Origin of the sequence: Microcoleus sp. Pol8_D6 (genome assembly GCF_036700965.1) — a bacterium.
Taxonomy (GTDB): Bacteria; Cyanobacteriota; Cyanobacteriia; order Cyanobacteriales; family Microcoleaceae; genus Microcoleus.
In genome coordinates, this window is the sequence record NZ_JAUBPW010000040.1 from 1 (window position 1) to 57,671 (window position 57,671).

54 protein-coding genes and 4 pseudogenes (1 of these 58 running past the window's edge) are annotated in these 57,671 nt (G+C 46.0%); 27 read left to right on the forward strand and 31 right to left on the reverse strand.

The genetic code is table 11. The features are described from left to right. The 6 genes and pseudogenes from QUA10_RS16845 to QUA10_RS16865 all read right to left on the reverse strand — a co-directional run. A partial coding sequence (locus QUA10_RS16845; RefSeq protein WP_333086315.1) for a leucine-rich repeat domain-containing protein occupies positions 1-526 on the reverse strand: 526 nt, incomplete at its 3' end. 90 nt (positions 527-616) lie between these two features. Then, positions 617-1,179: pseudogene (locus QUA10_RS16850) on the reverse strand (ABC transporter permease); the annotation flags it as partial. Between the two features lie 42 nt (positions 1,180-1,221). After that, a pseudogene (locus tag QUA10_RS29135) lies at positions 1,222-1,788 on the reverse strand (DUF6745 domain-containing protein); the annotation flags it as partial. Positions 1,789-2,283: 495 nt separating this feature from the next. Further along, positions 2,284-3,396 (reverse strand): annotated as a pseudogene (locus QUA10_RS29140) (leucine-rich repeat domain-containing protein); the annotation flags it as partial. A 118-nt stretch (positions 3,397-3,514) separates the two neighbouring features. Further along, a complete protein-coding gene (locus tag QUA10_RS16860) occupies positions 3,515-4,555 on the reverse strand; it encodes an ABC transporter permease (protein WP_333086316.1) in 1,041 nt (346 codons plus the stop codon). A 225-nt stretch (positions 4,556-4,780) separates the two neighbouring features. Next, positions 4,781-5,293 (reverse strand): adenine phosphoribosyltransferase, encoded by a 513-nt coding sequence (locus tag QUA10_RS16865; protein ID WP_333081619.1) that lies wholly within the window; start codon positions 5,291-5,293, stop codon positions 4,781-4,783. 237 nt (positions 5,294-5,530) lie between these two features. Between QUA10_RS16865 and QUA10_RS16870 the strand changes: the two genes are divergently transcribed. Beyond that, the gene (locus tag QUA10_RS16870; RefSeq protein WP_333081618.1) at positions 5,531-6,697 is read left to right on the forward strand and encodes a pyridoxal phosphate-dependent aminotransferase; all 1,167 of its coding nucleotides are present in this window, start codon (positions 5,531-5,533) and stop codon (positions 6,695-6,697) included. Between the two features lie 113 nt (positions 6,698-6,810). On the opposite strand, the gene QUA10_RS16875 is transcribed toward QUA10_RS16870, so the two are convergent. After that, positions 6,811-7,584, reverse strand: a complete 774-nt coding sequence (locus QUA10_RS16875) for an RNA polymerase sigma factor SigF (protein WP_333081617.1) — start codon at positions 7,582-7,584, stop codon at positions 6,811-6,813. A 462-nt stretch (positions 7,585-8,046) separates the two neighbouring features. After that, positions 8,047-8,889, reverse strand: a complete 843-nt coding sequence (locus QUA10_RS16880; protein ID WP_333053687.1) for a photosystem II manganese-stabilizing polypeptide — start codon at positions 8,887-8,889, stop codon at positions 8,047-8,049. 401 nt (positions 8,890-9,290) lie between these two features. Here QUA10_RS16880 and QUA10_RS16885 point away from each other — a divergent pair, with 401 nt between their 5' ends. Next, positions 9,291-9,653, forward strand: coding sequence for a hypothetical protein (locus QUA10_RS16885; RefSeq protein WP_333081616.1), 363 nt, complete (start codon positions 9,291-9,293; stop codon positions 9,651-9,653). Between the two features lie 67 nt (positions 9,654-9,720). Here QUA10_RS16885 and QUA10_RS16890 read toward each other — a convergent pair whose 3' ends face one another. Next, the gene (locus QUA10_RS16890) at positions 9,721-11,379 is read right to left on the reverse strand and encodes a calcium-binding protein (RefSeq protein ID WP_333081615.1); all 1,659 of its coding nucleotides are present in this window, start codon (positions 11,377-11,379) and stop codon (positions 9,721-9,723) included. 93 nt (positions 11,380-11,472) lie between these two features. Here QUA10_RS16890 and QUA10_RS16895 point away from each other — a divergent pair, with 93 nt between their 5' ends. Next, positions 11,473-11,643 (forward strand): hypothetical protein, encoded by a 171-nt coding sequence (locus QUA10_RS16895; RefSeq protein ID WP_333081614.1) that lies wholly within the window; start codon positions 11,473-11,475, stop codon positions 11,641-11,643. A gap of 59 nt (positions 11,644-11,702) precedes the next feature. On the opposite strand, the gene QUA10_RS16900 is transcribed toward QUA10_RS16895, so the two are convergent. Continuing rightward, on the reverse strand, positions 11,703-17,120 hold the full coding sequence (locus QUA10_RS16900) for an AAA family ATPase (RefSeq protein WP_333081613.1): 5,418 nt from the start codon (positions 17,118-17,120) through the stop codon (positions 11,703-11,705). Between the two features lie 161 nt (positions 17,121-17,281). Next, the gene (locus QUA10_RS16905; RefSeq protein WP_333081612.1) at positions 17,282-18,271 is read right to left on the reverse strand and encodes an AEC family transporter; all 990 of its coding nucleotides are present in this window, start codon (positions 18,269-18,271) and stop codon (positions 17,282-17,284) included. A gap of 212 nt (positions 18,272-18,483) precedes the next feature. Here QUA10_RS16905 and QUA10_RS16910 point away from each other — a divergent pair, with 212 nt between their 5' ends. Together QUA10_RS16910 and QUA10_RS16915 are read left to right on the forward strand one after the other, a co-directional pair. Further along, complete coding sequence (locus tag QUA10_RS16910; protein WP_333081611.1) at positions 18,484-21,015, forward strand: vWA domain-containing protein; 2,532 nt, start codon at positions 18,484-18,486, stop codon at positions 21,013-21,015. Between the two features lie 318 nt (positions 21,016-21,333). After that, on the forward strand, positions 21,334-21,894 hold the full coding sequence (locus tag QUA10_RS16915) for a hypothetical protein (protein ID WP_333081610.1): 561 nt from the start codon (positions 21,334-21,336) through the stop codon (positions 21,892-21,894). Positions 21,895-22,127: 233 nt separating this feature from the next. Here QUA10_RS16915 and QUA10_RS16920 read toward each other — a convergent pair whose 3' ends face one another. The 3 genes and pseudogenes from QUA10_RS16920 to QUA10_RS16930 form a co-directional block, all read right to left on the reverse strand. Then, a complete protein-coding gene (locus QUA10_RS16920; RefSeq protein WP_333081609.1) occupies positions 22,128-22,487 on the reverse strand; it encodes a hypothetical protein in 360 nt (119 codons plus the stop codon). A gap of 290 nt (positions 22,488-22,777) precedes the next feature. Then, positions 22,778-22,966, reverse strand: a pseudogene (locus QUA10_RS29145) (transposase); the annotation flags it as partial. 56 nt (positions 22,967-23,022) lie between these two features. Further along, positions 23,023-24,003 carry an AraC family transcriptional regulator gene (locus QUA10_RS16930; protein WP_333081608.1) on the reverse strand — a complete coding sequence of 327 codons (981 nt, stop codon included), beginning with the start codon at positions 24,001-24,003 and terminating at the stop codon, positions 23,023-23,025. 219 nt (positions 24,004-24,222) lie between these two features. Between QUA10_RS16930 and QUA10_RS16935 the strand changes: the two genes are divergently transcribed. The 4 genes from QUA10_RS16935 (at position 24,223) to QUA10_RS16950 (ending at position 28,036) form a co-directional block, all read left to right on the forward strand. Beyond that, entirely contained in the window at positions 24,223-25,059 is an 837-nt protein-coding gene (locus tag QUA10_RS16935) for an SDR family oxidoreductase (RefSeq protein ID WP_333081607.1), read from the forward strand. A gap of 118 nt (positions 25,060-25,177) precedes the next feature. After that, positions 25,178-26,239, forward strand: coding sequence for an NAD(P)-dependent alcohol dehydrogenase (locus QUA10_RS16940; RefSeq protein ID WP_333081606.1), 1,062 nt, complete (start codon positions 25,178-25,180; stop codon positions 26,237-26,239). 85 nt (positions 26,240-26,324) lie between these two features. Continuing rightward, on the forward strand, positions 26,325-26,969 hold the full coding sequence (locus QUA10_RS16945) for a TMEM175 family protein (protein WP_333081604.1): 645 nt from the start codon (positions 26,325-26,327) through the stop codon (positions 26,967-26,969). Between the two features lie 59 nt (positions 26,970-27,028). Beyond that, positions 27,029-28,036: an aldo/keto reductase gene (locus QUA10_RS16950; protein WP_333081603.1), complete on the forward strand. Its 1,008-nt coding sequence runs from the start codon at positions 27,029-27,031 to the stop codon at positions 28,034-28,036. A gap of 56 nt (positions 28,037-28,092) precedes the next feature. Here QUA10_RS16950 and QUA10_RS16955 read toward each other — a convergent pair whose 3' ends face one another. Beyond that, positions 28,093-28,911: a hypothetical protein gene (locus QUA10_RS16955; protein ID WP_333086317.1), complete on the reverse strand. Its 819-nt coding sequence runs from the start codon at positions 28,909-28,911 to the stop codon at positions 28,093-28,095. A 123-nt stretch (positions 28,912-29,034) separates the two neighbouring features. On the opposite strand from QUA10_RS16955, the gene QUA10_RS29150 reads away from it, so the two are divergent. Both QUA10_RS29150 and QUA10_RS16960 read left to right on the forward strand, forming a co-directional pair. Next, positions 29,035-29,241 (forward strand): aldo/keto reductase, encoded by a 207-nt coding sequence (locus tag QUA10_RS29150; RefSeq protein WP_445243559.1) that lies wholly within the window; start codon positions 29,035-29,037, stop codon positions 29,239-29,241. Further along, positions 29,183-29,608: an aldo/keto reductase gene (locus QUA10_RS16960; protein WP_333081600.1), complete on the forward strand. Its 426-nt coding sequence runs from the start codon at positions 29,183-29,185 to the stop codon at positions 29,606-29,608. Before QUA10_RS29150 ends, QUA10_RS16960 begins: the two co-directional genes overlap by 59 nt. 34 nt (positions 29,609-29,642) lie before the next feature. Here the strand turns inward: QUA10_RS16960 and QUA10_RS16965 are convergent, their stop codons facing one another. The 3 genes from QUA10_RS16965 to gyrA all read right to left on the reverse strand — a co-directional run bounded on the left by QUA10_RS16965 (position 29,643) and on the right by gyrA (position 34,643). Further along, positions 29,643-30,935: a ribonuclease D gene (locus QUA10_RS16965; protein WP_333081599.1), complete on the reverse strand. Its 1,293-nt coding sequence runs from the start codon at positions 30,933-30,935 to the stop codon at positions 29,643-29,645. Between the two features lie 221 nt (positions 30,936-31,156). Then, complete coding sequence (locus tag QUA10_RS16970; protein ID WP_333081597.1) at positions 31,157-31,813, reverse strand: Uma2 family endonuclease; 657 nt, start codon at positions 31,811-31,813, stop codon at positions 31,157-31,159. Between the two features lie 118 nt (positions 31,814-31,931). After that, positions 31,932-34,643, reverse strand: coding sequence for a DNA gyrase subunit A (gene gyrA / locus QUA10_RS16975; protein ID WP_333081596.1), 2,712 nt, complete (start codon positions 34,641-34,643; stop codon positions 31,932-31,934). 93 nt (positions 34,644-34,736) lie between these two features. Between gyrA and QUA10_RS16980 the strand changes: the two genes are divergently transcribed. The 4 genes from QUA10_RS16980 (at position 34,737) to QUA10_RS16995 (ending at position 38,108) form a co-directional block, all read left to right on the forward strand. Continuing rightward, positions 34,737-34,886 (forward strand): hypothetical protein, encoded by a 150-nt coding sequence (locus QUA10_RS16980; RefSeq protein WP_333081595.1) that lies wholly within the window; start codon positions 34,737-34,739, stop codon positions 34,884-34,886. Between the two features lie 153 nt (positions 34,887-35,039). Beyond that, positions 35,040-35,963 (forward strand): histone deacetylase, encoded by a 924-nt coding sequence (locus QUA10_RS16985; RefSeq protein WP_333081594.1) that lies wholly within the window; start codon positions 35,040-35,042, stop codon positions 35,961-35,963. Positions 35,964-36,312: 349 nt separating this feature from the next. Beyond that, complete coding sequence (locus tag QUA10_RS16990; RefSeq protein ID WP_015175516.1) at positions 36,313-36,501, forward strand: hypothetical protein; 189 nt, start codon at positions 36,313-36,315, stop codon at positions 36,499-36,501. Between the two features lie 584 nt (positions 36,502-37,085). Continuing rightward, entirely contained in the window at positions 37,086-38,108 is a 1,023-nt protein-coding gene (locus QUA10_RS16995) for an ATP-binding cassette domain-containing protein (RefSeq protein ID WP_333081691.1), read from the forward strand. A 129-nt stretch (positions 38,109-38,237) separates the two neighbouring features. Here the strand turns inward: QUA10_RS16995 and QUA10_RS17000 are convergent, their stop codons facing one another. Next, positions 38,238-38,852 carry a Uma2 family endonuclease gene (locus QUA10_RS17000; protein WP_333081593.1) on the reverse strand — a complete coding sequence of 205 codons (615 nt, stop codon included), beginning with the start codon at positions 38,850-38,852 and terminating at the stop codon, positions 38,238-38,240. A 31-nt stretch (positions 38,853-38,883) separates the two neighbouring features. Next, positions 38,884-40,287 carry an NB-ARC domain-containing protein gene (locus QUA10_RS17005; protein ID WP_333081592.1) on the reverse strand — a complete coding sequence of 468 codons (1,404 nt, stop codon included), beginning with the start codon at positions 40,285-40,287 and terminating at the stop codon, positions 38,884-38,886. A 423-nt stretch (positions 40,288-40,710) separates the two neighbouring features. Here QUA10_RS17005 and QUA10_RS17010 point away from each other — a divergent pair, with 423 nt between their 5' ends. Both QUA10_RS17010 and QUA10_RS17015 read left to right on the forward strand, forming a co-directional pair. After that, a complete protein-coding gene (locus tag QUA10_RS17010) occupies positions 40,711-41,211 on the forward strand; it encodes a hypothetical protein (protein ID WP_333081591.1) in 501 nt (166 codons plus the stop codon). Positions 41,212-41,244: 33 nt separating this feature from the next. After that, positions 41,245-41,772, forward strand: coding sequence for a hypothetical protein (locus QUA10_RS17015; RefSeq protein WP_333081590.1), 528 nt, complete (start codon positions 41,245-41,247; stop codon positions 41,770-41,772). 90 nt (positions 41,773-41,862) lie between these two features. Here QUA10_RS17015 and QUA10_RS17020 read toward each other — a convergent pair whose 3' ends face one another. The 7 genes from QUA10_RS17020 to QUA10_RS17050 all read right to left on the reverse strand — a co-directional run bounded on the left by QUA10_RS17020 (position 41,863) and on the right by QUA10_RS17050 (position 44,638). After that, positions 41,863-42,126: a type II toxin-antitoxin system PemK/MazF family toxin gene (locus QUA10_RS17020; protein WP_333081589.1), complete on the reverse strand. Its 264-nt coding sequence runs from the start codon at positions 42,124-42,126 to the stop codon at positions 41,863-41,865. Between the two features lie 87 nt (positions 42,127-42,213). Further along, the gene (locus QUA10_RS17025; RefSeq protein WP_333081588.1) at positions 42,214-42,693 is read right to left on the reverse strand and encodes a DUF433 domain-containing protein; all 480 of its coding nucleotides are present in this window, start codon (positions 42,691-42,693) and stop codon (positions 42,214-42,216) included. A 132-nt stretch (positions 42,694-42,825) separates the two neighbouring features. Next, positions 42,826-43,062 carry a hypothetical protein gene (locus QUA10_RS17030; RefSeq protein ID WP_333081587.1) on the reverse strand — a complete coding sequence of 79 codons (237 nt, stop codon included), beginning with the start codon at positions 43,060-43,062 and terminating at the stop codon, positions 42,826-42,828. An 81-nt stretch (positions 43,063-43,143) separates the two neighbouring features. Beyond that, positions 43,144-43,485, reverse strand: coding sequence for a Tse2 family ADP-ribosyltransferase toxin (locus QUA10_RS17035; protein ID WP_333081586.1), 342 nt, complete (start codon positions 43,483-43,485; stop codon positions 43,144-43,146). Then, positions 43,482-43,853 (reverse strand): hypothetical protein, encoded by a 372-nt coding sequence (locus QUA10_RS17040; protein ID WP_333081585.1) that lies wholly within the window; start codon positions 43,851-43,853, stop codon positions 43,482-43,484. Before QUA10_RS17040 ends, QUA10_RS17035 begins: the two co-directional genes overlap by 4 nt. Positions 43,854-44,058: 205 nt before the next feature. Continuing rightward, complete coding sequence (locus QUA10_RS17045; protein ID WP_333086318.1) at positions 44,059-44,316, reverse strand: hypothetical protein; 258 nt, start codon at positions 44,314-44,316, stop codon at positions 44,059-44,061. Next, positions 44,279-44,638: a DUF6972 family protein gene (locus QUA10_RS17050; RefSeq protein ID WP_333081584.1), complete on the reverse strand. Its 360-nt coding sequence runs from the start codon at positions 44,636-44,638 to the stop codon at positions 44,279-44,281. The genes QUA10_RS17045 and QUA10_RS17050 overlap by 38 nt, the downstream gene beginning before the upstream one ends. 131 nt (positions 44,639-44,769) lie before the next feature. Between QUA10_RS17050 and QUA10_RS17055 the strand changes: the two genes are divergently transcribed. Both QUA10_RS17055 and QUA10_RS17060 read left to right on the forward strand, forming a co-directional pair. Further along, positions 44,770-45,660, forward strand: coding sequence for an ABC transporter permease (locus QUA10_RS17055; RefSeq protein ID WP_333081690.1), 891 nt, complete (start codon positions 44,770-44,772; stop codon positions 45,658-45,660). A 356-nt stretch (positions 45,661-46,016) separates the two neighbouring features. Then, positions 46,017-46,400 carry a hypothetical protein gene (locus QUA10_RS17060; protein ID WP_333081583.1) on the forward strand — a complete coding sequence of 128 codons (384 nt, stop codon included), beginning with the start codon at positions 46,017-46,019 and terminating at the stop codon, positions 46,398-46,400. A gap of 167 nt (positions 46,401-46,567) precedes the next feature. Here the strand turns inward: QUA10_RS17060 and QUA10_RS17065 are convergent, their stop codons facing one another. From QUA10_RS17065 to QUA10_RS17075, 3 genes are all read right to left on the reverse strand, one after another. Then, positions 46,568-46,735, reverse strand: a complete 168-nt coding sequence (locus tag QUA10_RS17065) for a hypothetical protein (RefSeq protein ID WP_333081582.1) — start codon at positions 46,733-46,735, stop codon at positions 46,568-46,570. Then, positions 46,717-48,075 carry an FAD-binding oxidoreductase gene (locus QUA10_RS17070; RefSeq protein WP_333081581.1) on the reverse strand — a complete coding sequence of 453 codons (1,359 nt, stop codon included), beginning with the start codon at positions 48,073-48,075 and terminating at the stop codon, positions 46,717-46,719. The genes QUA10_RS17065 and QUA10_RS17070 overlap by 19 nt, the downstream gene beginning before the upstream one ends. Positions 48,076-48,220: 145 nt before the next feature. Next, a complete protein-coding gene (locus QUA10_RS17075) occupies positions 48,221-48,970 on the reverse strand; it encodes a class I SAM-dependent methyltransferase (RefSeq protein ID WP_333081580.1) in 750 nt (249 codons plus the stop codon). A 304-nt stretch (positions 48,971-49,274) separates the two neighbouring features. Here QUA10_RS17075 and QUA10_RS17080 point away from each other — a divergent pair, with 304 nt between their 5' ends. From QUA10_RS17080 to QUA10_RS17105, 6 genes are all read left to right on the forward strand, one after another. Next, complete coding sequence (locus QUA10_RS17080; protein WP_333081579.1) at positions 49,275-50,744, forward strand: adenylate/guanylate cyclase domain-containing protein; 1,470 nt, start codon at positions 49,275-49,277, stop codon at positions 50,742-50,744. Positions 50,745-50,995: 251 nt separating this feature from the next. Continuing rightward, positions 50,996-52,408 carry an adenylate/guanylate cyclase domain-containing protein gene (locus tag QUA10_RS17085; protein WP_333081578.1) on the forward strand — a complete coding sequence of 471 codons (1,413 nt, stop codon included), beginning with the start codon at positions 50,996-50,998 and terminating at the stop codon, positions 52,406-52,408. Positions 52,409-52,671: 263 nt separating this feature from the next. After that, positions 52,672-53,976: an adenosylmethionine--8-amino-7-oxononanoate transaminase gene (gene bioA, locus QUA10_RS17090; RefSeq protein ID WP_333081577.1), complete on the forward strand. Its 1,305-nt coding sequence runs from the start codon at positions 52,672-52,674 to the stop codon at positions 53,974-53,976. Between the two features lie 17 nt (positions 53,977-53,993). Then, positions 53,994-55,037: a biotin synthase BioB gene (bioB, locus tag QUA10_RS17095; RefSeq protein WP_333081576.1), complete on the forward strand. Its 1,044-nt coding sequence runs from the start codon at positions 53,994-53,996 to the stop codon at positions 55,035-55,037. A gap of 227 nt (positions 55,038-55,264) precedes the next feature. After that, positions 55,265-55,876, forward strand: coding sequence for a methyltransferase domain-containing protein (locus QUA10_RS17100; protein ID WP_333081575.1), 612 nt, complete (start codon positions 55,265-55,267; stop codon positions 55,874-55,876). Between the two features lie 165 nt (positions 55,877-56,041). Further along, the gene (locus QUA10_RS17105; protein WP_333081574.1) at positions 56,042-56,716 is read left to right on the forward strand and encodes an SDR family oxidoreductase; all 675 of its coding nucleotides are present in this window, start codon (positions 56,042-56,044) and stop codon (positions 56,714-56,716) included. Between the two features lie 203 nt (positions 56,717-56,919). Here QUA10_RS17105 and QUA10_RS17110 read toward each other — a convergent pair whose 3' ends face one another. Then, entirely contained in the window at positions 56,920-57,399 is a 480-nt protein-coding gene (locus tag QUA10_RS17110; protein ID WP_333081573.1) for a hypothetical protein, read from the reverse strand. A gap of 82 nt (positions 57,400-57,481) precedes the next feature. Between QUA10_RS17110 and petN the strand changes: the two genes are divergently transcribed. Both petN and QUA10_RS17120 read left to right on the forward strand, forming a co-directional pair. Then, positions 57,482-57,571: a cytochrome b6-f complex subunit PetN gene (petN, locus tag QUA10_RS17115; RefSeq protein ID WP_071883976.1), complete on the forward strand. Its 90-nt coding sequence runs from the start codon at positions 57,482-57,484 to the stop codon at positions 57,569-57,571. A 91-nt stretch (positions 57,572-57,662) separates the two neighbouring features. Next, positions 57,663-57,671, forward strand: partial view of a DJ-1/PfpI family protein gene (locus QUA10_RS17120; RefSeq protein ID WP_333081572.1) — the start only. Its footprint extends 594 nt past the window's final position; 9 of the gene's 603 nt are visible here — the first part of the coding sequence; it begins with the start codon at positions 57,663-57,665; the stop codon falls past the right edge of the window.

Sequence of the window (57,671 nt, forward strand, 5' to 3'; positions counted from 1 at the left end):
TAATTTGATTGCCGCACAGAGACAGTGTTGTTAGATTGGTGAGCGAGCCGAGGAAGCTGATGTCGGTAATTTGATTGCCGCACAGAGACAGTGTTGTTAGATTGGTGAGCGAGCCGAGGAAGCTGATGTCGGTAATTTGATTGCCGCACAGAGACAGTGTTGTTAGATTGGTGAGCGAGCCGAGGAAGCTGATGTCGGTAATTTGATTGCCGCACAGAGACAGTGTTGTTAGATTGGTGAGCGAGCCGAGGAAGCTGATGTCGGTAATTTGATTGTAGCTGAGAGACAGTGTGGTCAGATTGGTGAACGAGCCGAGGAATCCGATGTCGGTAATTCTATTGTTGTTGAGATGCAGTTCTGTCATGCTTGAAAGTATCTGCTCCGCTTCTTGTGCGTCATCAGTACCAGCCTTTTTTAAAAACACTTTAACTGTGTGCCTTGCCTCTTGTGAAAGACTGTCAATATGCCTGCACAAGTCGGCCAAGCTGATAAAACTAATTGGCTCGTTTGGTTGTTGTTCTGACATAAAACACTCCGAGATGGGTAATGGGAATACTTTTGACTGTTGACTATTACAAATCGCCCTTGCGTAGCTTCTGTTACTAAATTAAGTTTTCTATTTCAAATCTTCCAGCCTAATCCGAGGAGCGACAGCTTTCAGCAGCAAATCCGCCAACAAGTTCCCCACAGTCAACATCGTCGCACCCATCATCAAAATTGCCATTACTAAATACAAATCTTGATTAATCACTGCCTCCAAATTAAGCTTTTCCAAACCCGGCTAATTAAAGAAATATTCGGCAATAAACGCACCGCTCAACAAACAAGCTTGCCTCAAAACCCAACAGCGTAAGCAACGGATTAACAGCATTCCGCAAAGCATGAATGTAAATTACTCGATCGTCCGGCAAACCTTTCGCCCGTGCTGTTCGGATATAATCTTGACACAACACATCCAAAAATTGTCCGCGCATCAATCTTTGCAAACCAGCAAAACCAGTAAGGCCCAGGGCGACTGTTGGCAAAATTAAGTGCCAGCCGTAATCGAGAATTTGACCCCACATTCGGTAAGTCTACGTGGTCGATAGTTGTCATTCTTCCGATAGGAAACAGAGGCGAAGTATTCTGAGCAAAAAATAGCAGCAGCAACGCTGCGATCGAGCTGGGAAATCCTTGTCCCCTTTAGCTGACTACTTGTAGATATCCATCGCCACAATTATATCAGGTCTGCACGGAAAATTCCTCTGGATCAATATCCCAATTTACCCAGCGAATTGCCTCCCTAGCTGATCTCAGGTTAGGTGGAACTCTCACAGCGTGAATGAATCCCGTGCTTGGACAAGTCATTTTTAGCAAACAAATCGGTTGGGCCTCGATGTTATCTATTTGTAATAGTGCATATTCCTGCCAACTATCTTTTTGTTTTGCTGACAATTCTTGAATGATGCGAGCGTAACCAATTCCTTGAATTAACACTCGCCGAACTTCGGCATTTATTTCTGTTAAAAGCCATTGGGATTGCCATTGATTGGGGTGGAGTTGACCGTATTGTTCAGGCAATCTGACGCCGTGATAAAAGTAAATTTTCCATCCATCCGCAAACTCGATCGCAGGTTCTGCTTCAGCGTGCAAGCGGTTTTGACTGTCAAAACGCAGGTGGCGGGGGCGATCGCACACAAAGCAAATCTTTTCAAAGGGAAATATCCAACCGCAATGCTCGAAAAGCAGCTTTTGGCAGCGAAGTATTTCTTGTGCCTTTTGGGAAAGATTGATGCCTAATGAAGAGATATACCATTGAGTTAAATAGATTTCTTTAAACAAAGTCGTGGGGGTTTCAAGGAATCTCAGGTCGAACAAAAGATCAGAAAAAAAATTCTCCATCGTTCGTTCCGATCGCTCATATTCGTCAACCAATTGCCTCATTAGCGAACTCAGTGTGCTGTCTGCTTCTGGCTCGATTGTCATGCGATCGAGATCATACTTCCACACCCCCGGACTTGCAAATTCTCCCACAAGGGACATCCATTTCCTGTATAGCTTTTTCCCCCATCTATTGCTGTATTCGTCTGAACCGTTTTGTGAATGGTCGTGTTTGAGCAATTTGAAGATTTGGAGATAAACGTCGCGAGGACTGCTGCAAATAATAACGGAGGGTTCTTCTAGGCCAATAGCGGCATAGGCAACTTTGACTGCTTCTGTGGCTTTTTGAGCATCAATTGGGGTAGTCGAGAGAGTAAGACGTTTCTGTGCGAGTTCGCCTAACACGCACAGAGGGGCAATTTCATTGCCGCTGAGATCGACTTTTGTCAGATTGGTGAGCGAGCGCAAGGCACTGATATCGGTAATTTGATTGTTGTCAAGATTCAGTGTTGTCAGAGTGGTGAGCGAGCCGAGGAAGCTGATATCGGTAATTCTATTGCTGTCCAGATTCAGTGTTGTCAGATTGATGAGCGAGCCCAGGGAGCTGATGTCGGTAATGTGATTGTAGCCCAGATTCAGTGTGGTCAGATTGGTGAGCGAGCCGAGGAAGCTGATGTCGGTAATTTGATTGTGCCAGAGATCGAGTTTTGTCAGATTGGTGAGCGAGCCGAGGGAGCTGATGTCGGTAATATGATTGTAGCCCAGATTCAGTGTTGTCAGATTGGTGAGCGAGCCGAGGAAGCTGATGTCGGTAATGTGATTGTAGCCCAGATTCAGTGTTGTCAGAGTGGTGAGCGAGCCGAGGAAGCTGATGTCGGTAATTTGATTGCTGGCCAGATTCAGTGTTGTCAGATTGGTGAGCGAGCCGAGGAAGCTGATGTCGTTAATTAGATTGTAGTTGAGAGACAGTGTGGTCAGATTGGTGAGCGAGCCGAGAAAGCTGATGTCGGCAATTATATTGCTGGCCAGATTCAGTGTGGTCAGATTGGTGAGCGAGCCAAGGAAGCTGAAGTCGTTAATTCTATTGCTGGCCAGATTCAGTGTGGTCAGATTGGTGAGCGAGCCGAGGAAGCTGATGTCGGTAATTTTATTGTAGCTCAGATCCAGTGCTGTCAGATTGGTGAGCCAACTGAGCAAGGTGATGTCGGTAATTTGATTGTAGCCCAGATTCAGTGTTGTCAGATTGGTGAGCCAGCCGAGGAAGGTGATGTCGGTAATTTGATTTTTGCCGAGATAGAGTTTTGTCAGATTGGTGAGCGAGTCGAGGGAGCTGATGTCGGTAATTTGATTGTCGATGAGATCCAGTTCTGTCTTGCGTGAAAGTATCTGCTCCGCTGCTTCAGGGTTATCAGTGCCAGCCTTTTTTAACAACACTTTAACTGTGTACCTTGCCGATTCTGAAAGACTGTCAATATGCCTGCACCAGTCGGCAAAGCTGCTAAAACTCATTGGCTCGTTGGGTTGTTTTTCTGACATAAAACACTCCGAGATGGGTAATAGGGCATGGGGCAGGGGGCATGGATAATGGGAAGACTGTTGACTGTTGACTATTACAAATCGCCCTTGCCGACCTCATACTACTGAATTAAATCTACTATTTCAAATCTTCCAGCTTAATCCGAGGATCGACTGCTTTCAGCAGCAAATCCGCCAACAAATTCCCCACAATCAACATCGTCGCACCCATCATCAAACTGGCCATTACTAAGTACAAATCTTGATTGTTAACAGCCTCCAAAGTCAGCTTTCCCAAACCCGGCCAATTAAAGAAATATTCGGCAATAAACGCACCGCTCAACAAACTAGCAAACTCAAAACCCAATAGCGTAATCAACGGATTAACAGCATTCCGCAAAGCGTGAATGTAAATTACTCGATCGTCCGGCAAACCTTTCGCCCGTGCTGTTCGGATATAATCTTGACGCAGCACGTCTAACAATTGTCCGCGCATCAATCTTTGCAAACCAGCAAAACCAGTAAGGCTGAGGGCGACTGTTGGCAAAATTAAGTGCCAGCCGTAATCGAGGATTTGACCCCACCAAGGTAAGTCTGCGTGGTCAATGCTCGTCATTCCTCCGACGGGGAAAAGAGGCGAAGTATTTTGAGCAAAAAATAGCAGCAGCAACGCTGTGATAAAGCTCGGAAATCCTTGTCCGGTGTAGCTGACTACTTGCAGAACTCGATCAACTGTGCGGTTTTGATTGACGGCGGCGACAATTCCCAAAGGAATCGCGATCGCCCAAGTTACAATCAAAGATGCGATCGCCATCAATAACGTCGCCGGTACCCGTTCCCACAGCAGCGAAGCTACGGATCGCTGATACACAAAACTCGTGCCAAAATTTCCCCGCGTCACAATTTGTTGCAGCCACAGCCAATACTGCACAATAGCTGGTTTATCTAGGCCGAACTGCTGTTCGAGTTGCTTGAGTGTCTCCGGCGAAATCTTCGGATTTTGGCTCAAAGTATCCAAGTAATTGCCCGGTGCTAGCTCAATAATTGCAAAACAAAGCATTGATGCTAAAAATAGAGTTAAAAGTGCCTGCAACAGTCGCTTTACAACATAAGTAAATGTCTCGCTGCCAAACAGAGAATTCAACATTCGCCAATTTCGATTCAATTTAACAGAAGTCATAGGATTTTAGATTTTAGATTTTAGATTTTAGATTTGAAGAATTGTGAATGATATTAATTCCGGTTGCATCGGAATGATTTAACCACAGAGAACGCAGAGATCGCAGAGAAAGAGAAGAGAGAGATGAATAATTCCGATGCAAAGGTCAAGGATATTATTTGTCAGTAGTTTTTATTCAACTGTCAGCAGTCAACAGTCAACTGTCAACTGCCAACAGTTAACTAACTAATACTCCACTAGCGTAACAATTGGCACATCGGGCAATTTCTGCCTGCCACCCAAAGCCTGCAATTCAATGATAAAAGCAAAACCGACAAGCTCGCAGCCAGCTTGTTCCAACAATTTAGCCGTCGCCGCCGCTGTTCCGCCAGTGGCGATTAAATCGTCCACAATCAGCACCCGGCTGCCCGATGTCATCGCATCTTGGTGCATCTCCAGTCGATCGACACCGTACTCTAACTCGTACTCAGCAAAATGAACTGCGCCGGGCAGTTTCCCCGGTTTGCGGACAGGAATAAAACCTATTCCCATTTTATAAGCCAAAGGCGCGCCAAATATAAAGCCCCGCGATTCCATGCCTACCACATAGTCAGCAGACATTGCAGAGCATTTTTCCGCTAAGCTGTCAATGGTGTAGCTGAGCCCTTGCGGGTGGCGCAGCAAAGTTGTAATGTCTCGAAACAGAATTCCCGGCTTTGGGAAATCAGGAATGTCGCGAATCAGAGATTTGAGATCCATAAGCTTGGAGATCGGCGTTGAGGGTAACGAGGCATCAAAAATGGTACAATAATAACGTCAAAATTTAAAAATTAAAAAATAAAAATTAAAACTAAGAGCTTCTTTAATTTTTATTCTTTAATTGCTTAATCCTTTACGTACTATGTAAACAAATGTCATAATTCCCTAACAACAGGGTTGAATATCAACATTTGTCACCCTATGATCTAAAGTCAAAAATCTAATATCTAAAATCCAATGATTAAGTTGGCAGCACGAGTGGGTGAGGTTTCTCCTTCTATAACCTTGGCGATCGCCGCTAAGGCTAAAGCCATGAAGGCCGAAGGGATTGATGTCTGTAGTTTGAGTACGGGAGAACCAGACTTTGATACCCCCGAACACATTAAAGCAGCGGCAAAGCAAGCTTTAGACGCGGGGAAGACTAAGTATGGCCCTGTGTCTGGGGAACCGCTGTTAAAAGCTGCGATCGCCCGCAAACTCCGCGATGACAACAATCTCAACTATCAACCGGAAAATATTATTGTCACCAACGGCGGCAAGCATTCCCTCTACAATCTGATGATGGCTCTGATCGAGCCTGGAGAGGAAGTAATTATTCCTGCTCCCTACTGGCTAAGCTACCCTGAAATGGTGAAACTCGCTAGTGGCAAGCCAGTAATTGTACGGACTGATGCTTCTACAGGATATAAAATTACACCGGAACAACTGAGTGGAGCGATTACTCCCAAAACCAAGTTATTTGTACTGAATTCGCCTTCTAACCCGACGGGAATGGTTTATACTCCGGCGGAAATCAAAGCCTTGGCCGAGGTGATAGTCGATCGAGATATTTTAGTCGTTGCTGACGAGATTTACGAAAAAATTATATATGACGGCGCTCAACACGTCAGTATCGGTTCCCTAGGCAAAGAAATCTTCGATCGCACCCTAATCAGCAGCGGTTTTGCTAAAGCTTACTCGATGACAGGCTGGCGAATCGGTTATTTGGCCGGGCCGATCGAATTAATCAAAGCCACCAGCACCATTCAAGGTCACAGTACCTCAAATGTGTGTACTTTTGCACAGTACGGCGCGATCGCAGCTTTGGAAAGCAGTCAAGAGTCTGTCGAAACAATGCGTCTAGCTTTTGCCGAAAGGCGTCAGGTAATATTTGAATTACTCGATGCTGTCCCTGGAATTAGCTGTATTAAACCAGACGGTGCTTTCTATATGTTTGTCAACATCAGCAAGACGGGAATGAATTCTTTGGAATTTTGCGACGCTTTCTTAGAACAGCAGCAAGTAGCAGTTATTCCGGGGATTGCGTTTGGTGCAGACGACCATATTCGCTTGTCTTACGCTACCGATTTAGGCACAATTAAAAAAGCGGTAGAAAGGCTCGATAAATTTGTCCGCAGCATATAAAAATTAGTCTGTTGACTGTTGACTGTTAACTGTTGACTGTTAACGGTTAACGGTTAACGATTGACTTTTAACTGTTAACTGTTCACAACTGACAACCAACAACTGACTAATAACTAAAGCTGTTTAGTCATAATCTCTTTGAGCAAATCCAGCCCCTTCTTAACTCGCCGAGAAACTGTCACCGCACTGATACCCAAGCGTTCAGCGGTTTCCTTCTGCGTCAAATCGTAGAGAAAAACAAACTCCAATATCTCGCGAGTCCGTTGTTCCAACATAGCCAAAGCTTGCTGTACGCGAATTTGATCCTCTTGCGCCAACTGAAAACTCCGATACTTGCTATCGGGCACCAATTCTCCCAGACAAGTCGCCCCCTCATCTTCATCTTGCATCGGCGCGTCCAAACTTAGAGGCGATCTGTTGAGATGGGCCAACTTAATTTCTTGCCATTCTTGTAAAGAAACCTCAAGGACTGCTGCTACTTCAGCATCCGTAGGTTTGCGGTTTAACTGCACCTGCAACTCCTTGATTGCTACTACTGATTTGCGTTCCAGCGACTGCCAGTGCCGGGGAAATCGCACAGAAGGGCTTTTGTCCCGCAAGTAGTGTTGAATTTCGCCCCGAATGTAGGGAATGGCAAAGGAACTAAAAGCGTGCCCCTTCGCGATATCAAACCGCTCTATCGCCCTGATCAACCCAATACATCCGACTTGCAGTAAATCGTCGTAGCTTTCACCGCACTGGTTGATCCAGTGGTAAACTTCTTTTCTGACCAGTCCAATATTCAGTTTAACTAACTGATTGCGGATTTCATTCGATCCAGAAAGTTGGTACTCGCGCAACAATTGCAAATTTTCGCTTTTTAGCTCGTTCGGCAGTGTGGTAGACATGGTGGCATAAGGGTGGGTAGAGCAGAGGACTGAAGTTGCTTTAGATCTAGTTTCCAATCTAGTCTAAAAAAATTCACTTTTAGGTAGTGTAATCCTAGCACTTAATAGGTGTGATAGCGGACACACCAGTTGAGTTTTCGGTACGTGGACGGATTTAGCGGGATTCTCCGCATTTTTTCGGCATAAGGCAGACTTTTACCAGGTAGAACGCCTTCGACCGTATCCCCAATTTAACCAGGTTTTTTGAAAAAAATATTATAAGCTGAAAGCGGTTTGAATACAATACTTTAATTAATAAAAAATCCCAACTTCATAACTTGCGAATGACCACTATTCAATCATAAATTTAGTCATTAGTCAACAGTCCTAAGTTATGTTGCTCAAGACTGTTGGCTAATGAAGGGCGAGCAGGAGCTTTATGGCTAGAAACTGCTCAAGTTCGATCGATCCAGAAAGCCAATTTTATGACACAGAAGGCTCAATGCGAGCGTAAAACAAACCCCGAATTTTCACGTCCAGAGCCGGTCTAGCTCCCAAATCAGTATCAGAAGGCTGCGTGCTCTCAAAAATCCCGCCAACTTCGCCAGTGGCGCTGTTGACTTTAGCAACTTGGAGAGAAATTTTGCCGGCCTTAGTGCGAGTGTCAGCCACCTTAACATTAGCCCGCACGCGTTTGGAATTATCAGAAGCCGGAAGCGCTACAGCATTGTCATAGCCAGTCGATACCCCGCGAGCTTTAGGGTCTAAAAAGCCTGCGCTGCGGTAAGAAGGAACGTTAAACTCCCCTCGCAAATCGGTGGAAGTATTGATAGCAACTACTCCCGGTTCGGAACTGGCCACTAGCTGTTTAATGGTAAACAAGAAAGGTACTTGCTCTCCGCCCGGTAACTGAATCGTAATAGCTTGAAAATCTAAGCCGTCTTCTTCTGTGAAAGTCAGAGTGCCGTCAGTACCGACCTTGAGCGTACCTTGAACTTGGTCAATGCTCGACGTGAACCGTGTCAGCAATTTACCAGGCACAAATTCCGCTTCTTGGCGTTTGTTTGCTGGTTCTTCCTTCACAAAATAAGTTGTGGGCTGCAAACACAAACCAGTCAGTTTATAGGTGGCGCCCGCTTCGATGGGGATCGAGCCCCGAGAAGTTTCTGCCAAGCTAGGGCAGTTATTAGCCAAGCCAGTACCTCTAATCTGGTCGTAGGTGAGCAACTCGGTAGTTGCCACCGTCGTGTCAGAAGCAGAAGAACAAGCAACCAGCGCACTCATGCAAAAAGCTAAAAGTGCAACAATTAAAGCACGATATTTCATTGCCAACCTCAATATCCAACATCGGATTATATTAAGAAAAAGCCCTAGTTCGAGCAAAATATAATTGCCCGCCGGCAGGCTAGGCCAGCGCTTAGGGTAGCATTTAGATCCTGATCCCTCGCTTCACCGAGACCGGCATTGACTCAAAAAATCAAGCTAGTGCGCCGTGAAAATAAGCATGAACTTATGATTTCTCAATCATGTTCGGATCACAGCCCAATACACATGGTACGACGGGTTGTGCTCTTTTCCTGACTTGGACTGCAAATTAATATTGCTTAAGTCAACCTACTTAAGTTACTTTGCTTATGACCCCGAATGGCGATCGCGACTAGCTCGATTAGTCGATTGACCAAAAGGCTGGGGACAAAGGCCTTGTAGATTTCAAAGGAAGCAGCAGTATGGACAACGGCAAAGATTTAGAGTCAGAAAAGTTGCAGTCTCAAATGCAATCAGTGACAGAGGCGATTCGGACTTTAGCCGAAAGTTGTCAGGGAGACAGTCTGCTGCTTTTGGCCCTGCTGCGGAGGCTGGAAGCTTCGCACCGGGAAATTCGGGACGGTTTGTTTCAAGCGTCTTTTCCCGACAACCGCCAAGCACTTTACAAACTGCTCAGGAATATTGAAGCCAATGGCGGCTGGCCTTACATCCACCGCATGAAACTTCGATCGCTCTTGGGGTACAGCCAACAATTATCTCCCTTAGAAGATTCTCCAGCCGAGTCGCCAGAAGACTCGGCCGAAACTCCCCAGGACGTTAAATAGTTTTGAGTGATGAGTTTAGTGGGTTTTACATTAACTCATAACTCATCACTGAGCGGCGCGATCGCACCTAAAGCCCGTAAGGTGTAGGAACAGGTGTAGGAACAGGTATCGGGTTCGGCACCGCCGTCGGGAATATCGGCGTCTGGCCCGGCATTGGCAATAGTCCGGGAGTCGGAGGGATCGAACTAATTGATAGCAGAGGCGAATCAGGCACGCTAACAGTCGGCGGAATCGGAATCCTCGCAGCAGTCGGCGTGGGAGTCGGAGTTGGTGCTGCTGTGGGAGTCGGAGTCGGCGTCGGCGTGGGAGTCGGAGTCGGTGCTGCTGTGGGAGTCGGAGTCGGTGCTGCTGTGGGAGTCGGCGTCGGCGTGGGAGTCGGCGTCGCTGGTTCCGTGAGAGTCGGCGTCGCTTCTTCCGTGGGAGTTGGAGTCGGTGCTTCCGTGGGAGTTGGAGTCGGTGCTTCCGTGGGAGTTGGAGGCGGAGTTGGAAGTGATTCTGTAGTTGAAGTTTGAGGTTGAGCTGGATCTGTAATTGTGCTTGTAACTGTAGTTGTAGTTGTAGTGGTAATGGTGGTTGGCCTGGGAGTAGCCGTCCCAGTCACAGCGATAAAATCATTCGCTTCGATCAGCGCCGCCGGAGTGTCGATCAAAATTGCTAAAAGCTTGCCGTCGAGCGTCGTAATTACTGTATCCCTGACATTGGCACCGTTACCTTGCCGAACTTGCAGTTGAGCGAAAGATAAATTGCTCGGCAGTCCAAAGAAATCCTCTGTGTCATTGTAATCAGTAATTAAAGCCAGACTGCCAGGCCCGGCTCCCAATCCAAAAACATCGCTGCCGCTGCCGCCAGTCAGAGTATCCGAACCCTCGCCTCCGATTAAAGAATCATTACCCTCTGCTCCAAATAAATTGTCATTGCCGAAACCGCCCAAAATTGTATCGTCGCCGATACCTCCAGCCAAGGAGTCATCGCCAAAACCACCGTCGATACCATCATTACCTTTGCCACCAAACAGAAAGTCATTACCTTCATCTCCCAGTACCGAGTCGTCGGCTTCATCGCCGCGAAGGGTATCGGAACCGGTGCCGCCAAAAACTGTATCGTCAGCCTTGCCGCCGAATATCTGGTCATTACCAGCGTCTCCGAAGAGCGAATCGTTGTCGGCATTGCCGTACAAAGTGTCGTCACCGTCGCCGCCGGTCAAATAATCGTTGCCCTCAGCGCCCAACATTTGATCTCTACCACTGCCGCCGTTGAGAGAATCGTTCCCCGCATTCCCGTAGAGAAAGTCGTCATCAGCATTCCCGAACACGGAATCGTCGCCGTCATTCCCTGTGAGGGTGTCGTTGCCAGTACCGCCGGCAATCACATCAAAGCCTCCGTTGCCAAAAACTAAGTCGTCCCCTGCATCTCCCAACACGCTGTCTATCCCGTCGTTGCCTTCGAGGATGTCGTTGCCTAAACCGCCACGAATCGAGTCGTCGCCGTTCCCGCCGGAAGCAAAATCGCGGCCTTGGTTGCCAATAAGTTCGTCATTTCCTTCACCGCCAATCAGCGAATCTGATCCGTCACCTCCAAGAAGCTGGTCGTTGCCGCCGTCGCCCTCTAGGGTGTCATCTCCTCCCGCACCCAGGAGCGAATCATCGCCATCTAAGGCGCGAATTCGATCGCTCAGCGGAGTTCCTAGAATAAAGTCGTTGCTGTCTGTGCCGATCAGGTTTGCCATAGGGGATACACCGGTCCTCAATAAAATAAATTGTTTGAAATTATGTTAATCGCCTTCGTGACAAGGGATTGCTGCTTGCCTAGGTTAGCATAATTGAGATTTTGGCAATCTGGCGAAGGGGCGCTGGAAGTTTTGCTCGTGTCCGCAATTGCGATCGGGGCTGGTATAATGCCCGATCGGCAATCTAATTTAGTTATTCTGGATTTTTTCAAATACAAATTAGTCGATCGCACTCAAGGAAGTCAAACTAGACAAACAAAATGAAAAATGAATAACCTTTTTCATTAGTCAACAGTCATTAGTCATTAGTCAACAGTCAACTTTTATTCAGTAACAGGTAACACTATCTCAAATTCACTCCCTCCCCCCAAAATAGAATTGACATTAATTATTCCGCCGTGGGTTTCGACTACAATCTGGCGGGCTATCGCCAATCCTAAACCCGTGCCTTTTCCTACTGCCTTCGTGGTGAATAGATGGTCAAAAATCCGCTGTTTTACTGCTTCAGTCATACCCGCACCGTTATCGGCAATCTGAATTTTGATATGTCGATCACCCGACTGACTGGTACGAACTGTGATACAGTGTGGATTTGCTTTAATTGCCTCCAAACTGCGTCCTTGGTTTGATTCTTCTAGGGCATCGATCGCGTTAGCAAGCAGGTTCATAAAGACTTGGTTCAGTTGACCAGGAAAGCATTCGATAGGGGGGAGATTGCCGTAGTCTGTGACGACTTCGATCGCAGGATGGTGTTCGTTGGCTTTGAGCCGGTGTTTCAAAATCAAGATAGTGCTGTCAATGCCCTCATGGATATTAAACGGAACTTTGTAGTCTTTATCGGCTCTGGAGAAGGTGCGGAGGCTGGTGCTAATGCCGCGAATGCGATCGCACCCCACTTTCATCGACAACAGCATCTTGGGCAAATCTTCTAAGGCATACTCTAAATCAATATCCTCAGCATCTTCTTCAATTTCTTCGCCTGGAGCGGGCAGTTTTTCTTGATATAACTTTAAGTGACCAATCAAATCTTTAATCGTGGTCGTTGCTTCCTCAATATTGCCGCTAATAAAGCCGACAGGATTATTGATTTCGTGGGCTATTCCTGTGACTAGATTGCCCAACGTGGACATTTTTTCGCTTTGTACGATCTGTAACTGTGCTTGCTGCAAATCAAAGAGCGATCGCTCTAATTCTTGTGCATAAGTTTGAGATTGTTGGTACAATCGAGCATTTTGTATAGAGATAGCCGCTTGGGCGCACAAAAGTTGAATAACTTCAGTGCGATCTTTTGTAAATGCACCAATTGTCAAGTTATTTTCTAGATATAGCAACCCGATTAATTTACCCTGATTTAAAATGGGCGCGCACAGCACACTTTTGGGCTTTTCCTGCATCAAATACGGATCGGCAATAAAATCGTTTTGTACGGCGGCATTATCCAAAACGACAGTTTTCCAAGTCCGCTTAACATAGTTGACCACAGCAGGGGGAAACTCGTCGCTGGCTGACAGCGGTACAGATATTGAGATGACATCTTGATTGAAGGAGGCTACAGCTTCGATGGTGAGATTCCCATCCTTCATCAATAGCAGAACTGCTTTTTTTGCCCCGGCATTTTCCATCACGACAGACATCAATCCAGCCAGCAATTTTTCTAATTTAATTTCACTCGATAGAGTTTGGGAAGCTTTAAGAATAGCCGCGAAATCGAGGGTTTCGTAAATATTGTTGCTGCTCGAGAGAATTGTTTGGAATCTTTGAGGTAAAATTGACGATTTATTGATTGGGTGGAGGCGGGTTTCGCAGATTAAACAACGATTTTCTCTGGCCTGCAATATGGGAGCAAGAAGTTGGGGATACCGTTTTTCTAAGTCATCGATTTTGGCTTTCGCACCCCAGCGAGCATAACAGTAGTAGGCTTCTTGCATATAAGCTTGCGCCACTTTTTCTTTACCCCAGTTGAGGTAGAATTTAGCTGCTAGTTCGTTAGCGAGAGCTTCTTCTTGGATGTATTCGTTTTCTTGCGCTCCAGAAATGGCGCGATCGTACATTTCGATAGCTTCTGCCCTCTGTCTGGTAACTCGGTATCTCTCTGCTTCTACCAACTGCCACTTATGCAAATAATTCATGGGGGCGTGTTCTGCCCAATGCTGCAACGAAGTTTGATTTTGCTGAACTCGTTGCCGCTGCGTTTCTAACTGAGTCTCGGACTCAGGAGTGGCAAGGGCTATGAGTGAGTCATAGAAATATAAACCAGCTTCGGAAGCAGTTCCTACGCTTCCCGCTATATACTGTCTTGCTCGATCGATATCTGCTGCGGCCCCAGCAATCTCTCCCAGCAGGAATCTCAACGTTGCCCTGTACAGATAGAAGATGCAGAGTCGGTAAAAATCGTTAGAGGCAAAGGACTGAGAAACCAGCTTCTCCTCATAACCTTCCTGTTCAAAGGAAATCTCCAAGTTGTTTGGATTACCCAATAAAAACATCGTTGCTTCCCAAAAAACCGAACAATAATTTGCCGTCGTTAGTTGGTTGAGGTCGAGTAATTGCTGACGGTATGCCCGAATTTGGGGTTCAAGTTCTGCCAAAGGTTGACCGCACCAGTAGGCATTTATACAAAATGCCTGCCCACCATACCCGACAAACTCTAGATTGCCTGTTTCTAATCCGGCTTGATAGCCTGCCTGAATAATGGGGATGGTATCCCGCAAATGCGATTTGCGATGGTACAAACAGAGTCCGATGACAGAAAAAGTTTCAGAACGAATATTTTTGGCATCCGCAACCCTCGCAAGACGATAAGCTAATCGGCCAAACCGATCGGCTACCGTCACATCTTGTAGAAAGTGGTTGAGAAAAATGCCATAACAACTATAGCTATAAGCTGAACTACGACTGTTGCCATATTGGATAGATAAATTTACCTGTAAGGCAGTCACCAGTGCAAACAAAGACGAACCGACCAGATAACAAGCTGACACCATACTTGCCGCCACTTGCATCGTGGCCAGCTTTTCGGGGTTTACCATCGCTGGCAGATCGAATAACTCTTCAATCGGTCGATAGCCGATCGAGCAATTAATTTCCTGCACTGCTTGCTGAATATCTTCTGCTGTAGGGCGATCGGGCAATTCAACTCCTAATTCTTTGAGACTCAACAAACCGATAGCAATTGCTTCTAAAAACTTGTTCTGGGACGATAATGCCTGAATTTTGACGATGTAAACGCTCACTCGCTCAAGGGGAGTTCTGGTATGATGAATCACAGTGTCAATCCACTGATTCATCTGGTCAAAATCACCACACAGTGAAGCCACTTCGGCGGCTATGTCGTGCAAGTTCAAGGTCATCTCGTACTGTCGTTGCCAAGCGCTCTCTCCAAGCAAATTTAGCCCAATCGCAGCATACTCGCGAGCAGCTTGATAAGCAGTAGCGTTTCTGGCTTTGCGGCAAGCCGTGAGGTTGAGTTGTGCCAGATCGGATCGTTGTGTTTGGTATTCAATCAGCGCAATACCATAATTCAACTGATTAACGACGGAAAAAATTTGCTCTTCTATAGCTGCGGGTGAAATTTGCTGGATCAGCAATTGTCCAATCTGATAGTGAGCGCGCGATCGCTCTTGTTCGGGAATTAAAGAATAGGCAGCTTGCTGAACGCGATCGTGCAAAAACTTGTAATTTACCACCTCCGAATTTTCGGTCTCTTCCCGTCTTTCTCGCCCCATATAAAACTTATAAATTTCACTTTCAGGCAAGATTAACCCCTCTTGCAAAGCCTTCCACAAATCCGCCGCCGTTTCCGTTTCCAATTGCTCGGAAACAACTGCCAAAGTCCCCAAATCAAAGTGATTCCCAACACAAGCAGCCAACTTCAACACATTCTGAGTCGCGGGCGGCAATTTTTGCAACTGCAACGCCATAAACTCGACCACATCATCCGTCAGCGCTGCCTCCCGAACTCGCACAATATCGCACTGCCAATAACCAGCAAGCCGATCAAACTCAATCAGCCCATCCTGATGCAGTGCTTTGAGAAACTGGGTTGCAAAAAAGGGATTTCCCTGGGTTTTTTGTGCCACCAACTCCGCCAACGGTATTGCCCAAGATGGATCACAATTGAGCGTATCAGCAACCAAATGGTTTAGACTTGTTGAACTCAACGGTTCCAGGGTAATAGTATTCACCGTTGCCCCACCTTTGACCACTGCATCCAGTGTCAGCATCAACGGATGTGCTGCCAATACTTCATTATCTCGGTAGGCACCAATTACTAATAAATAGCCGGTTTCCGACTCGGTAACCAGCAGTTGCATTAACCGCAGCGAGGCGGAATCTGCCCACTGCAAATCATCCAAAAACATCACCAGGGGATGTTCGGGCTTTGTGAACACCTTAATAAAGTTTTGAAACAGCAAATTAAACCGATTTTGTGCCGCAGTTCCTGATAATTCCAGTGGGGGTGGTTGTTCCCCAATAATTCTTTCGAGTTCGGGAATTACTTCAATAATGACTTGACCGTTATCGCCCAGTGCTTGGAATATTTGAGTTTGCCAATTTTCCAACCTCTCGTCACTTTCGCTCAGCAATTGTCCGATTAAGTCTCGAAATGCTTGGACAAAAGCTGAGAAAGGAATATTGCGGTTGAATTGGTCGAATTTACCTTTGATGAAATAGCCGCGCTGGCGGACAATTGGTTTGTGAACTTCATTCACAATTGCAGTTTTCCCAATCCCCGAAAAACCAGCTACTAGCATCATTTCAGTTGTGCCACTACTGACGCGATCAAAGGCTTCGAGTAGGGTTTTTACTTCTGTTGCGCGACCGTAGAGTTTTTCTGGTATAATGAATCGATCGCCAACATCCCTCTGCGCGATCGCAAAACTCTTTATCCTCCCGCTTTCTTCAAGTTGCTTCAAACAAAATTCTAAATCGAATTTCAGTCCCAACGCACTCTGATAGCGGTCTTCGGCATTTTTGCCCATTAATTTGCTGACAATCTCCGAGAGTACAGGCGGGATTTCTGGATTGATTTCATGCAGTGATGGTGGTTGCTTGGCAATATGACAGTGTACTAATTCCATCACATCGTTGGATTGAAACGGCAATCGTCCCGCCAGCAATTCGTAAAAAGTCACGCCCAAAGAATAAAAGTCACTGCGGTAGTCAATGCCGCGATTCATCCTTCCCGTTTGTTCAGGAGACAAATAGCCGAGTGTCCCTTCCAGCAGGTTAGGATTCATCAAGGTTTGAGTTTCCCTTGGTAACAAAGATGCAATACTAAAGTCAATGAGTTTGACTTGTTTTGTTTGGGGATGAATTAAAATATTGGCGGGTTTAACGTCTTTGTGAATTATCCGGTGGCGGTAGAGTATATCTAATATATTGCTCAGGTCGATCGCCACTTGGAAAAACTCGATCAGAGTCGGCCCCGTTTCTCCTTGTTCCCTCCATTCCTTCAGAGAAATTCCCCCAAAGTCTTCCATTACCAACGCATAGCTGTTGTGGTAGGTTTCCAAGCTGTAGGTTTCGATGATTCCGGGCAAGTTGAGGTTTTTGGCGATCGTGTACTGATTACGAAATTGCACGAGTTCGCTGAAGCTAGGATACTTACTCCGCAAGACTTTGATGGCGACGGGCTGTTTGTCGTCAATACGGAAAGCTCGATAAACTAGGGTGCGAGTTCCTGAGTAAATGCGATCGAGAATTTGATAACCTGTCAATCTAAAATTTATACTTGGCATACTTTTATTCTTCCCGTCCTCAGCGGGCTATTTCCACATTAGCAGAAGCCAATACTCTTTCCCTGTCCAGTGATTGTTAAATTAATATGACATAGAGCGCTCAAAAATTGTGATGGGGATCACTGAAATAATACACTTTTTAAACTTACCAAATGCTATTTTTAGTAAAAATTAAATAGCCTCATCCATAGGGGAATAGTGAATAATAAACTAACGCAGCCGATGCCGATCGCAGTTACGGCTAATTCGCGATCGAGATTGAAAGCTTCTGCCAGCAATGTAGTACCAAAAGCAGGAGGCATTGCCATTTGCAGCACTAGCACAAGTCGCGGCGCGCCCGCGATGCCAAAAAACGTTAATCCCGTGCCAATTACCAAGGGAATTAACAACATTTTAATCGCCAGACAAGCCAAAACTTGTTTGAGGTTGTGCAAGGAATTCAACTTGCTCAACTGCATCCCGATCGTAATTAAAGCTAAAGTAATTACAGTCCAAGCGCCTGTTGTTAACAATTCTGCGATAGGTGGCGACAGCGGCAAGCTGCGCGAGACAAATCCTACAGCAAAAGCCCACAGTGCTGGATTCTGAAAAATTGCCCGCAGTGGGCTTAACCAACTCTGAGTGTGATCGCTTTTACCGCAGTGAGAAGCAATAGCAACTCCCAGTATATTCATTCCCACGGTAGTGCCTAGCAAGTCGTAAAACAACGCCCAGGCAAAGTGTTCCGAACCTAATAAGGACAAGGTGACGGGAATCCCTAAAAAACCCGTATTACCAACCATCGTTGCCAATAAAAAGCTGCCTTGAGTGGGCAAACTCCAAGCGGTGTTGTGTTCCGGGCTATTTTGGGCGATCGGATTAAGAGTCTTGAAACGTTCCTCGCCGACACCGAAATTTATCAAAATCCAAGCGAGTCCTCCACCTGCTAGAATTGCCACCCAAGCTATCAGCGGCGCCATCCAAATAGCGCCAGACAAATTGGCGCGGCGGATAAAAGCAACAATGCTCAATGGCGTGCCAAAAAAGAAAAGAAACTTGGCTAAATATGTAGAATAGCTTCTCGGTAGCAGGCGGCCGAGAATAAATCCGAACGCTACCCATCCGATCAGATTTAGATAAAGTTTGAGCAGCGGATTTTCTAAATAAAGCATGATTGACTAAATATTTACTAAATATTTACGCACATCCACTACTTTTGCCAAAACAGCCCACATTTACCCTACCGCCGCAGTTTTCCCTTGCAGCGCAGCGCTAAATATTAATGGTTATTCAACCTCGCAGATAATTTTCCACACAGCCCTTGACATCCACAGAAGCGCGTGTCATGATGAAGTTGATGAATAAATCAACATAGGTGACAACTATGGCACGGCAAGCAAAACAATCGTCTCAAGTCAAAAGTTCCAGCAGCCAAGCAGCCTCGAATACTCGCACCAAATTTACCCTCTACAATTTTGCCGGAAACGCAAAGGCTTTCTATCTAGTCGATCGCATTAATTTAGAAAGAAAGCCCGGCGATATCCCAGAAAAATCCGTCGCTCACAGCATCATCATCATCGACCGTTCCGGCTCAATGTATTATGACTTAGAACCGCTGAAAGAAACCCTAATCAAGCTTTTGACCTTAGACGAATACAACAATTACCAGCTAATTGTCAGCCTGATTTCCTATGCTAGCAAGGGGGACGTAATTTGTCACTTCCAGCGAATTCCCATTCAAGAAGTGCTGAAGTTTGACTCTCAATACATCAAAGAAATTCAAAAAATCCACACGGCTGGCTGTACCTGCATATCGCAGTCGATGCAACTCGCTAAATCTCTGGTTAAAGCCGGAGAAATGACAGCGATCAATTTGCACACAGACGGCTATGCAAATGACCCAAGTGCCAATTCGGAAGCTGCCAAACTAGGGGAAATTTGCGAAGAACTCAAAGACATGGATGTGTTTGCCAACACGATATCCTATGCCTCTGCTGACTTCAAACTTCTCTCCAAAATCGCCAACACATTATCGGGAAATTGCATCCGCGCTGGCGAAGTCAAAATGGTTTATGATGCTCTTTACGACAGCACAAAACTGTTAGGCAGTTCGGTGGCACCTCCGCTGGAAGAACCGTTAATTAAGGAATACGATTATCAAGTTTTTGTTTCCAAAAGCGGCCAGAAAATCAACGGTTCATCGAGCACGCTGAAAATCTGCGGGCTGAAAGTAGAGGATCGGGGATTGTTTTACAAATATCAGAAAATCGCCAAAGATGAGTATGACAAACTAGATGTTCCCGTTGCTCAAACTGATGAGTCGGTGTTTGCTTTTGCGAAAGCTAACCTGGCTGACGGCAATTTAAATACGGCTAAGTATGCGCTGGCGAGCACCTTCGATGCTACTTTGACGGAAAAACACGCGAAAGCTTTGACAAATGCCCAAATAGCGGAGTTTACGGAAGATTTGGAACAGGCTGTTTTTGCGCCTGATGTGTTGAAAAATCATGAAATTGGCGATCGGGTAAAAGTCAGCGATAAAATTTCCCTGCTGGAGTTAATCAAGATATTGGAGGAAAACAGCAACAGCATCATCATCAACTTGAAACACTTGCAAGAAAATTATCAGCGAAAAGGTTTGAAGCGAATTGAAGGAAAGCGAGACGAAAACGGCAACCTTGTCAAGCCTTGGCTGAAAACAGAATTCTTAGATGGTGGCGAATACGTGCAAATGGGTTCATTTGCCATCAATCAAAATACCGCTACCATCAATATGCTGATTACCCGAAAAGCTAAGTTGGTAAAAGTTGAGGATGAAACTTTAATCGCAGAAGTGGCGGGAATTCTAGTTACAGACCTCAATACTTTCAACAATTATACCATTGTCAGCGACGGCGAAGTTAATATTAAGTCGCTGCGAACCAAAATCAGCAGCAAACCAGTGTTTGATTTGCTCAAAAAATGCGGTGTCCTTGAAAAAGACGGTTCGCCTGTGCAAGAATTTGACTTCCGTTCAGAGTACGATATAAAGTTAGAGACTTTGCCCCTCGTGCCTTTTGACGGGCGTTACGGCAGCCTTGACGGAGTGTTTGAGGAACTCGCAGAAATCAAAATTCTCTCTAGCATCCTCTCGGCTCATTTGAAGGAGGAATCCGAGGCTTACACTGCGGAACAATTGGAAGAATTGAAACAGCATTATCTGTCAAAAAGCCTTTACATCAACTTTCCGACGACGACGGAATACACAGATTTAAAAAGTGCGATCGCCAACGGTTCAGTAGATTCGCGAGTCAGCTACAAAATCGACATCGGCAGCAAAAACATCCTCAACTTCGGCAAATTGCACTCTGCCAACAAATTTCTCGATCGCCTTTATGAGGTTTACCACAAAAACACGGGCGAAAAGCTAGCAAAACCGACATTTGACATCACGTTAGATGAGCCTGTTGTCTTCGCACACAAAACGCTGTCATCCCGAACAAAAATCACCAAAGTTGACGACTTGATGAAACTGATTTTCGATGAGTTTTTAGGGTTGGAGGATAACGGAATTGTTAGCGCTACTTTAGCCAAAGTGGGTGCAGATAGTTTGCTGCGCCTTTTGCAAGCGAAATGGCAGGGAGAAGATGTCAAGCGAGACGAATTTGTCGCTGCGTTAGCTAATGCCAACGAGCGACTGGAAGCTTATGCTGAAAAAGTGTACAGGGAAAAAGTTTCACCGCTGGTTTTCTATATCGGTTCTACCGGACTTATCCCGGATGAAATGGAGGCCAAAGCGGCGACTGCTGAGGAAATTAATTCTAAATACGGCAACTTGCAATTTTCTAAAGATGAGCAAGAGGGGATGTTTTTTGAAGTCGGCGACTGCATTATTAGCGTGTATGCTAAGAATGAGTATTTCACGGTAGGGAAGTAGGAATTAGGGTGGGCAATATTTGCCCACCTTGGTTAAATATGGCGGATTGAAATGAACCGCAAAGGCGCAGCGGTGGCGACTAGGAAATAGGTAGATGGGACAAGTGTTAGGTTGCCAAGACGAAAGGAGAGAGCGGAATCGTTCGGGTTTGTAACTTTCCTTTGGTGTTGCCTTTCCAAACCCTGGTTTGAGGTGAATAGTCGGCGGTTCCTATGCTGATAGGTTCGGATATCCGCACAGATTTACAGTTGTTGACTTTCTAAGCAAAATGCTAGTCTTGATGAGCTTACAAATTTCCTCCTTAACTTCATAAAAAAAATGAGTGAAATACAGAACGAACGAGCAAAAGAGTTCTTGCTCAAAGCTGAGGGTTTAATGGAACAAGAAAAATATGCAGAAGCAATCTCCTATGCTACGGCTGGCTTAGAAATAATGTTTGAGAGAGCTAATGATTTCTTTTTCGATCAATCTTTTTTTAGATTTGACCGTTTTAAAAAATTGAATGAGATAGATTCCATCAAGGGTATTTACGTTGAAAAGTCTTCAAATAAATCAGAAGTATCATCTAAATTAAAAGAAGGGATAAAAGCTTTAAAAGATGGTGTACAGCATTCAGTGGACAGAATACAAGGATTAGATGAAACAACTATTTGCTATTGCTTAGGTATTAGTATAGAGCAATATGTCCGCTACAGAAAAATGGCAGGATATTTCTACGCAATGGGCGTAGAATTTCATCGAAAACCAGGCACTTTCGGTACTGGAAAACTTGATTTTGATAAGAAAGATGCGGAAGTTTCATTGCACTACTGCGCCAAAACTATAAAAAACATTGAAGAGACTTTAGAACGACTCAATAAGCCTTTAAGCGAGGAATAATCAACATACTGATTTTCCTCACTTTCTCACCAAGGTAGAAACTCCAAAGCCCCAATTTGTAATACCACTTCTTAAAAGTCATCCGACATAGGCTAGGGATGATTCAATCTAATCCACTTAGAGATTCTCTTGTAGCATAATTTTTTGGAAGTGGTATTACTAGACAAATTTGACAAACTGCGGCATGGCGATCGCCATGCCACAAATATACCGATCGCACTTCAGAGGTGTTGTCACCCCTGAACTCGTCCTAACTGACCTTTAACCACCAGATAAATCGAGCCTGGTAGCCAGAAGGCGAGAGTGACGGGAAATTGAGAAAAGTTACCTCTCTGAGCGCCGTCTATAAGATTAAACACGCAAGCCGCTATACCGATCGCTCCCAAAATTCGCAAGGTTATAGGACGAGATTTGGGAAAGAAACAGATACCGACAATCACACCAAGCACTCCCCCAAGCAAAACACATCCTTCAATAAATTTAGGGCGCTGATCGGGAGGTAAGACTGCAAATTTTTCTGGTATCAACATGAAGAAGGAAATCCCTGCCAAGATGGTGAGGATACCGAGGATATTCCAAGTTGTTTTACTCATACTTTCAGTATATCCTCACTTTTAGCCAAGTGATATTTTACTACTTAAAACTGAATTTATTCAGCTTCATCGGCCACAGTCTTAGCCGTTATCTGCCCACTGGTAATATACTCAATTTGCACGTCAACTTTGTTAATCGCTTCCTCTAACCGCTTTTGGATGTATTGAGTCAGCGTCACCATAAAATCTAACTCAGCTCCCACAGATAGCGCAAGTTTTGCCAAGCTAGCAAAATCTACCTTCAAAATCGAGGAACTGGATAACTTAAAATCGGGAGTATTTCTCTTAGGTAGATTTCTCAGTTGGTCAGCAGATTGGAACAGTCGATGTGCAATATATTCTTTACAAGAATGCCACACTAACTCAATAATATTGAAGTCTAAACTATAAGGTTGCAAAAACTCCAACAGCCGATTCGGCATTTGCAACGCAATTTTGTCTCGAAGATCCCGACGATTATGATAACTCGCGTTATCTAATCCTGTTTCAGCATACGGTGCGCCACACAGAGCTGTCTCCACAATGTTTTAGCGATTTATGGCGTGATTAGGGCATCTTGAGGAGAGCGTGTTGAACTCGCAATCTCCCTAGCAGCTTCTCGCAGCCGCTCCACATCGCGCATCGGCGGTATACCAAAGAGCCGCTTGTACTCTCGGTTGAAGTGCGAGGAATCGTCATAACCGACACGGTTGGCAGCACTGGTAGCGTCAAGGTTTTGCCCCAGCATCAGACGGCGAGCTTCCTGGAGTCGCAGTTGCTTCTGGAACTGCAAGGGACTCATGGCAGTGACAGACTTGAAGTGATGGTGGAAGCTCGATACACTCATTCCCAGCTCTCGTGCGATGCTTTCAATCCGAAGCGGCTGGTTAAAGTCTTTGCGAAGCCGATCGACTGCTCTAGCAATTTGGTGGGTAGAGCCGCCCAGAACAGCAATATGACGCAGCCGACTACCCTGCTCTCCCATCAGCAGTCGGTAAATGATTTCCCGCTTAATCAGTGGTGCCAGAACATGAGCTTCAGCAGGGGAATCTAGAAGCCTGACGAGTCGCACCACAGCGTCCAAAAGATTTGCATCCAAGGGACTTACGTCAATCGCTTTGACATTGGCATCCCTTTGCGGTGAGGGATCGCCCGCCTCAACCATGACTGAACCGACAAGAGTGGGGTCGAGATCCAGGCGAAGGCTAAGGTAGGGTAGCGCCTCAGACGCTTCCAGAATTTGGCTGGCAATGGGCAGTTCGACCGTAGCCAGCAAATAATGCAAGGGGTCGTACTGATAGCGCTCGCAGCCCAGAAGCACTTCTTTGCTGCCCTGAGCGATCGCACAAAAGGCAGGGATAGAGACACCATGAACGCATTCCGAAGGTGAGGAGGAGCGATTGAAGTGCAATCCTTTCAGCGGCTCAATCGTCCCATCATGACGAATCGCCTGTGCAATCCGCTCAGTCAGTTCGTCTCTGTGGGCTTGTGCTCTATCTGCCTCGCGCTTTGCCTGCTGGTCGTTCATTAACTCCATATCGGGCTTTTCACTCGGTTTGGCAGCGTTTATTTCTAAGTTTGCAGGATTATACAACAATCTTAGACGATCGTTCTATTGCTTGGCCTTGAGGATTCTTAGAATGAAGCTAAAGCAATGAAAAACCATTTCGGCTTCTTGTAAGCATTCTGGATTTTTATTTAAGAGAAAACTCAGTTTTGATTGGGCCAGAGATTCGCCGTTGAAAGGAGTACGACTATGAACAAAGTCTGGTTGATCACAGGTGCCGGTAGCGGTATCGGAACTGGAACTGCCAAGGCAGCATTACAGGCTGGCGATCGTGTCGTCGCGACCGGAAGAAACCTTGACAAAGTGCGTAATGCCTTGCGCGATGTTGCAAGCGAGAATCTTGCGTTTGTCCAGTTGGACGTTTCCGACGAGATACAGGCGAAAACAGCCGTCGAGGAGGCGGTGAAGCGGTTCGGTCGCATCGACGTTTTGGTTAACAATGCGGGCTACAGTCTGCTTGGTAATTTTGAAGAGATGACCACAGCCGACATCGAACACCAGTTCGCTACGAACTTCTATGGTGTGGTGTACCTCATGCGCGCCGTGCTACCGGTGATGCGTCAGCAGCGGTCGGGCCACATCATCAACATCAGCTCGGTTGCTGGCGTAGTCGGCTTTAAGCACTGCGCCGCCTACGCCGCATCGAAGTTCGCGATCGAGGGTCTTTCGCTGTCGGTCGCAGCCGAGGTCGAGCGGTTCGGCATCAAGATCACGCTCGTCGAACCAGGCTTCTTCCGCACCGATCTTCTGGACGACCAGAATGTCAGATGGCCCAGCAACGCCATCGAAGACTATGCCGCCGAGGACAACGTCCAGGATACGTGGTCGGCCTACAACGGCACGCAGCAGGGCGATCCGGCCAAGTTAGGCGATGCTCTGGTCAAGATCGCCAGGATGGAGAATCCGCCGAAACTGTTTGTTGCCGGAAGCGATGCCCTCGCGGCGATCGCCCCGGCTGTCGAGGAACGGTTGCAGGCGATGCGCGCCCATGAAGAGCTATCGAAATCAACAGACGGTTCATTCTAGCGATCGCGCGAGAAGCATAATCATTCAGACCTCGACAACAAGACTGTGGACTAGATGGAACAGGTCAGCGACGATCGATATCAGTCACCAAACACAAACCAATTAGGAGCATCAACCCATGTACAACACGAAAGCTTATTCCGCAGCTAGTGCAACATCACCGCTAGCCTCCGACACGATCGCACGGCGCGATCCAACCGATCGCGACGTACAGATCGAAATCCTCTTCTGCGGCATTTGTCACTCTGACGTGCATTCAGTGCGGGACGAGTGGAGCGATTTCATGTCCACGACCTACCCAATCGTTCCCGGTCATGAAATCGTCGGACGGGTCACTCAAGTTGGTTCAGCAGTGACGAAGTTCAAGTCCGGCGATCTAGCGGGAGTCGGCTGTATGGTCGATTCGGATGGTCACTGTCCCAATTGCAAAGCTGGCTTTGAGCAGTTTTGCCAAAATGTGATCTTCACCTACAACTCCCCAGACAAGCACAAGACTGCTCCAGTCACCTATGGTGGCTATTCCGATAGCATTGTTGTTGATGAACGCTTCGTGCTGCGCGTTCCCCCAAACCTCGATTTAGCTGGAGTTGCGCCACTCCTGTGTGCAGGCATTACCACGTATTCGCCACTCCGTCACTGGGGAGTCACAGAGGGTAAGAAAGTAGGCGTGGTAGGTCTTGGAGGATTGGGACACATGGGCGTGAAGCTTGCTCATGCGATGGGAGCACACGTTGTTGTCTTTACCACCTCCCCCGGCAAGACGGAAGATGCCCTGCGTCTCGGTGCCGATGAAGTTGTTGTTTCCCGCAATGCTGACGAGATGCAAAAGCACGCTGGTAGCTTCGATTTTATCCTCGATACCGTCGCCGCCAAGCACGACATTAATGCTTATCTCAACCTGCTCCGCCTCGACGGTAACATCACCCTGGTTGGTGCGCCTGAAAAGCCTCTAGATGTCGCGGCATTTAGTCTGATTATGGGTCGCCGCAGTCTTTCTGGCTCTATGATCGGCGGCATCGCCGAAACCCAGGAGATGCTCGACTTTTGCGCTGAACATAACATCACTGCCGATGTCGAAGTCATCCCGATCCAGAAAGTCAACGAAGCCTACGAAAGAGTGCTCAAGTCCGATGTGAAGTACCGCTTTGTGATTGATATGGCATCGCTTAAATCTGAATAACTGAGTTGGGACGGTGGAGCCTCGAAGCAGTCGTCATCCAGAAGCGCAAACTTGGTAACAGCAACTATTCGCAGAGGAGGTGAGTGTGAATACCACACGCTTGGAGGCATTTAGCGACGGTGTTTTTGCGATCGCCATCACCCTGCTAGTCCTCGAAATCAAAGTGCCACCACCGAGCACAGCGCTCGGGGCAGAACTCCTCAATCTCTGGCCGTCCTACCTCGCCTACGTGGTGAGCTTCCTGGTGATTGGCGCAATCTGGATCAACCACCACGCCATGTTCAAACACATCGTCCGCGTGGACGGAATGCTGTTGCTGCTTAACGTCCTCCACCTGATGCTGATCGCATTCCTGCCGTTTCCAACCGCCGTGCTCGCAGAAGCGTTCCACCGCGGAACGGACGAGCCGATTGCCGCCGCGTTCTACGGTGGCATCTTGACCCTCCTCGGTATCTTCGTCAACGTCATGTGGCGGTACGCGGCTCACGAGTATCGGCTGATCGATACGCGCCTCACAGCGAAAAAAGTACGGCAGATCAGACGTTTATTCCTTGTCGGACCGATCGTTTATGCGATCGCCACCGTGGTCGCGCTGGTCGTGCCCTGGCTGGCGGTGCTGCTTTTCATCCTCCTCAACCTCTTCTATCTCTGGCCTCGCTGGGGTCACGGCAGCACTGCTTCCCACATCGGCGACCCCAGTATAAGCAGGGATCGCAGCGAAGGCGACTGACAACGGCGGGATCGGCTCGACGGCGAACACTATCAATTCCACATTAACGGAGAAAAACAATGCAAACGCGCAAACTTGGAAACAGCAATCTGGAAGTCTCGGCGATCGGGCTCGGCTGCATGGGAATGAGCTTTTCTTATGGTCCGCCCAAAGACAAACAGGAGATGACTGCTCTTCTGGGGGCTGCGGTCGATCGCGGAATAACATTCTTTGACACTGCCGAAGTCTACGGCCCGTACTTAAACGAAGAGTTGGTGGGTGAAGCCCTCGCTCCCTTCCGCGATCGAGTGGTGATTGCCACCAAATTTGGGTTCGATATCAGTCCGAATTCCGATCCTCGCGGCATGAAGGGTTCACCCGGATTGAATAGCCGACCGGAGCATATCAAGGAAGCCGTGGAGGGTTCGCTCAAGCGCCTCAAGGTGGAGGCAATCGACCTGCTCTATCAGCACCGGGTTGACCCAAACGTGCCGATTGAAGACGTGGCAGGAGAAGTCAAGGAACTGATTCAGGAAGGTAAAGTGAAGCACTTCGGACTTTCTGAAGCGGGAGTGCAAACGATTCGGCGCGCCCATGCCGTTGTGCCAGTCACGGCTCTTCAGAGCGAATACTCGCTGTGGTGGAGAAAGCCTGAAGCGGAAGTGATACCGACCCTTGAGGAACTTGGCATCGGACTTGTCCCGTACAGCCCGTTGGGCAAGGGCTTTCTCACGGGCAAAATTGACGAAAGCACCACCTTCGATAGCTCCGACTTCCGCAGCACCCTGCCTCGCTTCACGCCGGATGCACTCAAGGCGAATCAAGCCCTGATTGATCTGCTTGGTAGTATTGCAGAACAGAAGCAGGCGACCCCGGCTCAGATCGCGCTCGCTTGGTTGTTAGCTCAAAAGCCGTGGATTGTTCCGATTCCAGGCACTACGAAGCTGCATCGCTTGGATGAAAATATTGGAGCTATCTCCATTGAACTCACATCTGAGGATTTGCGTGACATTGATAACGCTGCCTCCAAGATCACAGTGCAAGGCGATCGATATCCCGAAAAGCTAGAGCAAATGACGGGTCGCTGAGTCTAGTTTTAGTCTTTGGGTCTGGCATAACTGCTCCTTAAACCAGACCCAACTCATTATGACTTGCTATAACTGTCTCTGCTCGAGTATGTCTCATAAACAACAAAACCAAAAATCAGAATAGCTAAGACAATGCTGATCCGCCCTGTACCAAAGCCTACTCCACCACTATCCTGAGATTTACCGATCCAATCTGCGAATGAAGCGCCCAATGGTCTAGTCAGGATATATGCCAGCCAAAAAGCCCCGACCTCATTAAGTCCTGAGCGCCAGTATGCGAACGCTGGTAAAGCAAATAACAAGGCAAACAGTAAACCTGATGTGAAGTTCCCCAAACCCCAAGTTGATGCTGTCATATCACCTGCGGCTGTGCCAAGCGCAAATGTAGCCATAACGGTTGCCCAGTAAAATAACTCGCGCCGAAGTGTGTAAATATGATTAATCGATAAAGTCTTCTCGCTCATATACCAAACTGCAAAAATAATACTAAGTACGACGGAAAATCCTACAGTCGATAGGAGATACGAAACACCTAATACAACATGGATAGCATCAGCAGCCATTGTTCCGAATATAGCGACCATAATAATAGCTAACCAATAGACCCAGGGAATATATTTCCGTACTGAAAACTGTATTAGTAAAGCAATCACTAATCCACTTCCCCCCAGAGCGACCGCAAAAATTGGGTTCATCTGATGGGCTAGGTAATCTGAAGTTGTTTCGCCCATTCCCGTAGTCAGCAACTTGATAATCCAGAAAAAAATGGTAACTTCTGGCAGCTTTTTGATCGGGCTATGCTGTGCAGATTGTTCTGTATAGTTTGTTTTGGGCTTCATATCTGCTGGGTGGATTTTAGTTGCGGCTTTACTCAATATATCAATATATAATGATGTATTAATTATAGGTTTTAATTTTCGACTGATCCAGCTTTTGAGACGTGAAAATATGATTCCCATATTGACGCGAACGTGCCGATAGAAGACTTGGCAGGAGCAGTGAAGGGACTGATTGAGGAAGGTAAGGTTAAGCACTTTGGACTCTCTGAAGCCGGAATGCAAACGATCCGTCGCGCACACGCAGTTGTGCCCGTGACGGCAATCCAGAGCGAATACTCGCGCTCGGTGAAGAAAGCCCGAAGCGGAAGTGATACAAACCCTGGAGGAACTCGGAATCGGCTTTGTCGCATACAGCCCGCTGGGTAAGGGCTTTCTCACTGGCAAAATCGACGAAAACGCGACCTTCGACAATTCCGATTTCCGCAGCACCCTGCCTCGCTTCACACCGGAGGCTCTCAAAGCGAATCAAGCCTTGATTGATTTGCTTGGTATCATCGCACAACAGAAGCAGGCGGCACCTGCTCAGATCGCGATCGCCTGGCTGCTGGCCCAGAAGCCGTGGATTGTTCCAATCCCAGCCACCACGAAGCTGCATCGCTTGGACGAAAACATCGGGGCAGTCTCCGTCGAACTCACGCCTGCGGATCTGCGTGACATCGATGATGCCGCCGCCAAAATCACAGTACAAGGGGCGAGATACCCCGAAAAGTTAGAGCTTTTGACGGGTCGCTGAGGGGCGAAGAAGAGAAAATGTCATATTTTAGTAGTTAAAACGGAATTTCTTCCTCTTCATCTTCCACAGTCTTCGCCGTCATCCGCCAACTCGTAATATACTCAATTTGCACATCAATTTTGTTAATAGCTTTCCCTAACCGCTTTTGGATGTATTGAGTCAGCGTCACCATAAAATCTAACTCAACTCCCATAGATAACGCAATTTTTGCTAATCTAGCAAAATCTACCTTCAAAATCGAGGAACTGGATAACTTAAAATGGGGAGTATTTTCCTGATTTTGCACCAACATTGCTTTTTTAATGCGCTCTTTCAGATGCTCAACTTCTGAATCCAGCAACTTCCATTCAGGCAAAATTTCTTTGTACCTTTCCCCCAATGTAGTTAAATCCTCACTCTCCGGTTCCGGCGCAATTTTCTTAGTAGATTTCCGCCGCTGCTGTACATTAGAATTCAACCGCCAACTAGCAATATCCTCAACTTCCAAAGAGGGATAGGCGATGAGTTCGCCTAACTGTTTTTGAATTTCTTTCGTCAGCGTTACCGGAAAATTTAACTCAATTCCCTCAGTTTGGGTCAGTCTTGCCAGCGTCATAAAATCAACTTTCATCGTTATCGAACTGGCAAGCTGAAAATAAGAACTATCTTGGAGATTTTGCGCCAGCATCCCCGCTTTAAATCGTTCTTTAACTTCAGCGATTTCTGAATCTAGCTGCTTCCACTTAGATTCTATTTCCTGATATTTTTCCCCCAATGCTGTCAAGTTTTCCGTTGCGGGTTCGGGGTAACATTGGGCAAGGATTTCTAGCAGGCGACGATGCACTCCAGCTAAATAAACCGCCTCCATCTTGGCATATTCTAGCTGCTTCTGGGTCAGGGGACGCTTTGCCCAATCGCCGCTTTGTTCTGTTTTATCTACATAAGCAATGCCGCAAAGTGTTTCTATTAAAGTTTTGAGTTGTCGATTAGGTAAGGGCAGAATGTAAGTCGGAATCTTTGTCACCATTTTCAATGTGCAAGTGACATTTTGAGCGTCGTCATTGCCCAGAAATCGGATGTCATAGCTGGCGTTGTGCAATACTTTTTCAATATCTGGATTGACCATGATTTGGTTGACGAAATCTTTGGTCAATTCAGGTTGATCCAAGACATCTAGCAGAAAAGTGGCATCTCCCGTCGAATCTGTGGAGTCAGCTAACACCTGAATCAGAGATAATCTGGGGTTGGATTTATAGTCTGCTATTTCTGTATCCACCCACAGGATTTTAGCTTGGGCAAATTTAGCGATAAGTGCTTTGATGTCGTTTTCTGCTGTTAAATAAGGCATTTTTACAGACTTTTGCTATTAACTTTTTGATTCTATTATGCTATAGCAATTATTGGCTCGATTGTCAACGATTCAAGCGTCGGGCATGGCATTGCCGTGTCCTGGAGACACGCAAACCTCAGAAACCCGGTTTCTTCCTATATTTCTCATTGCTGTTGGCAAAACTCGTAGAAACCGGGTTTTTAGCGTCCCGTTTAAAAAAAAGAATGCAGTCGATCGCACTATTGACAATTCCCGCGAACTTCCTCTAAAAACCAGTTGCCTACTTCTGTATTGTCCGTCTGGCGACTGCGGCGCAAACCTTCCTCTAATAAAGCAACTTTTAGCCCCGGCAAAACTTGAGATTCCGTCAGCCGTTCGCTTCCCCGGTTAGCAATTATTTTGAAAGCAATAACTTGCGCTTTTTGTACGTCTACTACCCAATACTCACACACTCCTAATTCTTCATAAATCATTCTTTTTGTCCCCAAATCGTCAACGAGAGAACTGTCGGAAATTTCAATTGCTAAATCTGGGGAAAATGTACTATCTAAATTCACTACCGAACTGCCGCGAGGTGCCGTTTGCACCCGGTCTCCGATGTAGTAAGAAGCATCGGGTTGAGCGCCTCTGACACCTGTTTTGGCGTAGCTACAGTTGACCAGCAGTCTCATTTTTATACCTTTAGCAATGCCAAATAAATTGATTAAGATGACGATAATTCCGTTGTCATCAGCATGATCAGCCCCGACTGCTGCCATTTCAATCCTCAACTGTCCGTTGTAGTAGTAGCATTTTGCTCGATCGTACTCCGGCTGTTTAATAATTTCTATATATTCATCCCAAGTCGCTGTAACCCAGGTATCAGTTAGTAGTTTGGTTTGGAGTTGACTCATCATTACCTCATCGGAAAAAATCTTTGACTTTTGAGGGAAAACTTCTGAGTAGGGGCGAGCGCATTTTTACCATTCAGCCGTAAGGTACGCAGCGCGCACCTTACAAACTATTAACCTATGACTATTCTGCCACTTCCTCAGATTCCGATTCTTCGGCCGATTCTTCACCAGCAGGTGGCACTAAAGCCACAGCTACGATGGAATCATCCTCGTCCAACCGCTGCACCCGCACACCCGTTGCTGTGCGCGATTGGGTGGAAATTGCACTCACAGCCTGACGGATAATAATACCTCGGTTGGTAATGATCATCAATTCGTCATCTTCGTTGACAATTCGCAGCGCAGCTACCTGATCCTTACCCTTTTTCGACTTGAATTTAGTAGCCGTCAATCCCTTGCCCGCCCGTCTTTGTAGGCGGAATTGAGAAACTGGAACCCGCTTGCCATAGCCGTTAGTGGTGATTACCAACACCGAAGGAACTTCGCTGCTAGCTGTCGAAATTTCTTCGACCTCTTCGCCTTCACTTTCCTCGGCTTGCACTTCTAATTCTTCATCTTCCAATTCGGCATCTTCCGTTTCCAATTCAGCAATTTCTGCCCCTTCAAATTCCGAGTCGCTCGTTTCTAATTGAGAAATATTAGCTCCTTCAAATTCAGAGTCTTCAGTTTCCAATTCAGCAATTTCGGCAACTATTGAACTGGGCAAAATGTCCATGCTGATCAACTCATCGCCCGATCGCAATTTCATCGATTTTACACCCCGCGTCGCGCGGCCGACTGGGCGCAACTGTTCGTGATTAGTGCGGAAATGAATTGCCATCCCTTGGCGCGTACCGATGATGATGCTGTCGCCAACTTTTGCTCTCCGCACCCAGCGCAGTTGGTCGCCTTCTTCTAGAGAAATGGCGATTAATCCATTAGTGCGGATGTTGCCAAAAGCGGAAAGTGCGGTTTTCTTGATGTAGCCACCGCGAGTCAGCATGACCAAGTATTCTTCGCTGGTGAATTCTGTGACTGACACCATAGAAGTGATTTTTTCTTCTATAGGAATCGGCAGCAGTTGCACCACGGGAGTGCCGCGGGCTGTCCGGGAACAGACGGGGATTTGATAAGCTTTGACAGAGTAAACTACGCCCCTGTCGCTGAAGAACAAAACGCTATCGTGATCGCAGCAGGAAAGGAAATGTTCTACTCCATCGTCTTCTTTCATTTTCGCGCCTGCTTTGCCGCGAGTAGCGCGACTTTGGGCCTCAAAAGTGCTGACAGGCATCCGCTTGATGTAGCCTTGTTCTGTGATCAGAATAATTGCTTGTTCGTTGGCAATTAAATCTCTTTCATCGATTTCGCCTTCGGCGTGTTCGATAACGCTGCGCCTCGGAGTGGCGATTTTGGTTTGGATTTCAACTGCTTCAAATTCGGCGATTTCTAAGATGCGTTCCCGACGCGCTAAGATATCTTCCAAATCGGCTATTTTTGCTCGCAATTCTTCGTGTTCTTGCTGAATTTTTTGCGCTTCTAATGCTGTCAAACGCCGTAACTGCATTTGCAGAATTGCGTCTGATTGCTGTTCAGAAAGACCGTAATTATCCATCAATTCTTGTTTCGCTGCGGCGGAGTCTGCAGCGGCGCGAATTAGGTGAATAATTGCATCTAAGTTGTCTAGGGCAATTAATAAGCCTTGCAGAAGGTGGTCGCGTTCTTCTGCTTTGCGGAGCTCATATTGAGTCCGGCGAGTAATTGTCTCAATGCGAAAATCTAGGAAGACATTGAGGAATTGGGAGAGCGTAAGTAGTTGGGGTTCCCCATTTACTAGCGCTAACATATTGGCTCCAAAGTTGGCTTGGAGGGGTGTTTGTTTGTAGAGGTTATTGAGGACGACGCGGGGATAGGCGTCGCGCTTGAGCTCGATGACGATCCGCATTCCGTCTCTATCGCTTTCGTCGCGAATGTCGGAAATTCCATCTAATCTTTTGTCGTTGACAAGTTCGGCAATTTTCTCAATTAGCGCTGCCTTGTTTGTTTGGTAAGGCAATTCGGTGATAATAATTGCTTCTTTGTCGGGGCGGCCAGGATGTTCGATGGTTTCAATGCCGGCGACTCCTCGCATTGTAATCGAACCGCGCCCGGTGGTGTAAGCATCGCGAATGCCGCTTCTACCCAGAATTTGCCCTCCGGTGGGAAAGTCCGGGCCGGGGATGTACTGCATCAATTCCAGGTCAGTAATTGCTGGATTGTGAATTAGTGCTACTAAACCGTCAATTATTTCGCCTAAATTGTGTGGCGGAATGTTGGTTGCCATCCCTACAGCAATCCCGGAGGAACCGTTGAGCAAAATTTGGGGGATGCGTGCCGGGAGTACGAGGGGTTCTTGCTGGGAACCGTCGAAGTTGTCGCCGAAATCTACTGTTTCCGAGTCGATGTCGCGCAGCATGGAGTCGCTAGTCAAGGCTGTGAGGCGACATTCGGTGTACCGCATGGCAGCGGGCGGGTCGTTGTCAACGGAGCCGAAGTTGCCGTGGCCGTTGATCAGGCGTTCCCGCATGGAAAAATCCTGAGCCATCCGCACCAGGGCGTCATAAACCGCTGTATCTCCGTGCGGGTGATACTTGCCCAGCACCTCCCCCACGACGCGGGCGCATTTGCGGAAAGGTCGATCGGGAGTCAAGCCCAATTCGTTCATGGCGTAGAGAATGCGTCGGTGAACGGGCTTGAGACCGTCCCTGGCATCTGGTAGCGCCCGACCGACAATTACGCTCATGGCGTATTCCAAGTACGATCGGGACATCTCATTACCCAGATCCGTCGGGATTATCCGCGACTCAGAGATACTCATAGGTTGAAAAACTCCGTTAAAAATTTAAATTTGACCGCTATAAATCTCAAAAATGCGATAAAATCGGTTTGGATTCAGTAGAGCTGCCAAATATTGCAAATTACTCCTGAAATTATATCACAATTTGCCTTTGAATTTATGGGAAAGTTGCCAGAAAAATTAATGGGCGAAACAAGGGAAATTCATAAGTTGGCAGTTGGTGATTTAGTCATCAATTGGCAAAAGCTAGAAATGGTTTTTTAGGGGGAAGGCTTTCATGCTTTGGTGAGTTTTTTTGAGGGTTATCTAAAAAAATAAAAGGGTTTCCCGATCGCAATTTTAATTTCACAAAACCGAAGGCCTTCTTAAAGCAAACTAAAAATCTAAAATCTAAAATCTAAAATCTAAAATCAGCCGATGCTACCCGTCATCTACTCCGAAGATTTTTTGCTGCACAAGACTGGAATGCTTCACCCAGAGCGACCAGAACGTTTAACGGCGATCGTCAACGCTCTGAAAGCTGCTCCTTGGGCGGCTCAAATTGAGTGGCAACTGCCCACCCCAGTGGCGCAGCGCGAACAACAACTGTTCTCGGCTATCAAAAAAGTTCACTCGCAAAGATACATCAAAGAAGTCGAACATTTGGCTCATCGGGGAGGCGGCTACCTCGACGGTGATACGCCGATTTCTGCTGAAAGTTACGATGTAGCGCTGCTAGCGGCGAGTGCTTGGCTCGATGGGGTCGATCGAGTGGTGGCTGCGGGGGAACCGGCTTTTGTGCTGGCTAGGCCACCGGGACACCACGCCGAAAACGCCCGCGCGATGGGTTTTTGCTTGTTTTCCAATGCTGCGATCGCTGCTCACTACGCTTTGGAACAGCCGGGAATCAACCGCGTCGCTGTCCTCGACTGGGACGTGCACCACGGCAACGGCACTCAATCTTTGGTGGAAAGCTGCCGCCAAATTGCCTACTGTTCCCTGCATCAATCTCCGTGCTATCCGGGAACTGGAGATGCTGAGGAGCGCGGTGCCTACGACAACGTGCTGAACATTCCCCTGTATCCCGGCAGCGGCATAGCTGAATACCTGAGCGCCTTTGAATCTCTTGTCGTACCTTTTTTGTCAAAATTTGAACCGGATTTGTTGATTGTCAGCGCTGGTTATGACGCTACTGCGTCTGATCCGCTGGCGAGCATGACTCTGATGCCGTCAGATTTCGGTACTTTCACCGGATACTGCCTGCAACTCACCCGCCGCATAGCTTTTGGTTTGGAGGGGGGTTACGCGCTGAAAGAGTTGGGCGAGTCGGTTGTGGCGACTATTGACCGATGCCTCAATTAGCTGGAAAATTGGCATAGGGAAAAATAAGGTTGAGAAGCGGTGAGGACGGGATGGAGAGTTGTTGAGGGCGATCGGCGAAGCTTAGATTTGGCGACCGGGCGATCGGGCTTCTTCCCTCGATCAACTGTCAACTGTCAACTGTCAACTGTCTCCTGACTTTAGTGACAAGCATCACCAATTTAAGAGATCCCAGTCACTTGTCATCAAAGTCTTGGTCACAGATTTTTAACCAAAAAATCACACCGTGTCAATGTGTTCGATCGCCTTTGAAGTAGATCTCAGAGTGCATAATACAAATACAACAAGCCTGTTAAAATTTTATCTGTCTCAATCAACTAGGAGGTTTATCATGTCAGTATCCCAAATGACACTCGAAGAGTTATTTGGTCAGGTCATGTTCTCCAGCGTCGTGACTCGCCACGACCGGAGACAGCTCAGATCTGCACTCTTAGAAAGAACACTGAATGAAGATGAGTATGCCATCATCAACCGACTCCTGTACAACGTGCGCCGCGGTTGGGTAAAAATTGTCGATTAAAGACGTGGCAGGCACTCCCTTTAGGGGAGTTAATACCATTTTCGATTAAAGAATTGGTAATTACTCATAACTATCGGGGTTGAGATCACGGTCCTACAGTTACATTTTTTTGGGAACTCGTTACAAGTAGAACTTGCCAAGTAGGGAAGTTTTTTGTGTTTAATAGTTGGCTCGAAAGTGTGATGTGTTTGACCAGTGTGTTAATGATCAAAATCTCGCTACACATCTGCCTATAGGTAGAGATAATTAAAAAATAACAGGTTTCGGGTGCATCTCTACTTGTTGAAAACTTGTGAGTTTTGAGTTGTTAACTGAAAAGTTATAATTAACTCAAGACTCATAATTTTTTGGATTTGAGAGGGGAGATTGGAGAGTGGGAAAACTGATGAAGATCAGGGTTGAAAACCGCTATAAAGTTAATATTTATTAAACTGATATTAAGAATCAAAATTATAAGCAGTTTCCGGTTGAGGAGGAGTGTGCGATCGTTACCAGCACAGCCAGTCGCATTGGTCGATCGACCATTCCGGCAATTTGAGCCCGGAAGTGTCAAAATATTAACAACCAGTTCATCCCCAAAATATATGGCTCCCGCCGTTTTAATTGAAAATCTTCAGAAACGCTACGGCACTGTAGAAGCCGTTAAAGATGTTTCCTTCAAGGTAGAACCGGGGGAAATATTTGGTTTGCTAGGCCCCAACGGTGCAGGCAAAACCACAACCCTGCGGGTACTTTGTACTTTGAGTGCGCCCGATAGCGGACGCATTGAAGTGTCTGGCATTTCTGCTGTCAGCCAGCCGAGAATTGCCAGACAAAGACTAGGCTATGTCGCCCAAGAAGTTGCTCTCGATAAGGTGCTGACGGGGCGGGAACTCCTGCAACTGCAAGCAGCGCTTTACCATTTGCCGCGCAATACGATTAAAGGGCGGATTGACGAAATGGTGAAACTCCTCGGTTTGGAGGATTGGGAAAATAAAAAGACGGGTACTTATTCCGGCGGTATCCGCAAACGCCTTGACTTAGCTGCTGGGTTGCTTCACCAGCCGGATGTTTTGGTGTTAGACGAACCGACTGTCGGGCTCGATATTGAAAGCCGGGTGGTAGTGTGGGATTTCCTGCGGCGCTTGCGGGAGGAAGGTACGACGGTTTTGATTACGAGTCACTATCTCGAAGAAGTTGACGCTTTGGCTGATCGCGTGGCGATTATTGACAAGGGTACGGTGATTGCTGAGGGTACGCCGGAGGAGTTGAAAAATCGGGTTGGGGGCGATCGGGTGACTCTGCGGATTCGGGAGTTTTCGCCGATCGAAGAAGCCGAAAAAGCTAAAAATCTGATGCAATCGCTGCCTTTTGTGCAGGAAGTAATTGTCAACGCGGCTCAAGGAAATTCTCTCAATTTAGTAGTAACACCGCAAAGCGATGCGCTGGTGACTATTCAGCAAGCTTTGAAAAATGCGGGACTTCCTACTTTTGGGATTGCTCAATCTCGGCCGAGTTTGGATGATGTGTATTTGGCTGCGACTGGTAAGACGCTGTTGGATGCGGAGTTGGCTGCTGCTAGCAACCGCGATTTGAAGGCGGAGCAAAAACAGGCGATGCGATCGTAGTTTAAGGGAAGGGAAAAGTTCGTCAGAAACAGGCAAGATGCCTGTTCCACAAAGAGTGAATTTTCTTGTGGAACAGGCATCTTGCCTGTTCATAAACGAGATAAATCGATATTTAAGCTGAATTTGAGATCATACATCTAACACTTGCTCGGCTGTCAATGCTAATTCTGGGAAAGTTCGAGATATAATGCGATCGCTCCCTCGGTAAGCAGTCATTTGATAAACGCCATTTTCATCAAGCAGGTAAACAAAAACAGTCGGTTCTTTCGGGTTGCCCAAATAGTTTCTGCTACCCAAAGCTAAATAATCGACAATCCAATATTCAGGAATTCCCAGCCGCTGATATTCGTCCAGCTTGTCGATATAATCATCTTCCCAATTTGTTGATACTATCTCTACTGCTAATTGCAGCGGTTCAGTTAGTGCTGAGTAAGCGAAAGGAGCTGAGTCCCAGACCGTTTTATCTACTACACTCAGATCAGGATTGCGGCCTTGTTCTTTACCATTTGGAGTTAACGTCCTCACCACAATTCTGCCAGATACCCAGTAGTTGAGCTTGAGTCTTTTTACCTCGTCTTTGAAAGCGTCTGAAAGAAATTCAGCGAGGGTTTCGTGCAGTCTGATTGGTAATATTCTCACAATTTCTCCATTCACAAGTTCATAGCGACCTTCTTCCTCGGGAAGTTGCTTGACAAATTGCTCGAAACTGAGCATCTGCTTAGGTTGCATAGGAGTTGCGGTCATGGTTTTATCTCATTTAGCTAGATATTTAAGACTATTCTGCAACCATTTTAACATACTGTTTTAACACAGGTGGAATCGTGAAAACTATTTCAGATTCACAGCTCAATTTTTCGAGCATTCCCCGTCTTGCTAAAGATTGAATTGCTTGACCTAATTCGCGCTGGGAACCTTGACATTTTGCCATGAATTGGGGAAACGAAACAGGTTCGATTTCATTACTAAGTTGCGAAATCGCCTGTTTTTCTATTTCAGACAACCGCTGATAGTGCTGTTGCAATATTGGTGTCAATTCATCACCTAAAAATACTGGTTGATAACTCAAATATTGAGATACTCTACCGCTAAATAAGTTGTTAATGCTTTGAGCGACTAATTTTAACCACAGGGGATTACCTTGATAAAGGTTAATCAATTCTGGCCAGGTTTCTTCATCCAATAAACCTTTTTCTCTAAGCAGTTCGGTTGCCGCTTCACCTAAACCAGTTAACTGTAATAAACATACTGCTGAATTATCGTCGGTGAATGTGATGATGTCTGAGGGAGGTTCCCAACTATTGAGGATTAAGCAGCTATTGTGGGGAATTTCGCCGATGAATTTAAATAGGGTTCCGTAATTTTCATATCCGGGTTTATAATTTCCTGCTAGTTGCCCGCTGCTGAGTATTTGCTGCACGTCATCGAGGATGATGAGACAGCGATTGTCGCGCAATGTTTCTATTAAGATTGATAATTGAGCATCGCTGTTGGTGGGAAGGTTAATTTCTGGTTGATTTGATAGAAATTGAATCAGGTTTTTGAGAGTTGTTTCCAGGGGTGGGGAGGTGCGGAGACTGCGCCAGATAATGCGATCGAATTGAGTTTGAATTTGGGGGATGAGGTGACGGGCGATCGCACTTTTGCCGGTGCCTGTCATGCCTGTGATGGTGAGGAGGCGGCAGTTTTGACGGGCGATCGAGTTTTCGAGGGCGGTGAGGGGTGAGTTGGGGTAGTTGTAGAAGGTTTTGAGCTCCGGTGCGTCTCTTAAATCGAGTCGCGGTTTCTGTTGGGTGTCGTCTTCAGTTGAGGTTTGTGTTGGGGGTGAGTTTTGTGAAGTTTTGGGATGGTGCGAGGTTTCTGTGCAGACGTTTATATTCCCTTTGTGGACAAGGTTAAAATAACCAGAATTTGAAATTTTAGAGATTTCATATCTTTCCATTGTGGAGCTAAAATTGGATTTATTAACATCTTCATCTAATATTTCTGACAGAGTTTGCCATAACTTTGAGGCAATATTTCTGACATGGCGTTCAGAACAATGAACCTCTTTAGAAATTTCGGAGTATCTTTTACCTTGCCACGTTCCCCGTACTACTGCCTGTTGCCGATCGTCTAGGTGTTTGCCCGTCTTAGTGAACACCAAGCCATCGGCCAACCTTAAGAGTTCTTGAACATCCATTTATTGGGTAGGTGTAGGAAGTTTTATCTATTGTATCAGACTTTTTCTGACTTTTTCTGACTTTTTCTGACTTAGGAGGGCAAAATGTGACTTTTAACGGCTAGCTAATTTTATCAACTACTGGCCAATTGTGACATTCTCCTACTGGACAATACATAAAAATTAAAGTTAAACTTTTTAATGAGGGGCATTAAAGCAAGAAATTGCTTAAAATGTGGTTGCGTCCGTGAGCAAAGAAGTAAATAAAAAGGCTCATAAATTAGTTTTGCCCTTAGTTTTGACATGGGTAGGAGTGCCGATGTTAATCCGCCTGGGTTTGCTTTTTTATCAACCAGCTTTTTTAATAATTGCAAGAGGTTTAGGGGCTTTTCGCCTCGTGAAATGTTCGTAAAAATTTGGTAATTTCCAAAAGGATAAAAAATTATGTCTAGTGCATTATCCCTACCGCAAGCTAATTTAAAAATGGCTCTCTGGCAAGTCGATGCTGATGCAATGAGTAGCAGCGACTTGTATGTTTGGTTAAATGATATCGGCTTGCCACATGAAGTCTCGATCCGGCTGCATGAACTTGCCACATACACGAAAAAAGCTGCTAACAAAGTTTTACTCATCGGCAAAATTCTACTCCTTAAAATCATAGAATTTGTCAAAGCGCATCCCCATTTAGCGATCGGGGTTGCTGTTGGTGTCGCTGTAAGAATTTTGGCAAGTTCGATACCATTTGTCGGCCCGTTATTAGAACCTTTGGCAACAGCGCTGGGTATCCCAATTGGTGCAATAGCAGGCCACCGACTCGATCGAGGCAAAGAGGTGTCTGATGGAATTATTGGAATTGTTCAAGAGATTATTGAGATTGCCAAAGAATTTTTTCAATTACTGATAGACGTTTTCAATACAATTTTCTGCAACGTCATCACTGCCTAATTGCCCAAATTAGCAAAAAGATTGAGGTCTAATATGTCTGCAAATAAAACGCCAACCAAAGAGCAAATTCTTAAGTCAATAGAGCAACTGGAAAAAAACCCACACGATAAATTAGGGATTTTAGCCGATATTGGCATTGGTGTGGTGGGGGCTGCCGGTGCTGGTGCGGCGGTGGCAGCTTTCGGTGGTATACCACTTCTATTTGGGTTAATAACCGTTGCACCTCCCGTAGGATTAGTTGTTGGCGGTGCAGCTTTAGGTGCTGCTGCTCTTGTAGGGGTAAAACGAATATTTGATGGCAATTTTGACGAGGGAAAACAAGCAGAAATACTTAAAAACTTAAAAGATCAGCTAAAAGATATTGAATCCGAAGAAAGAGCCTCTAACCTGGAAGACAGCGATAAAACTAAATTTATTGTTTCCTTGAAAGAACCCGTCAGGCTCAATTTAATTAGCCCGAAAGACGCTCAGGATTTAATTAGGGCCGTAGAAAGCGGTCAAATTCCAATCAAAGAGGCGATTAAAATGGTTGAGGATGTGGTTAAAGCTGCTAAACCATAACTGCCTTCTGACTGCGTAACCTGGGAATGCTAAGTTGTAAGTCTGCGATCGCCCTTACTTAAGCTAAGTGCGATCGCTCTTGATAAATAACTACTGATACTCTACTACAGCCACAATCGCCCTCGCAATTTCCTCCATATCAGTAGTCGAAAGTTCTCCTATTTTACGAATGAATCTTTGTACATCCATACCCCGCAATTGCAACACATCTACTGCCGAAACTTTCGTTAAACCATTAGCGATATCTGCCTCAATCTTAACGTGCCAGATATTACCAGCATAATATTCTTTCCAATCTGTGATAGGTGCAGCCAGTTTCACTGGTAACTTACCAACATTATCAGAACTTACCACTACAGCCGGACGAATTTTTTTATTTCGGCTCCCAGTGTTGGGTCAAAATTAGCCAACCAAATATCAACCCGTTTAGGAGAAGGAGAGTTAGTAGTCAATTAAATCTCCTGCTTCTAATTCTTGCCATTCTCTATCTTCCTGGTAATGTTGCAACATTGCCTCAGCTTGTCTTTCTAAAATCCTTCCCCTCTCTTCCAGCGGTAATTTCATAAATTCTCGGCGACTGGGATAATGTGCCACTGTTGGTATTTCCAAAGCTATATCCGTCGGCTGCTTTTGAATCTTACGCTGAGAATTCAATGCTTCTATTCGATCGGCTTCTGCTGCTTCGGCTGCAATATCAGCATCAATTTCCTCTCGGTTAGCATGGTAATAAGTCAAAGCTGCATAGACTTGGGTGAGAGTTAAATGCCCGATGCGATCGGCAATTTCTTCTGCACTCAAACTTTGCTTGTACAAAATAGCAATGCGCCGGACTGTAACACCCGTTCCGGCAATAATTGGACAGCCACCATGTATGTCAGGCTGACGGCTAATTAGAGTTCCTATATCGGTGATAGTTGACAAGATTTTTTCCTCCCTATTCCGATCGCTCTCTTATCTAGGATAGCACTGTCACAGCAAGAGCGATCGCGCTTCCCATCCCTTTATCGCAAAAAAGTGCGTGAAGCGGAGCTATCCCGAAGGGAAGCATCCTCATTAACTTCTTACCTCTTGATACAAACCGTCTGAAGATTCTGCTATTTTAGGTAGACTACCATTCTTAATAGCTTTCATCAAATCTTCGCGCAACGCTTCTAAAAAATAGCGATCGTTGCCGATATCTGATGCTTCATCCTCATCCAATTCTTCATCCTTCAAACGTTCTCGGTATGCCTCGATCCGAAAGTCAAGAGCTTCGATAATAAATTGTACATCCTTAAAAGATAGAATCATCTGAACTCCCTTTTTAATCTTTACACTTACTTGCCACTATGCTAACAGACTCAGTTTCAAAGCTGCCAAAGCGGGAAATCTTTAACTCACTTTGTAGAAAGATGCACTTATCAGTCGCAGCGCCTCCTTGTATTCCTCTATCGGCATAATATGACTCGGTTTCCACAACCAATGATCGTTGTGGTCATTAACTAAATCAAGCGCGGCAGGAATTTCACTCTCCGCATCTAACTTCCACCAGTTTTTGTCACTTCTTTGAGTAGCAAATGTCGAAATCCCACCTCCTAAAGTAGGATCTACCCAGATTCGACCATTTTCTTCATAAGTAGCAACATCTTTGTTTGGTCGGACATTATCCATTCTAGGTGAATTAGCGTTGCCTTGTCGATATAGAGCGATCAGTGTTTTTGCTACAACTTTCATTGTTGCGACTCTCTTTCCAAACGTTTATCGCGACGCACTTCCCGCACAATTTCGCAAATTTCCTCCATTGTCATCGGATTAGGATCAGGTGGTAAAGACTCTCTACGCCGTTCCCATTCCTCCCAGTCAAAACCTGCTATCTTCTGAAAAACAATACTATCTCCGGTGACAGTCACTGCATATCGATCCCCAGGCTTCAGTTGAGCCTCAATCTCAGCGGGAATTTCTAACTTACCGTCGGCGTTGACAGGAACAGTAATATTTGATTTCAGAATGTATTCTCGCAAGTGTTCAACTATTCTATCTTGCAGAGTTTCCGGCAGAGATTCCATCATCTCGACCAAAGTGGCGATCGCCCTTGATGACATATAGCAATCCTAAATGAGTAGGGGTAGTGCCCCCGTGCCTACCCCAGCCAAGGCGGGGCAACCACGGGGGGTTTGCCCCTACAAGAATTACACAAATGATTTAGGATTGCGATAGCTTTATCCTCCTAGTAAATCAAGTTTTTATTTAGCTAGCATCTTTGATGAGCTTATTCTCCTATTTAGAGCGATATCCCCTCGGAAAAAATCACGCAATTTCCTCTGCTAAAAGCCGACCATCGCAGCGCTCATACTCATCTTCCAAAAGCCATGAATGAGCCTCATCATAGCTAGAAGTTAAAAAGAGAGACTTATAGTTTGCTGAGGGATCATAAATACAAAATCCTCCCTTCTTTCCACTCACTAACATCAAAATTCTAGGTGGAAAAACAATCGGATCTACCCACAATTCGATAAATTCCCAATCATTAATTTGTTCGGCGAGGTCTGGTGCGTGGGATAACATGATATGTATCTGTTCCTTTGATAATTTTTATTTCAGCATAATGAAGAGGGATGCGACTACCATCTGCTCTAACTTGATAGCCGATCGGATCATCAAAGTAGAGTCCATAACGTTCGTAGTCATCGGTTTCATCATCAACTCCTGTCAAATATCCTCTCTCTATAATAGCCTCCGCGACTGCATCTAATGTAGCTCTGTCATTGAAAATATGAGCTTTTCCCTCTTTCCTTAGCAGTCGTTCCACCTGTGACGTACCGGGAAGATGTTTGTCAAATAAACTACTTCTAGCGTCTGGTGTTAGTTCGCGGTTAATGCCACTCATCAACTAATTAGACAGGTAACAGGACATTCAGTTTACCAAAACCCTACACAAAGGGCGATCGCCCGCCCAACACCACCAATACCTCCAGACTTGCTACTGTAAAGATAGTGAGATTTAATCAACAAGCAATTATGAGCGGTACTGTTACATCCCCCAACAACCTCAACCAGCAGCGGCCACTCTCCACAGCATCCGCTGACACTTCCAGTTCCCTGCTGGGCGACTTCATCCAAGAAACACTCGCCTTAACCAAGCGCCTGTTTATTCAATTGCAGCGCCGCCCCTCGACGCTAGTTGCAGGCATTATTCAGCCCCTGATGTGGTTGGTTTTGTTCGGAGCTCTCTTTGAAAATGCACCCGCCGGCTTGTTCGGCGAAAGCCAGAATTACGGGCAATTTCTCGGCGCTGGCGTGATCGTTTTTACTGCCTTTGCAGGGGCGCTGAATGCTGGTTTGCCGATTATGTTCGATCGCGAGTTCGGATTTCTCAACCGCTTGTTAGTCGCGCCGCTGGCTTCGAGATTTTCGATCGTCCTCGCTTCGGCTATTTTTATCGTCACCCTCAGCTTTATCCAAACCGGCACAATCGTTACAGCGGGGGCGTTTTTGGGCGCGGGATTTCCGGGAATTGCCGGACTGGGGGCGATCGCCCTAATTGTCCTACTATTAGTTTTGGGCGTCACCGGCTTGAGTCTGGGTTTAGCCTTCGCCCTTCCAGGCCACGTAGAATTAATTGCGGTAATTTTTGTTACTAACCTGCCGCTGTTATTTGCCAGCACAGCCCTCGCGCCGCTGTCATTTATGCCAGACTGGCTGCAAGTTGTGGTGACTCTCAATCCTCTGAGTTACGCGATCGAACCCATCCGCTATTTGTACCTGCACAGCGATTGGTCGCTAGCCAGTGTCGTGATGCACGCTCCTTGGGGTAATGTTACCTTTGGAGGAGCGCTGTTAGTATTGCTGGCCTTTGATTTGGTGGCGCTGCTGAGCATTCAACCCCTGCTGCGACGCAGGTTTGCTTAGGGCAGGGCGATCGTTTAACCTGCACCGTCAATTCTAGGACACGGCAATGCCCTGGATCGTGTCAACTTAACTTCAAACCTACTCAGAGACTGCTGTTTGGCGATTAGGCCCAGAGCCCCCCTAACCCCCCTTAAAAAGGGGGGGACAAGAAGCGGTCAAAGTCCCCCTTCTTCAGGGGGATTTAGTGGGATCTGGTCTCGGATCAAAGCGAGATTTTTCAATGCTTTCAGGCTGGTTGTGGAAACGAGGAAGGGCAATGCCGTCTCCTTAGCCCCAGTGAAGTAATATAATATTTACTCACAAGTCAGAATATTGTTTAGATAGAATTGTTTTTTTGAAAGTTCAACAAATAAATTATGAACACCAAAACTTCCAAATCCGGCAAATTGATGATTGGGATTGCTGCAAGCGCGATCGCATCCTGTGCTCTGTTCTGCCCTCAAGCAAGCTTCGCTCAAGCCAGCGGTTTAAATAATGCCCAACCGCTGCAAGACTTTCAAACTCAAGACAATACCGACCCCTTTTCCGGCCGCAGCAGCGGCAGCGGAATATTTGATTTAATTCACAGATCCAAATTGGGAGGAGGCCGCAGCATGGAAGAATTTAATAGCGAACAGCAACAAAATTTGAACGATGCGGCCGCAGAATTTCGCAACAAACAGCGCCTACTACTGGAAAAGCAAGCTGTACCTTCAGGAGGGGCGATCGCACCAGCAGAAATTACCGCCCCCGTCCCTTAAATTGACAAATTTTGTTCGCAGCAAGGACTTGAGTTTTTATTGACTTAAAACCTCCGACATAGAAAACGGATTTCTTAGTCTAGCCTTGCGCGGGCGAAAGTTTGTCTAGCAGCGATTTCAAGATCCAAATCTTATCTATAGCAACCGCCAAGACGGTTAGGACATTCTTAACCGCTAAAACCATTGCTATTACTGCTTCTTCCTTCTTGCTTCTTCCTTCTATCCTTTACATCCGTTACATCCGTTACATCCGTTACATCCGTCGAGCGAATCCGTTGCCGAACTTCCTTCTTCCTTCTGCTATAAAAACCATCGCTTAATCCCGTTCCAACCACGCCCGCATTTTACCCGGATTAAGCAAACCGTAAGGATCGACCAACTCTTTAAACTGCAACTGTTCCACATTAATACTTTTCATTCCTCCATCTTCCAATATATAAGTGTGAGGATTAGCAATCAGTGCGCCTTGCTCTTCGTGATAGCGAATAATTTCATTTAGCCGTGATTCCGTAGTGTAGCGAACTATTTGCAAAGCCGCGGCGATCGCCCTGCCGTTCATCCGCAAAAACTCCAAGTGCATCATCACCTCATCCCCATAAAAATTATACAGTTCCTCAATCAATTTCAAACCTTTATCTGGGGGAAAAAGCGTCTGCAAATAAGTCACAGACGGGTCAACGCTGCGAGCGTGCAGAGTTGTATGATTCCAAGTAAATTCAGCAATAGCTGCACCTTTGCTCGCTGCTTGCGCGTTTTTTTGATAGCAAATTGTGCCGCCATATTCGCGCACCAAATCTTGCAGCGGTTCCAGACAAGATTCAGCTACCATTAACAAAGCGCAGTGCTTACCTTCAGGAATTGCATCGCGGAAAGCAGCAAAATAAGCAGGAATCGGCCAAGCACAAACACAAATTAGTTTTTTGATAATTCCGTCAGCATCGCCCAAAGCTTGACCGAAGTTTGCCGATGTCATAAAATCGTCAAAAGCGACAATGATTTCCGCCCAAGGATAAGCAGGGGCGAGGGGAATTTCTAACTCAGTAATAATCCCATTTGTGCCGTAAGCGTGATTGACTTTTTGCACTTCATCGCCGCGCAATTCGATGACGCGGGGCTCGTCTTCCATTGTAACGACTCGAACGGCATGAAGATTTCCGCGATCGCGCAATTGCCCGTAAGTTATCGAACCAATTCCTCCACTACCGCCACCAATAAATCCCCCAATCGTTGCGGTGCGATAGGTTGAGGGAACCATCCGCAATTCCCAACCGGTTTCTCGCGCTTGTTTGTCGAAAACCGACATTTTCACCCCTGGTTCTACGCAAGCTAAACCCGGTTTTATCCAGCGGATACTGTGCATTTTGGTGGTATCTAAAATGACGCCGCCCTTCAGGGGAATGCACTGCCCGTAATTGCCAGTTCCTGCACCTCTGACAGTTAGCGGAATTTTGGATTTGACGCAGGCTGCCACAATCCGCAAAACTTCGGCTTCGCTGGCGGGACGAACTACTAAATCTCCTGTTTTATCACTTAAGAGAGGTTGCAAAACAGGACTGAAGTGATAATAGTCTTGAGATAGCTTGACAACTTGCGCGCGATCGCTAATTATTTCGATTCCCGATAGTTCTGAAGAAAAAGCATCCCAGTCAATACTTTGAATCGCAGTTGCAGTCATTTTGTTTACTCCATGCTGGCAGTATTATATATTTTCTCAATCACAACTTAGTAACATAAAATACTAACTGCAATGTTTCTTTAAGCAGTAAGGTGCTTATGCGCGCACCCTACATATAGAAGTTCTGCCTCCCAGACTGCTTTTCTCAATTAACAAATCCCCCAAACACCGCCATCCCGTAGTATTTCCAAGGCACTGCAACAGTGTCAAATTTAGCTTGTACCAGCATTTCCAACTGTGCCGAAAGTGTAGCTAGGCGATCGGGATTAGAATACCCATAAGAGACACTCGTCCCCACATTTGCCCGAATTTGTGCTAATGTTGCCCCCTGATTTTGCGCCCAATCTTCTCGCGCCGCTTGATAAATATCTTTCATTGCCGCTGATTCTGCTAAAAGAGGATCGGCATTCCAAAAACAGCCACCAGCATTTAAACTTTCGCGAATGCGTTGAAACAATTTCAACTTCATCTCATCCTCAAGATGGTGAATTGCCAGAGATGAAATGCAAGCATTGAATTTATTGCCCAAGCCTGATAAATTGGGATTGTTTGCCCATTCTCCAAAATCCATTTCTATGCCAGTCCACCGGGCTGCGTATCCTGCCGACTCTATTTTGGCGCGGGCAAAATCAAGCATTCGCGGCGAGTAATCGACAGCAACTATTTCCGCCGATGGGTAGCGTTGGAGAACTTTTACAGTGAGTTCCCCCGTCCCGCAGCCGAGCTCTAAAATGCGGTGGTTTGTGTTAGCAATGCAGCCGGCTACTACCTCCAGCATTTCGTCATACTTAGGTAAAAGTCGCCGAATGCCGGTATCAAAATCAGCAGTATTGACGAAAACTTCTCCCGGAAAAATTTCCTTGTTATTAGGTGAGACAGTAGAGTCAGAATTCACGATCGCCAACCATAGACTACAATTGCTATCCTAACCGAGATAAAGCAAAAATTGCGTGAAGTAGGGACACGGCACTGCCGTGTCCTTAACCGATCATCTGTACTTCACTCAACAGCAAATCACTATAAAGTTATGCGTATTCTTACGGATAAGGGAAACACTCGCGGTAAACAATAATTAACCCTCCGTTCCACCCAGAGAGTATTGGTTTACCCCGGACGACAGCAAAACAGTCTGAACCAGCAGTGTTATGTTAGTAGTGCATAAATTGAAATAAAGATTAAAGCTCAGGCTTGAGGATACCATGCGCCAGTTGATTTCTCGCAGTCGGGCTGCCATCAGCCAATTAATTTATAAGCGGATTCTGCTTGCGCTGACAATTTTATTTTGTGTAGGTGTAGGAGTAGCGATGGCCAATATGTCTCGTCTTTCCTCCACCCTAATCGAATCGCAAGCCCTCCAAAATGCCACCCTCTATGCCCAAGCAGTTAAAGAAGCCCGCACTCTTTACAGTTCCGATGTTGTCAATCCTCTAAACACCGCTAAAGCGATTAACTTTACCCACGACTACAAGCCGACAAAAGTAACAATTCCGGTACCGGCTGCTTTCTTAATAGAAGTCGGTCAAAATATCACCAATAAAAATCCCGAAGTATCACTTCGTCTCTACAGCGACTACCCGTTTCCCTGGCGGCGAGGAGAAGGCGGAGCCCGAGACGATTTTGAACGGCAAGCTATTACGTATTTGACCCAAAATCCGACACAAAAGTTTTTTCGCCGTGAGGATTATCGCGGCAAACCAGCATTTCGATATGCCGAGGCAGATATTCTAAGTTCTAGCTGCGTGAACTGTCACAATACTCACCCTGACAGTCCTAAAACTGATTGGAAATTGGGAGATGTGCGGGGAATATTAGAAATTACTCAACCTCTCGGTACCATCACCCAAAACACTCAAAGTGAACTTAAGAACCTGTTTTTACTGTTAGTAGGACTTTCAACTTTAGGGGTAACAGGATTAACTTTATCTATCAGCAGGTTGCGCCAAAATGCTAAACAATTAGAACGGCGCGTCTGGGAACGCACGGCACAATTGCAAGAAACTAATGTAGAATTGGTAAAAGAACAGGAAAAGAGCGATCGCCTGCTGCTCAATATTTTACCCGAATCCATTGCTACTAAGCTAAAAGATGGTCAAAGCAGTATTGCTGACGGCTTCGCAGAAGTCACGATTTTGTTTGCGGATATCGTAGGCTTTACGGTGCTTTCATCACAAATATCTCCCGAAGAATTGCTCAAGTTTCTCAACGAAATTTTTTCAGCCTTCGATTGTCTGACAGAAAAGTACGGCTTGGAAAAAATCAAAACAATTGGAGATGCTTACATGGTAGTGGGAGGTTTGCCAAATCCCAGCACCAACCACGCTGAAAGCATTGCGGAAATGGCTTTAGATATGCAGGAGGAATTAGCAAAATTTAATGCCAAACATCATGCAGGAATGAACATTCGCATCGGCATCAATACCGGACCTGCAATTGCGGGGGTTATTGGCACTAAAAAATTTATTTATGACCTCTGGGGCGATGCCGTCAATACAGCATCCCGCATGGAATCCCACGGGATTGCCGGCGCGATTCAAGTCACACAATCAACTTACGATATCTTGCAAAATAAGTATCTGTTTGAATACAGAGGAATGATCCACATCAAAGGCAAGGGCGATATGAATACTTATCTGCTTGCAGGCAGGCTAGTCAGCGCAGTTTCGGTTTAATTTGTTTATTATATTATGAAGGGGTCTGCTAGTTAGTCCGGAGTCATCAGTCATTAGTTGTTAGCCCTTAGCCAAGAACTAACAGTTAATGCCTGCTGGCTTTTGACTGCTGACAATTACAGGAATTACACAAGGGATGTGAGAACCAGGTTTCTGCGCGGTTGCTTCGTTGACAAACCAAAAATTTATTACGAGAAACCGGGTTTATTTTCCTATGTCCTACATTAGCAATTGGCAAAATAGTAAGTTTTATGTTATCGCGGATTTTATCATTTTTGAAATTTTTCAAATCTCGCTTGTCTAGGCAAATAGCTTTGTGGGTATTTGCTAGCATTCTTGTCATAGAGGGAATTATTTTAGTTCCCTCTTATTTTCGGCGAGAAAATGAACTTTTAAGTCAACTTGAACAGGTATCTCGGGCGACTGTTGATTCCCTAGAGTTTTTGCTACAGCAAGATATTTCCGATCGCACTTTCTTGCAAGAAGAAGTAAAAAATATTATTAAGGATTCTCAAGTAGTCTTAGGACTATCTATTTACCAAGCTAACGGTGAGCTAATATATACACTTGGCGAACCCCCAGAAATCAGTTTACAGCAACTAAAAAAAGCTCGTATAGTTCACAATCACAATTTCGATGGCAAGCGCTACGATATTGCTTGGACGGAGCGACATTTTGGAGGAGATTACATCTTAATTGTTCGCCACGATGCTTCCACAGTTCAGCCGGAACTCTACGCATTTATCGGGCGGATTGCGGTTCTAGTCATCATTATATCAGCCTTTGTCACTTCTGTGACTATGTTCTTTTTAGGCGTGACAGTAATTGCACCTATATTGAGGTTGCGCGATGACTTGATCGCTGCTGGAGACGCTTTGAGCAAAGATCGAGAACAACCTGATTTCTACTCTCTGTCTGTCAAGCGCGATGACGAGTTGGGAGAACTCATGGTCGCATTCAATCAAATGTTTCACCGAGTATACCAGGAAATTGCACAGCGGAAACAAGCTGAGGAAGTATTGCGCGCCGAACAAGAAAAGTCGGAACGTTTATTACTAAATATATTACCGGTAATGATTGCCGATCGCCTAAAACAAGGTCAGATAAATATTGCGGACGGATTTGCCGAAGTTACGGTTTTGTTTGCTGATATTGTGGGCTTTACCGAAATATCTTCGCGCACATCTCCTGAAGAATTAGTCGAATTACTTAACAAAATTTTTTCATCTTTCGATCGCTTAAGCGAACAATATGGTTTAGAAAAAATTAAGACGATAGGTGACAATTATATGGTAGCAGGCGGTTTGCCACTTCCCTGTACAAATCACGCCGAATCTATTGCCGAAATGGCCCTGGAAATGCAGCAAGAAATTATGAAATTCCGCGACGAATGCGGTAAACCTCTCAACATCCGCATTGGCATTAATACTGGGCCTGTTGTAGCAGGTGTCATCGGTACTAAAAAGTTTATTTACGATTTGTGGGGAGATGCTGTGAATACAGCAAGCCGCATGGAATCTCAAGGACTTCCGGGTAAAATTCAAGTTAGCAACTCAACTTATGAGTTGCTGTGCGATAAGTATTTGTTGGAAAAGCGCGGTAAAATTAATGTTAAAGGCAAAGGATCTATGACGACTTATTTGCTCAAAGGCAGAAAATTGTAACTGACCAATTTAAGCATCGCCGGGGTATACGTGATATGGCGGCAGACGTTGCAGCGCAGCCGCCCTCTACACCAAACTAGATTTTTTTTGAACGAACCACGAAGATGCTAAGGAAACGTTCGGCGAAGCCGTTCCCGTTCCCCACAGGGGTTCCCGAAGGGTAGGGTAGGAAGAGAAGAATAAAAAAGAAAAAAGAAAAATTTCATAAGTGAGTAAAAGTTGCTATATTAAAAGGCGGCTTAATATTAGTTCTATTGGTGAAAATGACTGCGGATCAGGAACATAATTCTTCAAATTCACCGATTTGGCAGCCCTTCACGCAAATGAAAACGGCTGCCCCGCCGCTGAAGGTAATTCGGGGCAAAGGATCGGTGCTGGAATTGGCAGACGGGCGGCAAATTCTCGACTGCATTTCTAGTTGGTGGGTGACTGTTCATGGGCACAGCCATCCGGTTCTGGCTGAGGCTCTTTACGAGCAAGCCCAAAAGTTAGAACACGTAATCTTTGCGGGGTTTACTCACGAACCGGCCGAGAAACTTGCGAGTAAATTGCTAACTCATACGCCTGCTTCTTTAACGCGGATTTTCTTTTCTGATAACGGTTCTACTGCTGTTGAAGTTGCTCTGAAAATGGCATTTCAATATTGGCGCAATCTCGGAGAAACTAACCGTACTAGATTTATTAGTTTTGAGGGAGGTTATCATGGCGATACTGTGGGCGCGATGTCTGCTGGCAGAAGTTCGCTGTGGTGGGAACCTTTTGCACCTTTAATGTTTGCGGGGGATGTTGTTCCTTTTCCGGCGACTTTTGACGGCGATGATGAGGTGGAAAGCAAGGAGGCGGCTAGTTTAGAGAAATTGGAGTTTTTTTTAAAGCAGGGCAGCTATGCGGGAATTTTTATCGAACCTTTGGTGCAAGGTTCTGGGGGGATGCGAATGTGTCGCCCTGAGTTTTTGCGGGCGATCGCACAACTTGCCCGTCAGTTTAATGTATTGTTGATTTACGATGAAGTAATGACGGGTTTTGGTCGCACGGGCGAACTGTTTGCGTCGCTTAAATCTGGAACTTCACCGGATATCCTGTGTTTGTCTAAAGGATTGTCTGGTGGCTGCTTGCCAATTGCTGTCACAATGGCATCGGAGGATATTTATCAAGCTTTCTGGCGAGATGAATGGGACAAAGCTTTTTTTCACGGTCATTCTTACACCGGAAATCCCTTAGCTTGTGCGGTGAGTGTAGCATCCTTAGACCTTTTGGAGCAAAACCCAAATGTCTATCAAGGGATGGAAAAACTCCACCACAAATACCTGAATCAATGGCTGAGAAATCATCCTAAACTCGAACGGATTCGGACTTGCGGCACCATCGCAGCAATGGATGTGAAAACGGAAAGCGTTTCCGGTTATTTTAATGACATTGCTCCTGTATTGAAAGCCAGATTTCTCGAAGCGGGGTTTTTGCTCCGCCCCTTGGGAAACACGCTTTACTTGATGCCTCCCTACTGCATTTCTCCTGATGAACTAGAATCGATTTATCGGGTGATTCGTCAGGTTTTGGATACTCTGTAAACCCTTTAATTTTAGTAATGAATTTACCCAATTGGAACGATTTGGCTGACGACGCGCTGGCGGGCAAATGTCTCTCTCGCGAGCAATCTTTAGCCGTATTGCGCGCACCGGATGAGGTTTTGCTGGAACAACTAAACGCAGCTTATCGGGTGCGCCGCCACTACTGGGGAAACCGAGTCAGGCTGCACTATTTGTTAAACGCTCAAAGCGGTCTTTGTCCTGAAGATTGCCATTATTGTTCTCAGTCAAAAATTTCGACTGCGGAAATTGAGAAATATCCGCTTTTAGCTAAGGAGAAAATTCTGGATGCCGCCCAACGCGCAGCAGATTTAAAAGCTGGTACGTTTTGTTTGGTGATTTCGGGCCGCCAACCTAACGCATCTACTTTCGATCGCGTTTTGGATGCTGTTGAGACTGTGAAGGCAAATTATAACCTGAAAATCTGCGCTTGTTTGGGATTGTTGAGCGAGGAGCAAACTCATCGGCTGGCTAAAGCTGGAGTCGATCGCGTAAATCACAATCTCAATACTTCCGAATCATATCACACAGACATTTGCACGACTCACACTTTTGGCGATCGAGTTGAAACCGTCGAACACGTAAAAGCAGCGGGAATCACAACTTGTTCCGGCGGAATTTTGGGGATGGGCGAATCGGATGATGATGCGATCGATTTAGCGCTTTCGCTTCGCAATTTGGGCGTTACTAGCGTGCCGGTTAACTTTTTCATTCCGATTCCCGGCACGCCATTTGCAGATGTGAATCGGTTAACTCCCCGCCAATGTTTGCGAATTCTCTGTATGTTCCGATTTTTGCTTCCCAGCCAAGAAATTCGGATTGCTGGGGGACGGGAGGTGCATTTGCGATCGCTGCAACCTCTCGGACTCTACCCTGCTAATTCTATCTTTGTGGGCGATTATCTGACAACTCCCGGACAAGCTGCCCATCAAGATTGGGACATGATTCGAGATGCGGGATTTGCGATCGAATCTCCCGAAGGTTCTCTCTTAGAAGTTGATTCAGCAGTTACCAACTCCGACCAAAAAACCCTGGTTGTTTAACTATTATAGTAGTTTTAAATCGGATGAAATAGAGTAGGACACGGCAGTGTCGTGTCCCTACCCATATCTATATTTCATTACGCATGGGCGGATAGAAACCGGATTTTTGAGGTAGCAAATGCGTCAGCCGTAAGTTCTTATTAGATTGTAGCCAAAAACCATTATTTTCCGGTTGACATTCTTCAATCTCAAATCTAAAATCTAAAATCATACAAGGGGGGGAAATTGTGGACAAACGCGAAGAAATTACGATCGCAGAATACCAGCTAACTGCCGAATCTTTTCGAGAAGGAACTTGGCATCACGACGTATCCCAAAATCGATCCGCACTGACCGCTGCTATGCCCCGCAATCCAGGTAAAATTCTCGATATAGGATGCGGGCCGGGACGAGATTTAGTAGCCTTCAAGAGCCAAGGACACACAGTTGTAGGCTTAGATGCAACTCCAGCTTTTGTAGAAATAGCAAAGAAGTTATCGGGATGCGAAGTTTGGCAACAATCTTTTCTGAATCTCGACTTGCCAAAAGCCGAATTTGACGGTATTTTTGCCAATGCTTCCCTGATTCACGTTCCCAGCGACGAGATGGTGAAAGTGCTGCAAGATTTGCACAAAGCCTTAGTTGTTAACGGTGCAATTGTCATGTCAATGTGTCGGGGAAATTGGGAAGGATACGACGAGAGACCAACGGGAAAACGCTATACAGCCGGATGGGAATATCATACTTTAGCGCCTTGTTTAGAACAAGCGGGATTTGCAATTGTCAATCACTACTATCGTCCCCCCGGCTTACCCCGCGAAGCTCAATCTTGGGTAGTAATGGTAGGCAAAAAAATCTAACGTAAATGGGAAATAGGCCATCGGTAATTGCCAATCATTCCCCTCTGTTCCTCTGCGCCCTCTGCGGTTCAATAAAAAAACTCATTCACCAATAGACAGAAGATTGTTGTATAATTATATCCAGTCAAATAAACCACTTTCTGCACCAATTAAATCCTAATTAATATGACAGACAAATTCCACATTTTTTTGGCGGGTGCTAGTCGAGGAGTCGGCTTAGAAATCGCGAAATGTCTGATAGCACAAAATATGCAAGTAACAGCACTTTTGCGATCGCCCGCAACCAGCACAGAATTAGAAGCAATGGGGATCAAAGTCGTCACTGGCGATGCTTTGGATGCTGCTGCTATGGAAGCGGCGATGGCTGACGGTGAGCCAATTCATGCAGTAATCAGCACAATTGGCAGCTTGCCAAAAGATAGAGAAATATCCGATTATTTGGGCAACAAAAACTTGATTGATGCGGCTGCAAAAGCAGGCGTACAAAAATTTATTTTAGTCTCATCCATCGGCAGCGGTAATAGTGTCGGCGCTTTGCCGCCCCAAGCTTTAGAAACTTTGCGCCCGGTTTTAATTGAAAAGGAAAAAGCCGAAAATCATTTGATAGCAAGCGGGATGATTTATACAGTGATTCGTCCCGGCGGACTCAAATCGGAACCTGCAACGGGCAACGGTATTTTAACAGAAGATTGTCGAGTTTCTGGAACGATTCATCGGGCGGATGTAGCGCAGCTAGTTTGTCAGTGTTTAGTTTCTGATGCTGCTAACAATAAAGTTTTGTCGGCGGTAGATAAACAGATGGTTTACGGCAATCCAGAATTTGAGGTATTAACTTTCTAGGGGCGGGTTTAGCGCAAAAATAAGCTGGATCGCATCTAAATTGTATTTTTTGGGCAGGCTAGAAGCCCACCCCACAGGAAAATTCAATTCTTGTGGAACAGGCATCTTGCCTGTTCCTAAAAATGCGCCCACCCCACAAGAAAATTGAACTGTTGTGGAACAGGCATCTTGGCTGTTCCTAAAAATGCTGCAAGATTTTACACTCAAGAATCAAAGGGCTTAATCCACGATCGCCCGATCGCCCAATCCAAAACCCAACCCGCGATCGCAAACAATACCAGACTCTCGACACCGCGAACCGCAAACGGCAATAACTCCTGTAGGGCGGGCATCTTCCCGGGATCAAAAAACAATCCAGCATCCAATTGTCCAAAAGCCCGCACCAGCCCAAAAGCCAACACCGCACCAGATTTAAGCTGCGGATTAGTATCGCGACGGATAGCGTAGCGGTAAGTCACGCCGAACAAAAAACCGCCCAAAAGTGCGATCGCCCCTCTCAAGCCAAAATTTAAGTCAATTTCCCTTACCTGCAAACTTGCCAGAGAATCCAACCTATCCGCCAGAATTAAGCTATTACCAAGGGCGATCGCCCCAAAACCCAGCAAACAAGACAAAGCAGCAACACTCCCTGCCTTCAAAGATTCTACCCGTTCAGCCGCACTAAAATTTGACGAATCCTTCACAGCACCCTCATTTCAAAAATGGCTCAAATTGACTTATCATAAGGTTTGGAGTCACTTTGTACAGTTTGTTCAATAAATAGCTATGGATATTTTGTCACTCGGTTGGGTTTCGGTGCTAGTTCTGTTCTCCTTCTCAATTTCAATGGTCATTTGGGGACGCAACGGTTTCTAGATTCCACAATAGCTTGCGGGGCAGGCTTTTTAACGGCCCCGCATTTTTTATAATCCTATTTAACCCAATCAAAATAACAGGAGTTGTCAACATGACAGCC

Excerpts from the sequence above, each read along its gene's own strand:
- QUA10_RS16880 (WP_333053687.1), bottom strand. The coding sequence starts at position 8,889 with ATGAAATATCGTGCTTTAATTGTTGCACTTTTAGCTTTTTGCATGAGT.
- QUA10_RS16940 (WP_333081606.1), top strand. The coding sequence starts at position 25,178 with ATGTACAACACGAAAGCTTATTCCGCAGCTAGTGCAACATCACCGCTA.
- QUA10_RS17010 (WP_333081591.1), top strand. The coding sequence starts at position 40,711 with ATGTCTAGTGCATTATCCCTACCGCAAGCTAATTTAAAAATGGCTCTC.
- QUA10_RS17035 (WP_333081586.1), bottom strand. The coding sequence starts at position 43,485 with ATGAAAGTTGTAGCAAAAACACTGATCGCTCTATATCGACAAGGCAAC.
- QUA10_RS17070 (WP_333081581.1), bottom strand. The coding sequence starts at position 48,075 with ATGACTGCAACTGCGATTCAAAGTATTGACTGGGATGCTTTTTCTTCA.
- QUA10_RS16970 (WP_333081597.1), bottom strand. The coding sequence starts at position 31,813 with ATGATGAGTCAACTCCAAACCAAACTACTAACTGATACCTGGGTTACA.
- QUA10_RS17060 (WP_333081583.1), top strand. The coding sequence starts at position 46,017 with ATGAACACCAAAACTTCCAAATCCGGCAAATTGATGATTGGGATTGCT.
- QUA10_RS17080 (WP_333081579.1), top strand. The coding sequence starts at position 49,275 with ATGCGCCAGTTGATTTCTCGCAGTCGGGCTGCCATCAGCCAATTAATT.
- QUA10_RS17040 (WP_333081585.1), bottom strand. The coding sequence starts at position 43,853 with ATGTCATCAAGGGCGATCGCCACTTTGGTCGAGATGATGGAATCTCTG.
- QUA10_RS17085 (WP_333081578.1), top strand. The coding sequence starts at position 50,996 with ATGTTATCGCGGATTTTATCATTTTTGAAATTTTTCAAATCTCGCTTG.
- petN (WP_071883976.1), top strand. The coding sequence starts at position 57,482 with ATGGATATTTTGTCACTCGGTTGGGTTTCGGTGCTAGTTCTGTTCTCC.
- QUA10_RS16860 (WP_333086316.1), bottom strand. The coding sequence starts at position 4,555 with ATGACTTCTGTTAAATTGAATCGAAATTGGCGAATGTTGAATTCTCTG.
- QUA10_RS16935 (WP_333081607.1), top strand. The coding sequence starts at position 24,223 with ATGAACAAAGTCTGGTTGATCACAGGTGCCGGTAGCGGTATCGGAACT.
- bioB (WP_333081576.1), top strand. The coding sequence starts at position 53,994 with ATGAATTTACCCAATTGGAACGATTTGGCTGACGACGCGCTGGCGGGC.
- QUA10_RS16910 (WP_333081611.1), top strand. The coding sequence starts at position 18,484 with ATGGCACGGCAAGCAAAACAATCGTCTCAAGTCAAAAGTTCCAGCAGC.
- QUA10_RS17045 (WP_333086318.1), bottom strand. The coding sequence starts at position 44,316 with ATGTTATCCCACGCACCAGACCTCGCCGAACAAATTAATGATTGGGAA.
- gyrA (WP_333081596.1), bottom strand. The coding sequence starts at position 34,643 with ATGAGTATCTCTGAGTCGCGGATAATCCCGACGGATCTGGGTAATGAG.
- QUA10_RS17055 (WP_333081690.1), top strand. The coding sequence starts at position 44,770 with ATGAGCGGTACTGTTACATCCCCCAACAACCTCAACCAGCAGCGGCCA.
- QUA10_RS17015 (WP_333081590.1), top strand. The coding sequence starts at position 41,245 with ATGTCTGCAAATAAAACGCCAACCAAAGAGCAAATTCTTAAGTCAATA.
- QUA10_RS17105 (WP_333081574.1), top strand. The coding sequence starts at position 56,042 with ATGACAGACAAATTCCACATTTTTTTGGCGGGTGCTAGTCGAGGAGTC.
- QUA10_RS17005 (WP_333081592.1), bottom strand. The coding sequence starts at position 40,287 with ATGGATGTTCAAGAACTCTTAAGGTTGGCCGATGGCTTGGTGTTCACT.
- QUA10_RS16950 (WP_333081603.1), top strand. The coding sequence starts at position 27,029 with ATGCAAACGCGCAAACTTGGAAACAGCAATCTGGAAGTCTCGGCGATC.
- QUA10_RS16990 (WP_015175516.1), top strand. The coding sequence starts at position 36,313 with ATGTCAGTATCCCAAATGACACTCGAAGAGTTATTTGGTCAGGTCATG.
- QUA10_RS16905 (WP_333081612.1), bottom strand. The coding sequence starts at position 18,271 with ATGCTTTATTTAGAAAATCCGCTGCTCAAACTTTATCTAAATCTGATC.
- QUA10_RS17050 (WP_333081584.1), bottom strand. The coding sequence starts at position 44,638 with ATGAGTGGCATTAACCGCGAACTAACACCAGACGCTAGAAGTAGTTTA.
- QUA10_RS17000 (WP_333081593.1), bottom strand. The coding sequence starts at position 38,852 with ATGACCGCAACTCCTATGCAACCTAAGCAGATGCTCAGTTTCGAGCAA.
- QUA10_RS16965 (WP_333081599.1), bottom strand. The coding sequence starts at position 30,935 with ATGCCTTATTTAACAGCAGAAAACGACATCAAAGCACTTATCGCTAAA.
- bioA (WP_333081577.1), top strand. The coding sequence starts at position 52,672 with ATGACTGCGGATCAGGAACATAATTCTTCAAATTCACCGATTTGGCAG.
- QUA10_RS16875 (WP_333081617.1), bottom strand. The coding sequence starts at position 7,584 with ATGTCTACCACACTGCCGAACGAGCTAAAAAGCGAAAATTTGCAATTG.
- QUA10_RS16890 (WP_333081615.1), bottom strand. The coding sequence starts at position 11,379 with ATGGCAAACCTGATCGGCACAGACAGCAACGACTTTATTCTAGGAACT.
- QUA10_RS16995 (WP_333081691.1), top strand. The coding sequence starts at position 37,086 with ATGGCTCCCGCCGTTTTAATTGAAAATCTTCAGAAACGCTACGGCACT.
- QUA10_RS16985 (WP_333081594.1), top strand. The coding sequence starts at position 35,040 with ATGCTACCCGTCATCTACTCCGAAGATTTTTTGCTGCACAAGACTGGA.
- QUA10_RS16900 (WP_333081613.1), bottom strand. The coding sequence starts at position 17,120 with ATGCCAAGTATAAATTTTAGATTGACAGGTTATCAAATTCTCGATCGC.
- QUA10_RS16915 (WP_333081610.1), top strand. The coding sequence starts at position 21,334 with ATGAGTGAAATACAGAACGAACGAGCAAAAGAGTTCTTGCTCAAAGCT.
- QUA10_RS16920 (WP_333081609.1), bottom strand. The coding sequence starts at position 22,487 with ATGAGTAAAACAACTTGGAATATCCTCGGTATCCTCACCATCTTGGCA.
- QUA10_RS16930 (WP_333081608.1), bottom strand. The coding sequence starts at position 24,003 with ATGGAGTTAATGAACGACCAGCAGGCAAAGCGCGAGGCAGATAGAGCA.
- QUA10_RS17030 (WP_333081587.1), bottom strand. The coding sequence starts at position 43,062 with ATGATTCTATCTTTTAAGGATGTACAATTTATTATCGAAGCTCTTGAC.
- QUA10_RS16870 (WP_333081618.1), top strand. The coding sequence starts at position 5,531 with ATGATTAAGTTGGCAGCACGAGTGGGTGAGGTTTCTCCTTCTATAACC.
- QUA10_RS16885 (WP_333081616.1), top strand. The coding sequence starts at position 9,291 with ATGGACAACGGCAAAGATTTAGAGTCAGAAAAGTTGCAGTCTCAAATG.
- QUA10_RS16865 (WP_333081619.1), bottom strand. The coding sequence starts at position 5,293 with ATGGATCTCAAATCTCTGATTCGCGACATTCCTGATTTCCCAAAGCCG.